Annotated in this window: 45 protein-coding genes (1 of these 45 running past the window's edge); 25 read left to right on the forward strand and 20 right to left on the reverse strand. The window is 61.2% G+C overall.

Going from position 1 to position 48,934, the window contains the following annotated elements; translation table 11 throughout:
- Positions 1-444, reverse strand: partial view of a serine hydrolase gene (locus tag Q5H92_RS24980; protein WP_305014305.1) — the beginning only. The gene continues 840 nt to the left of window position 1, outside the view; the window shows 444 of its 1,284 coding nt (coding positions 1-444); it begins with the start codon at positions 442-444; the stop codon falls past the left edge of the window.
- 144 nt (positions 445-588) lie between these two features.
- Here Q5H92_RS24980 and Q5H92_RS24985 point away from each other — a divergent pair, with 144 nt between their 5' ends.
- Together Q5H92_RS24985 and Q5H92_RS24990 are read left to right on the forward strand one after the other, a co-directional pair.
- Positions 589-981: a VOC family protein gene (locus Q5H92_RS24985; protein WP_305014306.1), complete on the forward strand. Its 393-nt coding sequence runs from the start codon at positions 589-591 to the stop codon at positions 979-981.
- 12 nt (positions 982-993) lie between these two features.
- A complete protein-coding gene (locus Q5H92_RS24990; protein WP_305014307.1) occupies positions 994-1,899 on the forward strand; it encodes a glutamate--tRNA ligase family protein in 906 nt (301 codons plus the stop codon).
- Between the two features lie 28 nt (positions 1,900-1,927).
- Here the strand turns inward: Q5H92_RS24990 and Q5H92_RS24995 are convergent, their stop codons facing one another.
- Positions 1,928-3,715 (reverse strand): T9SS type A sorting domain-containing protein, encoded by a 1,788-nt coding sequence (locus Q5H92_RS24995; protein WP_305014308.1) that lies wholly within the window; start codon positions 3,713-3,715, stop codon positions 1,928-1,930.
- A 172-nt stretch (positions 3,716-3,887) separates the two neighbouring features.
- On the reverse strand, positions 3,888-4,577 hold the full coding sequence (gene nfi / locus Q5H92_RS25000) for a deoxyribonuclease V (protein WP_305014309.1): 690 nt from the start codon (positions 4,575-4,577) through the stop codon (positions 3,888-3,890).
- A 133-nt stretch (positions 4,578-4,710) separates the two neighbouring features.
- Here nfi and Q5H92_RS25005 point away from each other — a divergent pair, with 133 nt between their 5' ends.
- The 3 genes from Q5H92_RS25005 (at position 4,711) to Q5H92_RS25015 (ending at position 7,186) form a co-directional block, all read left to right on the forward strand.
- Positions 4,711-5,289: a DUF1990 family protein gene (locus Q5H92_RS25005; RefSeq protein WP_305014310.1), complete on the forward strand. Its 579-nt coding sequence runs from the start codon at positions 4,711-4,713 to the stop codon at positions 5,287-5,289.
- Positions 5,282-5,995, forward strand: coding sequence for a DUF1990 domain-containing protein (locus Q5H92_RS25010; protein WP_305014311.1), 714 nt, complete (start codon positions 5,282-5,284; stop codon positions 5,993-5,995). Before Q5H92_RS25005 ends, Q5H92_RS25010 begins: the two co-directional genes overlap by 8 nt.
- 138 nt (positions 5,996-6,133) lie before the next feature.
- On the forward strand, positions 6,134-7,186 hold the full coding sequence (locus Q5H92_RS25015; protein ID WP_305014312.1) for an NAD(P)-dependent alcohol dehydrogenase: 1,053 nt from the start codon (positions 6,134-6,136) through the stop codon (positions 7,184-7,186).
- Between the two features lie 55 nt (positions 7,187-7,241).
- On the opposite strand, the gene Q5H92_RS25020 is transcribed toward Q5H92_RS25015, so the two are convergent.
- Positions 7,242-7,748, reverse strand: coding sequence for a hypothetical protein (locus Q5H92_RS25020; protein WP_305014313.1), 507 nt, complete (start codon positions 7,746-7,748; stop codon positions 7,242-7,244).
- A 36-nt stretch (positions 7,749-7,784) separates the two neighbouring features.
- Positions 7,785-8,603, reverse strand: a complete 819-nt coding sequence (locus Q5H92_RS25025; protein ID WP_305014314.1) for a ribonuclease H-like domain-containing protein — start codon at positions 8,601-8,603, stop codon at positions 7,785-7,787.
- A 92-nt stretch (positions 8,604-8,695) separates the two neighbouring features.
- Here Q5H92_RS25025 and Q5H92_RS25030 point away from each other — a divergent pair, with 92 nt between their 5' ends.
- The 5 genes from Q5H92_RS25030 to Q5H92_RS25050 all read left to right on the forward strand — a co-directional run bounded on the left by Q5H92_RS25030 (position 8,696) and on the right by Q5H92_RS25050 (position 18,113).
- Positions 8,696-10,012 (forward strand): helix-turn-helix domain-containing protein, encoded by a 1,317-nt coding sequence (locus Q5H92_RS25030; RefSeq protein ID WP_305014315.1) that lies wholly within the window; start codon positions 8,696-8,698, stop codon positions 10,010-10,012.
- A 315-nt stretch (positions 10,013-10,327) separates the two neighbouring features.
- Positions 10,328-12,811: a TonB-dependent receptor domain-containing protein gene (locus tag Q5H92_RS25035; RefSeq protein WP_305014316.1), complete on the forward strand. Its 2,484-nt coding sequence runs from the start codon at positions 10,328-10,330 to the stop codon at positions 12,809-12,811.
- A 256-nt stretch (positions 12,812-13,067) separates the two neighbouring features.
- Positions 13,068-13,982 carry an ABC transporter ATP-binding protein gene (locus tag Q5H92_RS25040; RefSeq protein ID WP_305014317.1) on the forward strand — a complete coding sequence of 305 codons (915 nt, stop codon included), beginning with the start codon at positions 13,068-13,070 and terminating at the stop codon, positions 13,980-13,982.
- A 71-nt stretch (positions 13,983-14,053) separates the two neighbouring features.
- Positions 14,054-14,407, forward strand: a complete 354-nt coding sequence (locus tag Q5H92_RS25045) for a four helix bundle protein (protein WP_305014318.1) — start codon at positions 14,054-14,056, stop codon at positions 14,405-14,407.
- A gap of 58 nt (positions 14,408-14,465) precedes the next feature.
- Positions 14,466-18,113 carry an ABC transporter permease/M1 family aminopeptidase gene (locus Q5H92_RS25050; protein WP_305014319.1) on the forward strand — a complete coding sequence of 1,216 codons (3,648 nt, stop codon included), beginning with the start codon at positions 14,466-14,468 and terminating at the stop codon, positions 18,111-18,113.
- 197 nt (positions 18,114-18,310) lie between these two features.
- Here the strand turns inward: Q5H92_RS25050 and Q5H92_RS25055 are convergent, their stop codons facing one another.
- From Q5H92_RS25055 to Q5H92_RS25080, 6 genes are all read right to left on the reverse strand, one after another.
- Positions 18,311-18,790, reverse strand: coding sequence for a carboxypeptidase-like regulatory domain-containing protein (locus Q5H92_RS25055; RefSeq protein ID WP_305014320.1), 480 nt, complete (start codon positions 18,788-18,790; stop codon positions 18,311-18,313).
- A 268-nt stretch (positions 18,791-19,058) separates the two neighbouring features.
- Entirely contained in the window at positions 19,059-19,493 is a 435-nt protein-coding gene (locus Q5H92_RS25060) for a carboxypeptidase-like regulatory domain-containing protein (protein WP_305014321.1), read from the reverse strand.
- A 199-nt stretch (positions 19,494-19,692) separates the two neighbouring features.
- On the reverse strand, positions 19,693-20,355 hold the full coding sequence (locus Q5H92_RS25065) for an SdpI family protein (protein WP_305014322.1): 663 nt from the start codon (positions 20,353-20,355) through the stop codon (positions 19,693-19,695).
- Between the two features lie 33 nt (positions 20,356-20,388).
- Positions 20,389-20,643 carry an autorepressor SdpR family transcription factor gene (locus Q5H92_RS25070; RefSeq protein WP_305014323.1) on the reverse strand — a complete coding sequence of 85 codons (255 nt, stop codon included), beginning with the start codon at positions 20,641-20,643 and terminating at the stop codon, positions 20,389-20,391.
- A 115-nt stretch (positions 20,644-20,758) separates the two neighbouring features.
- Positions 20,759-21,133, reverse strand: coding sequence for a hypothetical protein (locus Q5H92_RS25075; protein WP_305014324.1), 375 nt, complete (start codon positions 21,131-21,133; stop codon positions 20,759-20,761).
- A 101-nt stretch (positions 21,134-21,234) separates the two neighbouring features.
- Positions 21,235-21,837: an RNA polymerase sigma factor gene (locus Q5H92_RS25080; RefSeq protein WP_305014325.1), complete on the reverse strand. Its 603-nt coding sequence runs from the start codon at positions 21,835-21,837 to the stop codon at positions 21,235-21,237.
- Positions 21,838-22,130: 293 nt separating this feature from the next.
- Between Q5H92_RS25080 and nuoK the strand changes: the two genes are divergently transcribed.
- The 4 genes from nuoK to Q5H92_RS25100 all read left to right on the forward strand — a co-directional run bounded on the left by nuoK (position 22,131) and on the right by Q5H92_RS25100 (position 26,893).
- Positions 22,131-22,475: an NADH-quinone oxidoreductase subunit NuoK gene (nuoK, locus tag Q5H92_RS25085; RefSeq protein WP_305014326.1), complete on the forward strand. Its 345-nt coding sequence runs from the start codon at positions 22,131-22,133 to the stop codon at positions 22,473-22,475.
- A 197-nt stretch (positions 22,476-22,672) separates the two neighbouring features.
- Positions 22,673-24,625 (forward strand): NADH-quinone oxidoreductase subunit L, encoded by a 1,953-nt coding sequence (nuoL, locus tag Q5H92_RS25090; RefSeq protein ID WP_305014327.1) that lies wholly within the window; start codon positions 22,673-22,675, stop codon positions 24,623-24,625.
- Between the two features lie 30 nt (positions 24,626-24,655).
- A complete protein-coding gene (locus tag Q5H92_RS25095; protein ID WP_305014328.1) occupies positions 24,656-25,006 on the forward strand; it encodes a hypothetical protein in 351 nt (116 codons plus the stop codon).
- 318 nt (positions 25,007-25,324) lie between these two features.
- Positions 25,325-26,893 carry an OmpA family protein gene (locus tag Q5H92_RS25100; protein ID WP_305014329.1) on the forward strand — a complete coding sequence of 523 codons (1,569 nt, stop codon included), beginning with the start codon at positions 25,325-25,327 and terminating at the stop codon, positions 26,891-26,893.
- 336 nt (positions 26,894-27,229) lie between these two features.
- On the opposite strand, the gene Q5H92_RS25105 is transcribed toward Q5H92_RS25100, so the two are convergent.
- From Q5H92_RS25105 to Q5H92_RS25115, 3 genes are all read right to left on the reverse strand, one after another.
- Complete coding sequence (locus tag Q5H92_RS25105) at positions 27,230-29,893, reverse strand: TonB-dependent receptor (protein ID WP_305014330.1); 2,664 nt, start codon at positions 29,891-29,893, stop codon at positions 27,230-27,232.
- Between the two features lie 99 nt (positions 29,894-29,992).
- Entirely contained in the window at positions 29,993-30,529 is a 537-nt protein-coding gene (locus Q5H92_RS25110; protein ID WP_305014331.1) for a molybdopterin-binding protein, read from the reverse strand.
- A 59-nt stretch (positions 30,530-30,588) separates the two neighbouring features.
- Positions 30,589-30,951, reverse strand: a complete 363-nt coding sequence (locus tag Q5H92_RS25115; RefSeq protein ID WP_305014332.1) for a winged helix-turn-helix domain-containing protein — start codon at positions 30,949-30,951, stop codon at positions 30,589-30,591.
- A gap of 238 nt (positions 30,952-31,189) precedes the next feature.
- On the opposite strand from Q5H92_RS25115, the gene Q5H92_RS25120 reads away from it, so the two are divergent.
- Together Q5H92_RS25120 and Q5H92_RS25125 are read left to right on the forward strand one after the other, a co-directional pair.
- Positions 31,190-31,591, forward strand: coding sequence for an NUDIX hydrolase (locus tag Q5H92_RS25120; protein WP_305014333.1), 402 nt, complete (start codon positions 31,190-31,192; stop codon positions 31,589-31,591).
- 116 nt (positions 31,592-31,707) lie between these two features.
- Positions 31,708-33,048, forward strand: coding sequence for a PQQ-dependent sugar dehydrogenase (locus Q5H92_RS25125; protein ID WP_305014334.1), 1,341 nt, complete (start codon positions 31,708-31,710; stop codon positions 33,046-33,048).
- Between the two features lie 148 nt (positions 33,049-33,196).
- Here the strand turns inward: Q5H92_RS25125 and Q5H92_RS25130 are convergent, their stop codons facing one another.
- Together Q5H92_RS25130 and Q5H92_RS25135 are read right to left on the reverse strand one after the other, a co-directional pair.
- Positions 33,197-34,357: a hypothetical protein gene (locus tag Q5H92_RS25130; RefSeq protein WP_305014335.1), complete on the reverse strand. Its 1,161-nt coding sequence runs from the start codon at positions 34,355-34,357 to the stop codon at positions 33,197-33,199.
- A 233-nt stretch (positions 34,358-34,590) separates the two neighbouring features.
- Complete coding sequence (locus Q5H92_RS25135; protein WP_305014336.1) at positions 34,591-35,937, reverse strand: hypothetical protein; 1,347 nt, start codon at positions 35,935-35,937, stop codon at positions 34,591-34,593.
- A gap of 257 nt (positions 35,938-36,194) precedes the next feature.
- On the opposite strand from Q5H92_RS25135, the gene Q5H92_RS25140 reads away from it, so the two are divergent.
- Complete coding sequence (locus Q5H92_RS25140; protein ID WP_305014337.1) at positions 36,195-38,324, forward strand: prolyl oligopeptidase family serine peptidase; 2,130 nt, start codon at positions 36,195-36,197, stop codon at positions 38,322-38,324.
- Positions 38,325-38,490: 166 nt separating this feature from the next.
- Here the strand turns inward: Q5H92_RS25140 and Q5H92_RS25145 are convergent, their stop codons facing one another.
- From Q5H92_RS25145 to Q5H92_RS25160, 4 genes are all read right to left on the reverse strand, one after another.
- Positions 38,491-40,086, reverse strand: a complete 1,596-nt coding sequence (locus Q5H92_RS25145) for a protein adenylyltransferase SelO (protein ID WP_305014338.1) — start codon at positions 40,084-40,086, stop codon at positions 38,491-38,493.
- Positions 40,087-40,400: 314 nt separating this feature from the next.
- Positions 40,401-41,324, reverse strand: coding sequence for a pirin family protein (locus Q5H92_RS25150; RefSeq protein WP_305014339.1), 924 nt, complete (start codon positions 41,322-41,324; stop codon positions 40,401-40,403).
- A gap of 39 nt (positions 41,325-41,363) precedes the next feature.
- Positions 41,364-43,394 (reverse strand): T9SS type B sorting domain-containing protein, encoded by a 2,031-nt coding sequence (locus Q5H92_RS25155; protein ID WP_305014340.1) that lies wholly within the window; start codon positions 43,392-43,394, stop codon positions 41,364-41,366.
- Between the two features lie 384 nt (positions 43,395-43,778).
- On the reverse strand, positions 43,779-44,420 hold the full coding sequence (locus Q5H92_RS25160; RefSeq protein ID WP_305014341.1) for a T9SS type A sorting domain-containing protein: 642 nt from the start codon (positions 44,418-44,420) through the stop codon (positions 43,779-43,781).
- 772 nt (positions 44,421-45,192) lie between these two features.
- On the opposite strand from Q5H92_RS25160, the gene Q5H92_RS25165 reads away from it, so the two are divergent.
- From Q5H92_RS25165 to Q5H92_RS25200, 8 genes are all read left to right on the forward strand, one after another.
- Complete coding sequence (locus Q5H92_RS25165; RefSeq protein ID WP_305014342.1) at positions 45,193-45,768, forward strand: hypothetical protein; 576 nt, start codon at positions 45,193-45,195, stop codon at positions 45,766-45,768.
- Positions 45,769-46,145: 377 nt separating this feature from the next.
- A complete protein-coding gene (locus Q5H92_RS25170) occupies positions 46,146-46,367 on the forward strand; it encodes a type II toxin-antitoxin system Phd/YefM family antitoxin (RefSeq protein ID WP_305014343.1) in 222 nt (73 codons plus the stop codon).
- Positions 46,364-46,627 carry a Txe/YoeB family addiction module toxin gene (locus Q5H92_RS25175; RefSeq protein ID WP_305014344.1) on the forward strand — a complete coding sequence of 88 codons (264 nt, stop codon included), beginning with the start codon at positions 46,364-46,366 and terminating at the stop codon, positions 46,625-46,627. The genes Q5H92_RS25170 and Q5H92_RS25175 overlap by 4 nt, the downstream gene beginning before the upstream one ends.
- Before the next feature lie 59 nt (positions 46,628-46,686).
- On the forward strand, positions 46,687-46,968 hold the full coding sequence (locus Q5H92_RS25180; RefSeq protein WP_305014345.1) for a hypothetical protein: 282 nt from the start codon (positions 46,687-46,689) through the stop codon (positions 46,966-46,968).
- Positions 46,965-47,408 carry a PIN domain-containing protein gene (locus Q5H92_RS25185; protein ID WP_305014346.1) on the forward strand — a complete coding sequence of 148 codons (444 nt, stop codon included), beginning with the start codon at positions 46,965-46,967 and terminating at the stop codon, positions 47,406-47,408. The genes Q5H92_RS25180 and Q5H92_RS25185 overlap by 4 nt, the downstream gene beginning before the upstream one ends.
- A gap of 309 nt (positions 47,409-47,717) precedes the next feature.
- Positions 47,718-47,957, forward strand: a complete 240-nt coding sequence (locus Q5H92_RS25190) for a hypothetical protein (RefSeq protein ID WP_305014347.1) — start codon at positions 47,718-47,720, stop codon at positions 47,955-47,957.
- The gene (locus tag Q5H92_RS25195; RefSeq protein ID WP_305014348.1) at positions 47,954-48,373 is read left to right on the forward strand and encodes a type II toxin-antitoxin system VapC family toxin; all 420 of its coding nucleotides are present in this window, start codon (positions 47,954-47,956) and stop codon (positions 48,371-48,373) included. Before Q5H92_RS25190 ends, Q5H92_RS25195 begins: the two co-directional genes overlap by 4 nt.
- A gap of 114 nt (positions 48,374-48,487) precedes the next feature.
- A complete protein-coding gene (locus Q5H92_RS25200; protein WP_305014349.1) occupies positions 48,488-48,919 on the forward strand; it encodes a DUF2971 domain-containing protein in 432 nt (143 codons plus the stop codon).
- Positions 48,920-48,934 lie beyond the last annotated feature (15 nt).

The raw sequence follows: 48,934 nt of genomic DNA on the forward strand, positions 1-48,934 counted from the left end.
CGTGGTGCTCTCGTTGTCGCAGGGCGCGGGCGGGGTTTCGTCGAGCCCGGTGGTCATCGTGAGCTGGTGCAGCAGCTGAATCTGGCGCTGCTGGGCGCGGGTGGCGCTGGTCCAGCGGCCGAGGTAGCGGGAGGTGCTGTCGGTGAGGCTCAGGATGCCGTCCTGCCGGGCCAAGCCCACGAGGGTGGCCGTGAGCGACTTGCCCGCCGAGGCCCAGTACCAGGCCGAGTCGGCGGTGTAGCTGCCGTAATACTGCTCCACCACCAGGCGGCCGTCTTTCAGTATCAATAACGACTTGCTGCCCTTGCGCCCGGCAAAGGCCAGCAGCGAATCGAGTGGCGTTTGGCACCAGCCCAGGCTGGCCGGCGTGGTGGTGGCCCAGGTACTGCCGGTGAGGGGCGGGAAGTAAAGGGCGGACGTCTGGGCCTGAATCGGGTTGTCCATCAGAAGCAAACCCAACAGGCAGCAAGTAAGTAGCACGTTTGTCATCGGCGCAAAGGTCTTTACAAGCGAATATTTAACTAGACTTGCTACCCAGTTACCGGTTTAATGAATGAACTGACTCAATCCGCAACGATTCCCAATTACATGAACCATCCCATCCTGCGCGTGGCCCGGCCCACCGATAACCTGTCTGCTTTGCTACGTTTTTACTGCGACGGCCTCGGCTTACAGCAATTAGCTTCTTTCACGGCCCATAATGGTTTCGATGGCGTGATGCTGGGCCACCCGCAGGCGCCTTACCATCTGGAGTTCACGCATCAGCCCGGCCACGTCGTGGGCCGCGCCCCCACGGCCGATAACCTGCTCGTGTTTTACCTGCCCGATGCGGCCGAGTGGCAGGCTGCCGTGCGGCGCATGGAAGCAGCGGGGTTTGCGCCGGTGCCGTCCTACAATCTGTATTGGGACCAGCACGGCCGCACCTTTGAGGACCCCGACGGCTACCGTGTGGTGTTGCAGCAGGCCGCGTGGAACTTGTAGCCCAGGAAACGTATGCTCCCGAAGATACCTGAGCTACGTCCTCCCGTTTCGCGCCTGGCGCCCACGCCCAGCGGCTTTCTGCACCTCGGCAACGCCGTGAATTTCGTGCTCACCTGGCTGCTCACGCGCCGGGCCGGCGGCACGCTGCACCTGCGCATCGATGACCTGGACCGCGCCCGCCTGCGCCCGGCCTATCTGGATAATATCTTCCGCGTCATCGACTGGCTGGGCATCGACTACGACCACGGCCCCAGCGGCCCCGATGACTTCCTACGCCACCATTCGCAGCTGCTACACCTGCTCGAATACAACCGCATACTGCGCCGGCTGGCCCAACAGCCGGACCTTGTGCGGGCCAGCCAGCGCACCCGTACCGGCGGCGCCGAGGCAGCTGTCTCGCTCGAAACGCCGGGCGCGGCGTGGCGGGCGCTGGTGCCGGCCGGTACCGAAATCAAATTTGTAGATGCCTGGCAGGGTGAAACCAGCGTCCCTCTTGGTGTCTTGATGCCAGACTTTGTCATTCGCAAAAAAGACGGCGTGGTGGCCTATCAGGTGGCATCAATAGTAGACGACCTGCGGCTTGGCACCACGCTCATCGTCCGCGGGCTGGACTTGCAGCCCAGCACGGCCGCGCAGCTATGGCTGGCCGGGCAGCTTTCCGAAACGGCTGCTTTCAACACCTCGCGCATCACTTTTCATCACCATCCGCTGCTGACGAATGATGCCGGGCAAAAGCTTTCCAAGTCGCAGCAGTTGCCGGTCGATGTGGGCGTGCTGGCGCAGCGGAAGGGCAAACGAGCTGTGTTTGGGGCAGTCGCTGAGATGCTGAAGCTGCCAACCGGCGCGGGAGAGTCGCTGGCTGCCCTGCAACCGGCGTTCAGCGACTCTCCTGCTTTAACTCAATCCAAAGAGGAATGAGCCGACCGATTTGCTTTGTTCGGCTGCGCTAGTTTTTTACCAGGCGGGCGCGCACGCTGCCGGTGGCCGTACGCGCCTCCAGCAGGTAGATGCCCACGGTGAGCGCGGAAACGGGTACGGTGAGTTCCTGGCGGCCGGCGGGCAGTTGGCCCGTCCACACCAGGCGGCCGCTCAGGTCGGTGAGCAGCAGCTGGGCGCTGCCCTTCAGGTTTTCGATGGTGACGTGGACAGCATCAGAAGCAGGCACGGGGCTGGCCGCAATGTTCAACCCATCGGGACCGAGTTGGCCCACGCGCGTGGCCAGCGGCCCGCTGGTACCAAACACTTTGAAAGCCATGGCTTGGTTGACGGTGGTGGCCCCCGTGCCAGTGCCGGTGTCGGTCAGGGCCGCCCAGGTGGTGGTGGTGCCGGCAACGGTGCCCTGCAGGGCGTTGGCTCCGGCTTGGGTGCGGGCGCCCACGGTCGTCACGGGCACGAAAAAGTGCGTTCCGGTGCCGGTGCTCGTGGCCGACCAGCTCACCCAGTAGGTGCCGGGCTGCAGCACCAGGCCGGGCGAGACGGTGGCCTGCACCTCCCACACCTTGCGCGTGGTGCCCGGGGCCGTGGGTGTGGGGTAGAGGCTGTTGAAGATGCGGTAGGTCAGCGCGTCGGTCGAACTGCCCAGCCGGTTGGTGGTTGCGTCGCCAAATACAACCGTGGCCCCCGCGGTGCCCGGCTGGCCCCGCCACACCCGAATGGTGAGCGCCGAAAAGGGCGAAGGGGTGGCGGCGGCGCCGGTCTGGTAGCCAAAAAAGCTGAAGCTGCTCACCGTCCAGGCTTGCCCGGCCGGCACCGTGAAGTCGTCGGCTAGTTCCAGGCTGCTGGTGGGGCTGGCCGCGTAGCCGGCGTTGGTGTTGGCCACGGCGGTGTTGCCGTTGTCGTTCTGCGCCTCGCTCCACTGCGTGCCGGTGGGGGCGGCCACCCCGCTCTTGCTCGTGGCCGTAGTGGCGAAGGAGCTGCTCGTCAGGCTGGTCGCGCCGTTATTGAAGAGCGGCGTACTCGTGCCCACGGTGGCGCTGGTGCCAAACACCCGGAAAGCCATGGCCTGGTTGACGGTGGTGGCCCCCGTGCCGGTGCCGGTATCCGTCAGGGCCGCCCAGGTGGTGGTACCGGACGTAGTGGTGGCCTGCAGGCCGTTGGCACCGGCTTGGGTGCGGGCGCCCACCGTGGTCACGGGCACGAAAAAGTGCGTTGCTCCCCCCGTGTTCGCCGACGACCAGCTCACCCAATAGGTGCCGGGCTGCAGCACGAGGCCGGGCGAAACGGTGGCCTGCACTTCCCACACCTTGCGCGTGGTGCCCGGGGCCGTGGGCGTGGGGTAGAGGCTGTTGAAGATGCGGTAGGTCAGCGCGTCGGTCGAGCTGCCCAGCCGGTTGGTGGTCAGGTTGCCGAAGATGACCGTGGCCCCGGCCGTGCCCGGCTGGCCATTCCAGACTTGAATATACAGTTCTGAAAAAGGCGAGGGAGTGGCGGCGGCGGCGGTCTGGTAGCCAAAAAAGCTGAAGCTGCTCACCGTCCAGGCCTGCCCGGCCGGCACCGTAAAATCGTCGGCCAGCTGGTAGCCCAGGCTTTGGTTGGCGGTGAAGCCCGAATTGGTGTTGGCCACGGCGGTATTGCCGTTGTCGTTCTGCACCTCGCTCCACTGCGTGCCGGTGGGGGCGGCCACCCCGCTCTTGCTCGTGGTCCCGGTCGCAATCGAGCCATTGGTGAATAGCTGCGCCCGGCCGCCTAAGGTGGTGGCAATAAACAGAATTGAAATAAGGAAGAAGTTTTTCATGGGAAAGCAGGAAAAATGGAAATCAGAAGTAAGTAGGATTGTGCGTAGTAAATATATATTTAATATAGTAAAAACAAAATTAATAGGCCAAAAAAATAGTGCTGCGAATGAACTGAATAGCAGTTCGTCCGCAGCACTAGCCGCCTGCACTCGTGCCAAGCCGGATGGCTCGTTATCGCACTTCTTTCTTAAATTCCTCCGCCCAATGGTCGGCCAGGCGCGTGGGTTCCGGCAGCTTGTAGCCTTTGAGGCACGCCAGCGTGAGGCGCGTGGCGGTGGCCTGGTCGCAGCGGTGGCCGGGGCTCACGAACAGCGGCAGCACCTTGTCTTTACTGCGGATGACTTCGCCAATCAGCTCGCCGGATTTCGCATCAAGCAGCTCCGTGATGCTGCCGCGCGCGATGCCGGGCTCCTGAAATATGCCGGTCAATTTCTGCTTAGCCACGCCGAAGGTGGGCATGTCGAGTAGCACGCCGAGGTGCGCGGCAATGCCCATGCGGCGCGGGTGCGCGATGCCGTGACCGTCGACCATGATGACGTCGGGCTTATGCTGGAGCTTGGCAAAGGCGTGAATGACATTCGGGGCCTCGCGGAAGGAGAGGAAGCCGGGCACGTAGGGCATATCCACGGGGCCGTAATTGTAGACCTTTTCGACCAGCTCCAGCGACGGGAATTTCAGCACCACAAACACCGACAGGATGGTGTCGGGGGTGGGAAACGACGAGTCGCAGCCGGCAATGAGGCGTGGCTCCTGCGGCAGTGGCTCGTGACGCACGCGCTGGCGCATCTCGTGCTGCTGCTGGGTGAGGCTGCGCACGAGGGCGGGGTCGGGTGGGGGACCGGGCGGGCGGTAGTAAGCCATCTGCTTTTAGTTATGAGGTAAAAGTTAGGAGTTGCGAGTTTTGGGGACCCCGGTTTTCTGATGCCCCAAAGCCCATCCGTAGCATCTTCCGGCGGCGCGGGGCGTATGAGGGCCATACGTTTCTTCGTTGGCCATGTCTGAATCCACTGCTGAACAACCTGCTTCCACCGGCTCCGGCCCGCTGCTGGAGCGCCGCTATTTTATTGATGTGGCGCGGGCGCGTCAGACGCCGGCCCAGCTGATGGCCGCGGTACAGGCCAACGTGCCCCACTTCTCGCCCGATGCGCTGGCCGATTTCAAGAAGAAAAATGGCGATGCCGACGACCTGAAAGCGGGCGACGAGTTCAGTATCAAAATCCTGGGCCCCTGGAACGGCTGCGTGCGCGTCACCGACGTGAGCGCCACGGCGTTCGAGTTCATCACCCTCGAAGGCCACCCCGAGGCCGGCCGCATCCGCTTCGAAACCCATTACCTTAATGACCGGCCCGACGTGCTGCGCTTCGAAATCCGCTCCTCGGCCCGCTCGCGCGACGGGCTGGTGGCCTTCGCCTACGACACCATCGGGGGCGGCAAGCTGATGCAGGAGGCCACTTGGACGGAATTCTGCCGGCGCGTGGCGGCGGCCAGCGGCGGCCAGGCCCTCGGCGATGTCACCGTCGAAACCTTCCGGCACGACGAGGCCGGCCACGTGCAGCACACCCGCCATGACTAACCAAGTTGCCGCCGTGCCCGCCTCGGCCAAACCAGCCGCCTGGGAGCAGTACCAAGCCCGCATCGATGCCTACGCCGACGCGAAGGTGAACTACGATTTCTCGCGCCAGAACGAGTACACCAGCGCTACCGGCTGGCGCCTCGACGACTACGCCACCGACCTGCCCGCCGAAGCCCCCGGCCCGCCCGAAGCGGCCGGCTCCTTCGCCGCCGCGCAGGAGGTGCTGCGCCGCTACGCCTTCCCGCCGCCCGACCTCATCACCGGCTACTTCGACCCCAAGGTGCCACTCGAAAAGCGCATCATGGTGCTGCGGGCGCATTTTCTGGTGTTCAACTTCTATTTCGGCGTGCGCGTGAGCGAGGTGACTGATGAACAAGCCCGCGACACGCCCAACGGTCCCGAGCGGGTGTGGGGCTACGGCTACCGCACCCTCGAAGGCCACTTCGAGCGCGGCCAGATTGACTTCACCATCCATAAAAACCTCACGACCGGGGCGGTGCAGTTTCGCATCCACGCCGTGTCGCAGCCGGGCCAGATTCGCAACCCATTCTACTGGTTGGGCTTCAAGCTGTTCGGGCGGATGCTGCAGCGCAAGTTCGCTCGCGAGTCGTTGCGGCGCATGCGGGAGCTGGTGGCTTCGCAGCTGGCTGGCCAGCCGCTGCCGCAAACTTTGAACGCGCCGGCCGGTTCTATCAGCGCTCCGTGAACGTCATGCTGAGCGCAGTCGAAGCATCTCTACCGTAATACTATTCCTTTCGATTGGTTTAGTACTGCGGTAGAGATGCTTCGACTACGCTCAGCATGACGTTCTGATTTTTCCATTACTATTCCTAAATTACCCCAGATGCTTCCAACGAAAGCCTACGCCGCCCCGGCCCCCAGCGTCCCGCTCGCGCCCTTCGATTTTGAGCGCCGCGAAGTCGGCCCGCACGACGTATTGATTGACATTGCCTTTTGCGGCGTGTGCCACTCCGACCTGCACCAGGTGCGCGACGAGTGGGGCGCCGGCATTTTTCCCATGGTGCCGGGCCACGAAATCGTGGGCCGCGTGACCAAAGTGGGCGACCACGTGAAGAACTTCAAAGTAGGCGACCTGGCCGGCGTGGGCTGCATGGTCGACTCCTGCCGCACTTGCCCCAGCTGCCAGGAAGGCCTGGAGCAGTACTGCGAAACCACCGGCATGGTGGGCACCTATGGCGGCACCGAAAAAGAAACCGGCCGCCCCACTTATGGCGGCTATTCCAGCCAGATTGTGGTGGATGAGAAATATACCCTCAAAGTATCGGAGAAGCTGGATTTGGCCCGCGTGGCGCCGCTGCTCTGCGCCGGCATCACCACCTACTCGCCCCTGCGCCAGTGGAACGTGGGCCCCGGCCACAAAGTAGGCGTAATGGGCCTCGGCGGCCTGGGCCACATGGCCGTGAAGCTGGCCGCCGCCATGGGCGCCGAAGTGACGGTGCTCAGCACTTCACCCAACAAAGAAGCCGATGCCAAGGCGCTGGGCGCCCACAAATTCGTGGTAACGAAAGACGAGGCCCAGTTGAAAGCGGCCCGAAACTCCTTTGACTTCATCATCAACACCGTGTCGGCCCCGCTCGACCTGGCCGCTTATCTGAACCTGTTGCGCCGCGACGGCACCATGATTCTGCTGGGTGTGCCGCCCGAGGCCCCGCAGGTGCACGCCTTCAACCTCATTGCTAAGCGCCGCCGCATTGCCGGCTCGCTCATCGGCGGCATTGCCGAGACGCAGGAAATGCTGGACTTCTGCGCCGAGCACAACATCATGTCCGACATCGAGCTGATTGACATCAAGGACATTAACGAGTCGTACGAGCGCATGCTGAAAGGCGATGTGAAGTACCGTTTCGTGATTGATTTGGCTACGCTGAGTAACTAATTCCGCCACTCGGCTGCTTAAAAAAAGGCCTCCTGCTATGTGCAGGAGGCCTTTTTTATTTGGTGAGTTGGGGCGGTTGGATGAGAGCGTCGCGCCGCTGGCCGTTGACGAGGGCTTCGTTGCGGCTGACGTGCGACACGGAGCAGCGCCCGCTGCCGGCCGTTTGTTCCAGCACGATGTTGGTGATGTCGTAGCTGCGGTTGGCGGCGGGCACTACCAGCCGGAAGCTGTGCGCGTTCACGTTCTGGCGCACGAAGGCGGGCAGCGCGAACTGAGCGGGCTGGTCCTTCATGTAGTAAACCAGGAAAAGCGCCGTGGCCGATTTTAGCGTGGCGGGCGTGGGTTGGCGCAGCGTATCGAGTAGCGACTGCAGCGCCTCGTCGCCGTAGCGAACCAAGTATGCGGAGCGAGTTTCGGCCCGTCGAAACCCCAGGCCGCTGCTGCTGAGCGTGTCGGGGCTGAAGGCCAGCATGAATTGCGGGGGCGGCGGTTCGCCTTTGGGGCAGGAGCAGCCAGCTAAGACGAGCATTGCCGCGGCCAGGCCGGTAGATGAAATACGCATAGTGGAAAGGGAAAACAATGAAAGTAGAAAGCCATGCTATGCCAGCACGCGCATGGCCGGCGCCGCGCGCCAGGGCGTGGGCGTCAGCGTGATATCCTCCCAAAGCTCCTGCTGGCCGGTGTAGTGCAAGTACACCCGCGCCGTGGCGATGATGTCCTTTTCGCAATACGACACGATGCGGGCCAGGTCCTTTTTCACCCAATACGTGTGGCCCACGTCGGCACCGTCGATGTCGTCTTTGGGTGAGGGGATGCCGAACACGCCGGCCAGCAGGGCCAGGGTGATGTGGCCTTTGTTGTCGCCGAACTTCCAGAGGTCCATGGTGTCGAGCAGGTGGTGCAGGTCCCAGGGCTTGTGGCCGGCTACGTCGAGCATGGGCGGAATGCCCTGCCCGCAGATGAGCATGCGGCGGCCCAGGTAGCCGTAGTCGAACTCGCGGCCGTTGTGGGCGCACAGGAAGTAGCCGTCGGGGCGGGCCGTTTCGAGTTTGGCGTAGCGGCTGGGGCCGTAGGGAGCGTAGCGCTGCAGGAAGCTGGCGAAGCCGCTCAGCACCGCGCACTCATCTTCATCGGCGAAGGACTTGGTACGAAATTCCAGTGTTTCATCGGGCAGCAGGCGGAAGTAGCCCACCGAAATACACACCACCTTGCCGAACTCGGCGTAGAGGCCGCCGTTGGCGAAAAGCGCTTCGTGGCTCTGGCCCTCGGCCAGCTCGCGGGCGTGGCGCTTGTCGCAGAACTTTTGCCAGAGGGACTGGTGCGCGGCCGGCAGTTCGGCGTGCGAGGCGTGGCCGGGCACGGTTTCGATGTCGATGAAGAAAACGCGGGTGAGGTCGACGTGGCGGAGGATGTTCATGGCAGGCGCGCGGACAGCGAAAAAACGTCTACCCCAAAGCTAAACTAAAAACGGTGGCCTCACCGCGCGGCCCGCGCCGTATTTTCGCTGCCATGTTGTTCTACTACGGCCCCCATAGCGCATTGCTGCTGCCCTTTGTGGTGCCGGGCGCGGTGGCCACGCTGTGGCTGCTGGTCCGGGCTTGGCGGCGCGGTGCCCCCGCCGATGCCCTGCTTGCCCTGCTCATCCTGGTGCCCACCCTGAGCGTGAGCCAATGGATGCTGGGCTACGCCGGCTGGTTCGACAGCCACGACGGGCACTCCACCGTCATGTTCTACGTGCCCTGGCGGGCCAGCATGGTGCTGGGCGGGGCCTATTACCTGTATTTCCAAAGCCTGACCAATCAGGATTTTCGCTGGCGCCCGGCCCTGAAGCACCTGCTGCCGGGCCTGCTGGAATGGGCCGCCTTCGCCGCCGTGGCGGTGTATGACCTGGTGTGGTGGCGCGGCGTGCTCGGCCGGCCGCTGCCCGATTTTTTCGGCACCAAGGGCCGGGCCGCCACGCTGTTTGATGAAACAGCCTTGCCCGCCGCGCTGCTGGGCTCGGTGCTGTTGCTGGTGTATGGCCTGCGCGTGCTGGCCGACTACCGCCGCTACGCCCGCTACCTCGACGACAACTTTTCGGACCCCGAGCGCCTGCGCTTTGCCGGGCTGCGCCAACTGCTGGGGCTGCAGGCCTTGGTGCTGCTGCTGAGTTTGTTGTTCACGACGCTAAATCAGATTTACGATTTCAGCTACGACGATGCCTGGTATTTTTTCGCCCTGCGCGGGGTGCTGATTTATGGGCTGATTGTGGTGGGCCTGCAGGCCAACTACGCGGCGGCCACCAGCCCGCTACGCTTCGGCGCCGCGCCGCGGACGCAAATGCCAACGGAAGCGGGGCTGCCCGCCCCGCCCGTTTCGCCGCCCGCCGCTGCGGCTGTTGCTTCCATCGAACCGGTTACTCCGGCTGCTCCGGATGAAGCGCCTGTTTCCGCTATTGCATCGGCAACCGAGGAAGCCCCGCCGCCCGTGCCGGAGCTGGCCCCGGAGCTGCTGCCGTGGCGTGAGAAGCTGCTGCGCCTGATGGCCGACGAACAGCCCTGGCTGGAGCCTGAACTAACGCTGACGGAGCTGGCCCACCGCCTGCGCACCCACCCGGCGCTGCTGTCCCGGGTCATCAACGCGGGCTGCGGGCAGAACTTCAACGACTTCGTGAACACCTACCGGGTGCAGGAAGCGCAGCGCAAGCTGGCCGACCCACGCTTCGGCCATTACTCGCTGGTGGGCGTGGCGCTGGAAAGCGGATTCAACTCAAAATCAACATTTAACCGGGTATTTAAGAAGCTGCTGGGTCAGGCGCCCAGTGAGGTGATGCGGCCCAAATCATAAGTTGAGACGGGCCAGGTTATGGCTTGGAGCGCCGGGCGTGGGACCAGGGAGGACCTTTGACACAGTCTTTCCCCCAACTCCCCGACCGTGATGAAAAACTACCCGACAACGCCCCCCGCCGGCCCGGCAGCAGCCACCGCTCCCTGGCTGCCCACGCCCTTTATTCACGGGTGGCCCACCAATATTCGGGTGGCTTGTAACGTTTGGCTTCCGGCGGCGGTACCCGCTGTGCCCCCAGCCAAAATACTTGGCTCCGCAAGCAACTACCGCCGCCGGGTCCGCATCTGTTCTCCCATACTCACCTTTTTTCTGCAAATGAAGACTTTTAGTGTGTGCGCCCTGCTGGCGCTGCCGGGATTGGTATGTCTTGCCCCTAGAGCGGCGGCCCAAGCACCCGCCGGTCCACCCGCAGTTGTTGGTACCGGCTCCCTCACGGGCATGGTGCTCGATTCCCTCAAAAAGGAACCCGTGCCCTACGCCACGGTGGTGCTGCTGCCGCCTGCGCCCAACGACAAGCCCATCACCGGGGTGGCGGCCGACGACAACGGCAAGTTTTTGCTTAATAAGCTCACGCCCGGCCCGGCCCGCCTGCGGGTGAGCTACGTGGGCTACGGTACCCAGACGCGCGACGTAACCATCACGGCCGGCGCCACGGCCGTGCCCGCATTCCAACTGCCCGTAGCGGGCACGGCGCTGGCTGAGGCCGTAGTGGTAGGCACCAAGCCGGTGGTAGAAGTGCGCCCCGACCGCATCGTGTACAACGCCGACCAGGACGTGACCAACGCCGGCGGCACCGCCTCCGATGTGCTGCGCAAGGCCCCGCTGCTGGCCGTGGATGGCGACGGCAACGTGAAGATGCGGGGCTCCAGCAACTTCAAGGTGCTCGTCAACAACAAACCTTCGCCTACGCTGGCCAGCAACCTGGCCGAGGCCCTGAAAGGCATCCCGGCCGAGCAGATTCAGAGCGTGGAAATCATTACCACGCCGCCGGCCAAATACGACGGGGAGGGCACCGCCGGCATCATCAACATCGTGCTGAAAAAGGGCTCGACGCAGAAGCTGAACGGCCGGGTGAGCGCCTCGGGCGGCAACCGCAACTCGAACGCCAACGCCTCGCTCAACTTCAAAACCAAGAAGCTGGGCTTCACCTCCTCGGCCGGCACGGGCGGCTGGTACGGACCCAATGAGTCGGTGCGCATGCGGTTTGGCAAGCAGGACAATTCGACCCTGGTGCAGAGCGGGGCCGGCAACTACGGCGGGCGCTGGTACTACGCCTCGGTAGGGCTCGACTACGACATTAATGACAAGCAAAGTTTGTCGCTGGCCACGTCGTTTAATCGCTACGCGGGCCACGACTTCAGCAACCTGCTGAATAATTTTGTGGTGCCCGGCGCGCCGCAGAGCAACCAGCTGTTCACCCGCACCACCAACAGCGTATTCAGTGGCATCAATGGCGAGCTGACGGGCACCTACACCAAAACCTTTGCCCAGCCCCGCCGCGAGTGGAGCATTCTGGGCCAGTACGCCAACAACAGCGGCACCTTCGGCTACGATTTAGACCAATACAAAGACTCCTACGTGAACCTGGAAACCGGCCGGGCCAGCTACCGCGAGCGCAGCCGGGGCCGCACCCCGGGCAGCGAGGTGACGCTGCAAACCGATTTCGTGCAGCCTTTCGGTGAAAAGCAAACCCTCGAAACCGGCCTGAAAAGCATCTGGCGCCGCACCGGCTCGGTGGCCAACGTGGACAGCCTGGTGCTGGGCCAGGCCGATTTTGCCCGCGTGGCCCGCCGCGCCACCGATTTCAGCTACGACCAGAACGTGCAGGCGGCCTACGCCACCTACACCAACAAGCTCACCAAGAAATTCACGCTCAGCCTGGGCTCGCGCCTGGAGCGCACGGCGCTGTCGGCCGATTTCCGCACCACGGGTTCGGAAGTGCCGCCCCGCAGCTACCTCTCGCTGCTGCCCAACGGCAACGCGCAGTACGCCCTCAGTGACAACAACAGCCTGCGCTTGGCCTACAGCCGCCGCATCACGCGGCCCTACATCGACTACCTCAACCCCTTCGTGGACCGCTCCGACCCGAACAATATTTCCTTCGGCAACCCCAACCTCGACCCCGAGCTGACCGACTCTTACGAGCTGAGCTACAACACTAACGGCAAGGCCGGCTCGCTCAACGTGTCGGGCTCGGTGCGGCGCACGGGCAATGCCATCGAGTCCATCCGCCTGCCCACCGACCGCGTGGGCGTCACGCAGCAGACCTTTGCCAACGTGGCTTCCAACGCCTATTACCAGCTCAATTTCTACGGCTCGGCCAAGCCGGCCGAGGGCTGGGATATCAGCGGCGGGCCCGATATTCAGTACATCGTGCGCCGCAGCCCGGCGCTGGGCATTGAGCGCAGCGGCTTCACGGCCAGCCTAAACCTGAACACTTCCTACAAATTGCCCAAGAAATTTACGCTGCAGGGCTTTGTGTACAGTTCGCTGCCCTCGCCGGAACTGCAGGGCCGGGGCGCGGCCAATCTGTACTATCAGATGGGCGTGAAAAAGACCTTCCTGAAAGACAAAGCCGATGCGGTGCTGAATTTCGGTTCGCCCTTCAACAACTACTGGACCTACCGCAGCACCACCGACACGCCTTATTTCAGCGAAACCAACGAGAACCGGGGCTACATGCGCTCCTTCCGCTTCAGCCTCAGCTACCGTTTCGGCACGGAGCAGCAAGGCAAACAGCGCAAGTCTATCTCGAACGACGACGTGAAGGGCGGCGGCGGCAAGCAGGGCGGGCAGTAGGGGAGAGGACGGAGTGATTATTTGATTTAGAACGTCATGCTGAGCGCAGTCGAAGCAGCTCTACCGCAGCAGTAATCCATTCAAGAGGATTTAGTTGCGCGGTAGAGCTGCTTCGACTGCGCTCAGCATGACGTTCTTTTTTGCGCAGGCCATTCCAGGCAACCCAAAAACCTAAATCGGCATCAATCCAGCGCCTATTGCCGGTTGCCTGGCCAACAGTACCTTGCACCATCCATAACCTTCTGCGAAAAAGCACATGCCCCTCACCATTACCAACCTTTCCAAAACCTACGCCAACGGGGTGCAAGCCCTCAAAAACGTCAGTCTTGATATTCCAACCGGCATGTTCGGCCTGCTCGGCCCCAACGGCGCCGGCAAAAGCAGCCTGATGCGCACCATTGCCACGCTGCAGGACGCCGACACCGGCTCCATCATGCTCGACGAGCTGGACGTGCTGAAGGATAAGGACGGCGTGCGGCGCATCCTGGGCTATCTGCCGCAGGAGTTTGGTGTGTACCCGCGCGTGAGCGCCGAGGAATTGCTCGACCACCTGGCCGTGCTCAAGGGCATCGGCAACAGCAAGGAACGCAAGGAAACGGTGGAGGCGCTGCTCCAGCAAACCAACCTCTGGAACGCCCGCAAGAAAAACCTGGGCGGCTACTCCGGCGGCATGAAGCAGCGTTTCGGCATCGCCCAGGCCCTGCTCGGCAACCCCCGCCTCATCATCGTGGACGAGCCCACCGCCGGCCTCGACCCCGCCGAGCGCAACCGCTTCCACAACCTGCTGAGCGAGATTGGCGAGCACATCATCATCATCCTGAGCACGCACATCGTGAGCGACGTCACCGATTTGTGCCGCAACATGGCCATCATCAGCCAGGGCCAGGTGCGCCTCACCGGCGACCCACTCACGGTGGTGGAACAGCTGCGCGGCCAGGTGTGGCGCAAGCTGCTGAGCAAAGACGAAGTGGCCGCCGCCCAGGCCGAGCACCACGTCATCAGCTCCCGCCTGTTTGCGGGCAAAACGGTGGTGCACGTGCTGAGCGAGAGCCGGCCGGATGCTAGCTTCGAGGAAGTGAACCCGGATTTGGAAGACGTGTATTTCTCGCAAATCGCAGATAGTAGTGAGAAGAAAGTAGTGAGTAGTGAGAAGCAGGCGGCAAGGACTTAGTAGTGACAGATTAGTGAATACTTGCCACCTGCTTCTCACTACTCACTACTTTCTTCTCACTACTATCTGAAATGCACGACTTCAAAAATCTGAAAGTCTGGCAAAAGGCGATGGATATCGCGCAGGCTACTTATGAGCTGTGCGCGCAGTTTCCGGATGCTGAGCGGTACGGGCTGATTTCGCAGATGCGGCGAGCGGCGATTTCCATTCCCTCCAACATTGCGGAGGGAGCCGGGCGCAATTCAAATGGAGAGTTCCGGCAGTTTCTGGGCATTGCAGTGGGCTCGGCCTACGAGTTGGAAACCCAGTTTTTGCTGGCCGGCCGCCTGCTCTATCTGAATGAAGCTGAAGTGGAGCCCATCACGGCGCAGTTGGTAGAGTTGCAAAAGATGCTGTACGGCCTGAAAAACAGCCTGCGCCCCTAGCAAACGCAGCAAAAATCTCACTACTCACTACTCACTACTGAGTACTCAATACTAACAAATGTTCCTCCCCATCTTCCTCTTCGAGCTTAAATACCGCCTGCGCCGGCCGGCCACGTGGATATATTTCTTCCTGCTGCTCATCATGGGCGCGCTGCTGACGGCGGCGGCCGGCGGCATTTTCGGCTCCGGCGCCAACGTGAGCATCGGCGGCGACGGCGGCCATGTCAAGGTCAACTCGCCATATTCCATTGCCGGGGCCATTGCCACGCTCAGCTACTTTGGCATCCTCATCACTTCGGCCATCATGGGCAACCCGGTGTACCGGGACTTTGAGCACCGCACGTTTTCGCTGTTCTACACCAAGCCCATCAGCAAGGCCGGCTATTTGGGCGGGCGTTTTTGGGGCTCGTTTGTGATTTGTGCGCTGGTGTTCAGCGGTATTGGCATTGGGGCCTGGCTGGGCAGCGTGCTGCCGGGCACGGAGGCCGACAAGTTCGGGCCGAACCACCTGAGCACCTACGTGTGGCCTTACATCGTGTTTGTGCTGCCCAATATGCTGCTGACGGGCGCCGTGTTTTTCACGCTGGCCACCCTCACGCGCAACATCCTGAGCACCTACATCGGCTCGGTGCTGCTGCTGGTGGCCTACCTCATTGCCCAGTCGTTTTTGCGCGATTTGGACAACATCAATCTCGCCGCCATGCTGGATGCCTTCGGCTCGAGCGCCAGCTACTACACTACTCGCTACTGGACGGCCGCCGAGAAAAACACCCAGCTCACGCCCTTCAGCCACTACATCCTGCTGAACCGGGCCATCTGGCTGGCCGTGGCCGCCGCGCTGCTGGCGTTCTGCTACGCGCGCTTCCGCTTCTCGGCCTTCGCCGCCGATAAGGCCCCTTCCAAAAAAGCCCGCCTCGCCGCATCCCTCGCCGATGGGCTGGTGGCCGCGCCCATGGGCGGGCGGCTGGTGCTGCCGCGCGTCACGCAGCTCTTCAGCCGCGGAATGAACCTACGCCAGTACTGGAGCCTCACCAAGCTGGAGTTTCGGGGCATCGTGCGCAGCGTGTACTTCGTGGCCATCGTGGCGGCGGGCGTCATCTTCCTGCTGGTCAGCGGCTGGCAGGTGGGCAAAATCTACGACACCGCTACCTACCCCGTCACCAACGAGATGGTGGAGCTGCTCAGCGGCACGTTCGCGCTGTTCATCCTCATCATCATCACCTACTACTCGGGCGAGCTGGTGTGGCGGGAGCGCGACGCCGGGGTGGCCCAGATTACCGACGCCCTGCCCGTGCCCAACTGGGTGCCCTTCCTGAGCAAGCTCTCGGCGCTGGGCCTCATTCAGGTGGTGCTGCTGGCCGTGGTGATGGTGTGCGGCATCCTGCTGCAAACCGTGAAAGGCTATTTCAACTACGAGCCCGGGCTGTACATCGAAACGCTGTTCGGCTTCAAGCTCATTGACTACCTGCTGCTGTGCGTGCTGGCCATGCTGGTGCAGGTGATTGTGAACAACAAGTACCTGGGCCACTTCGTGATGGTGCTCTACTACCTGATAAGCATCTTCCAGGGCCAGCTGGGCATCAACCACAAGCTGCTCGACTACGCCGGCAACCCCTACACGCCCTATTCCGACATGAACGGCTATGGCCATTTCGTCACGGGTTTCAGCTGGTTTAAGCTGTACTGGGCGGCCGGGGCGCTGCTACTGGCGCTGGTGGCCAACATCTTCTGGGTGCGGGGCACGGATGCGGCCTTCGTGCGTCGCCGGGCCGAGGCCAGCCGCCGCTGGGGCCGCCCCGCCTGGACGGCCCTCGCCCTGGGCCTGCTCGTGATGCTGGGCGCCGGCAGCTTCATCTTCTACAACACCAACGTCGAAAACACCTACCGCGCGCCCAAGGAAATCGAGAAGCTGCAAGCTAATTACGAGAAAACCTACCGCCGCTATAAAGACCTGGCCCAGCCCCGCCTCGTGGCCGTGAACCTGAAAACCGACCTTTACCCCGCCACCCGGCAGGTCCACATCGAAGGCAGCTTCTGGCTGAAAAACCGCCACGCCACGCCGCTCGATACCATCATCGTCAACGTGCCCTCGGCGGCGCGGGTGCGCAAGCTGGAGCTTGGCCGCCCCGCCACCCTGGTGCTGAATGATACTACCGTCGACCTGCGCTTCTACCGCCTGGCCCAGCCCTTGGCGCCCGGCGACTCGGTGGAAATGACCGCCGTGCTCGACTTCGGTGAAAAGGGCTTCCCCAACTCCGGCTCCAACACCGACATCGTGCAGAACGGCATCTTCATGAACAGCGCCTCCTACCTGCCCGGCATCGGCTACCAGGAGCAGGGCGAGCTGGGCCAGGACGACGTGCGCAAGCGCAACGGCCTCAAGCCCAAAGACCGCCAGGCCCCCGCCACCGATATGAAGGCCCGCCAGAACACCGGCCTGGCCCAGGACGCCGACTGGATTCGCTTCGAAACCATCCTCAGCACCAGCGCCGACCAGCTGGCCGTGGCCCCCGGCCGCTTGCTCAAGGACTGGACGACGGGCAACCGCCGCTACTTCCACTACAAGATGGAGCAGCCCATGCTCAACTTCTACACCTTCCTCTCGGCTCGTTATAAGGTATATAAAGACCAGTGGACGGACTCAGCTGGCCAGCGCGTGGTGCCCATCGAAATCTACTACCAGCCCGGCCACGAGTATAACCTCAAGCGCATGGCCCAGGCCGTAAAGGAGTCGTTTGCCTACTATACGAAGAACTTCGGGCCCTACCAGCACCCACAAGTCCGCATTCTGGAATTTCCGAAGTACGCCAGCTTCGCGCAGAGCTTTGCCGGCACCATTCCCTTCTCCGAGGGCATCGGCTTCATTGCCAAAGTCGACCCCAACGACCCCGAGGACGTGGACTATCCCTTCTACGTGACGGCCCACGAAGTGGCGCACCAGTGGTGGGGCCATCAGGTGGTGGGCGCCGACGTGCAGGGCGGCACCATGCTCATCGAAACCATGGCCCAATATTCGGCCCTGATGGTGATGAAGCATCACTACGGCGCCTACACCATGGGCAAATTCCTGGACTACGAGCTGAACAGCTACCTCAACGGCCGGGCCTTCGAGCAGAAAAAGGAAGTGCCGCTGGCCAAGGTCGAAAACCAGGGCTACATCCACTACCGCAAGGGCTCGGTGGTGATGTATGCGCTGCAGGACTACATCGGCGAGGCCAACGTGAACAAGGCCCTGCACAGCTTCCTGGAGCAGCACAAGTACGAAACCGCGCCTTACTCCACCGCCCCGCAGCTGGTGGCCGAGTTCCGCAAAGTGACGCCCGACTCGCTCCAGAACATGGTCACGGACCTGTTCGACCGCATCACGCTCTACGAAAACCGCCTCACCGACGCCTCCGTGAAGAAGCTGCCCAACGGCCAGTTCCGCGTCAGCATGACCGTGCAAAGCAAGAAGCTGGTGGCCGACAGCCTCGGCACCGAGCGCCCCGGCCCCGAAAACGACTACCTGCCCGTGGCCATCTTCCCCGCCCTCGGCCCCGACAAAAAGCCCGTGCCGCCGCTGCTGCTCACCAAGCGCCGCTTCCACGCCGGCACCAACAAGCTGGAGTTCACCGTCGCCAAAGAGCCCGCCAAAGTCGCCATCGACCCCTACCACGAGTTCGTCGACCGCGTGCAGCAGGACAACAGCAAGGAGGTGAAGCTGTAAGCAGGTAATAACAAGGACGTCATGCAGAGCGCAGCGAAGCATCTCGCGTGTGGTAGTAATTCATCTACTCTCACGACGGAGATGATTCGGCTACGCGGACGCCAGATGAGCATGACGTTCATAAAAGGTGGTAATGCCCAACGAAAAAGCCCCGGCCAACCGGTCGGGGCTTTTTCATTGAGGTTAAATTGGCGGAATTAGCCTTTGCGCACCTGCTTCAGGTCGCGCTTTACTTGCTTTTGAGCGGTTTTGAGGTACTTCTTGAGCTGCTGCTTGCGCGACACCACAATCACCCGGGCATTGGTCAAGCTCACCGTCGATTCTTCTGAGCTAGCGTTGAGCGTCATTTTTTCATCGGCGTAGCCCGCGTAGGTGACCACGGCGGCCAAGGCGCCGGCATTGGCCGGCACGGTGAATTCAAATTCGCCGTCGGCATTGGTCACGGCCATTTGCTTGGTGCCGGTGAGGATAACCACGGCGCCGGGCAGCGGGCCGGCAGGGTTGGTGATTTTGCCGGCTAGCACCACTTTTTCCGTCGAGGCGCTGGTGGGCGTCGGTTCCGTCCTGGCCGATGCGAAGGCCGTGTTGCTGGCATACACCTGGGCTTGGGCGAAGTGAGTGGTCAGGCTGGCAGCGAAAGTCAGGAGAGAGGCGAGCAGGAAAAAAGAGGAGCGCATGAGCAGGAAAAAGGGGCGGTGATTGTTTCGCCGTTGTTGAATGATACAAATGTAGACTTGCACCCAACCCGGTCTTTTGGGGCTTCGTCCAACGATGGGAATTAGCCGGTGAATGCCTCCTTTTTACTAGCCAGTAGAATAGACTGCTTTTTGAAGCCAGCAAACAAATAAAAACCCCGGCCGTGAAAGGTCGGGGTTCTCAGTTTGGGACTGGGTATGCAGAAAGGGAGGTGGTGCTTGAATGCCGTTTTTGGCGGCGGCAGAAGCGTTATTGAGCGGCTTGGGCCATCGTAGCGTTCTTGGTTTTTAGTAAATAGATGGACCCCATGGCCTGCACGGGAGCCAACGTCAGCGTTTGGTCAGGCAAGCCGCCGTAGCCGCAGATAAGCTGCACGGTTTGGGCATCGGCCGGTACCTGCAGCTCAAATTCTCCTTCGGCGTTGGTAACGGCAATGGTGCGGCTGCCCTGCAGCCATACGGTGGCACCCGGCAGGGCACCTCGCTCGTTTTGAATCACGCCGTGCACCATTTTCATCGCCGGCTTCACGGCTGGTTTGCCCACTTCGGGGTCAGAATCGACGGCGGTTTCAGCGGGCTGCGGCGTGTGGTTGTAAGCCAGTTGCGCGCGGCCTGGAAGCGACGTCAGTAGCAGGGCAATGGCTACGACAACAGTTGAAAAGCGGAGGTGGGCGGCGTGTTGCATTAATACAAGTATTAATTGAATGATGCAAACGTACAACATTTTACAACACTTTTACAAATTTCCCTCCCGTTTTTTTTACTTAAATTCTGAGTTTAAAACAATAAATGAGCATCTGAAAATTGAAAAAAGTCCAAAATGCTTCCAACGTGGTCAGAATCATTCTGGACTCGCAAGCGTGACATTCAATAGTTTACAACTGCTAAACGATTTCAATCCGCTTTTGCTCCTGCCGGAAAACCCAATAAGAGTATCCATAGCAGAATGCCGCAGTGCCAAGTATCAGCACAAGCACGGCGGGCGTCACCCAGGCCGTGGGCAACACGAAAGCCAACAAGACCAGCTGCACGCCCGAGAGGCAGAACAGCATGCCGCCAATGCGGTGCGTACGCGCCCACACGGCCGGGCTTTCCAGCGTCCAAGGCGTGCGGATGCCCACGAAATAGTTGGGTTGCACAGTGGTGAGATAGTTGCCCATCAGCCCAAAAAACACGCCTAGCAGCACTGCAAGGCCCTGGGCGGGTGGCGTGCTGGGATGCACGCCCAGGTAGAGACTAAAGCAGGCCAGCCCGCTGAGCAGGCCCACCACCGCCAGCCGAAGCTTCTGGAAATTGGCGTTGCGGCCATCGAGCCGGCGCTTGGGGTCGAGGTAGGGAAGTGCACTGAGCAGCACGGCCGCGCCCAGCGGCAGGCCCAGCGTAAGTAGCCACAGGTGCTCGCGGCCAGTGTAGCCATCGGCCTGTCCGCTGCTATCAAAATGCGTGGGCACCTGGGCCGGCAGTTGCTGCCACACCAATGCCAGATACATAGAGGGCACTACCAGCAGCACCAGCGTAAGTAGCGGCCAAATCAGGTTCTTTTTCATGGATGAAAAGCAAAAATGGGTAATGGGAAAGTGTTAGGATTTGAATTGGTAGAGCCAGCCCAGCAACTCGTCAAACACTGTCATGTTGAGGGTGTAGACCACGAATTGGCCTTGTTTCTGGCTGGTCACAAGCTCGGCCTGGCGCAGCAAGTCGAGGTGGTGGCTGATGGTGGGGGCCGAAAACTGGAACTGCTCGGCAATGGCCCCGGCGGTGGCCGGCCCGGCCCGCAGCCGTTCCAGAATGGCGCGCCGCGTGGGGTCGTTCAGGGCTTTGAAGAGCGCATTCATAAAACCAATTCAATGTTTAGGCAAATGTCTAAATAAAATTGACATAAAAAAGCGCGGCCCCCTAAAAAGGAGCCGCGCCAATAAACTATTTATAGAGGGTAATGATAAGTGCTTACTAAGCAGGCTGCTGCATAGGCGCTTCGGCCGGCTTAGCTGCGGTGCGGCCCCAGGCGCTGCAGCGGGCGCGCATTTCCTGGCGGAATTTCTCGCGGGCATCGGGGGTGAGGTGCTCCATGCGGCCGGCCATGCGCTGCTGCCAAGCTCGTTTCTTGGCCGCCCAGCCGCCGTGCCGCCCACCCCGGAACCCAAACAAAATGCGGCTGAGCACCAGCAGGCCCAAGGTTTGCGCCAACGTGATAACGGGCAGGTGAAACAGCGAAGGCATCAGCCAGTTCCACAACGCCTGGGTGACGAAGGTGGCCACGGCCACAAACAGTGCCGCGAAGAAGAAGAAACGAAGGCCGCGCAGCAGCCAGAATTTACGGTCCATGATATTGTAGTTGTCAGTTGCTGGTTGTCAGTTGTTAGCCGCTGGTGTTGAGAAAGGTATTAGGCCTAACAACTGATAACCAGAAACTAACAACTTAAAAACTAATCGGTGAATAATTCGGTGTACAGTGTTTGGAGGCGCTTGCGCAGGTGCAGCACGGCGTAGTGCTTGCGCGAAATCAGGGTTTTGAGCGGCACGTCGGTTTCTTCCTCCATCTCGCGGAAGGTTTTGTCTTCCAGTTCGTGCCACACAAATACTTCACGCTGGGCGGCTGGCAGTTCGGCCAGCGCTTCCGACAACGCTTCCATCAGGGTTTCGCGGAGCAGGCGGTTTTCGGGCGAGTCGTCGGCGGCGGGCAGCAGGTCGGCCAGCAGGAGGCCTTCGCCGTCGTCGTTGGCTTCGGCCGCGCCGAAGGCTTCTTCAAGGCTCACCGGCCGCTTGCGGCGGTAGAGGTCGGTGATGCGGTTGCGGGCCACCCGGAAGAGCCAGGCTGCCGCCTGCTCCACGGGCTTGAGCAGCCGGTAGCTTTCCACGAGCTCGGCGAAAACGTCCTGCAGCAGGTCTTCGGCCTCGGCTTCGTCGGGGATGCGGCGCCGGATGAACTGCAGCAGCCGCGGCCGTTGCTGGCGCACGGCGTCCGCAATCTGGCGGTCCTGTTGGGCCGCCGTCATTGGCGCAAGGGAGGAGGGGAGCGAAAGTGCCATGGTTGTCATTCTGAACAAACAGACGCGGGCCCTTCGAAATTACTTTAAGTTTTTTTGGGAGGGCATCAAAATGCCGTTGAACGTCATGCAGAGCGCAGCGAAGCATCTTGCCCGCCGCCACCAATCTTTTTCCTGGCGATTGAATTACTTGCTACGGGCAAGATGCTTCGCTGCGCTCTGCATGACGTTCCTTGTATGTACAGCGCCCCGCAAAATCAACCCCTGATTTTTCGTTTTTCAGGGTACCTTTGCCGGCCGGCCGGCTGCACAGCCCTTTCGCCGCTTCTTTGCGCATGGACCCCACCGTTTCCCAAACCATCCCCGAAGTCATTCGGACCGTTCCGCTTCAGTACTACGTGTTTTTCGCCTCGGCTCTGTTTGCCATTGGCGTCACGGGCGTGCTGGTGCGGCGCAACGCCATCATTATTTTCATGTGCATTGAGCTCATGCTCAACGCTGTGAATATCCTGCTGACGGCCTTTTCGGCCTACCGTGCCGATGCCAACGGGCAGATTTTCGTGTTCTTCATCATGGCCGTGGCCGCCGCCGAAGTCTCGGTGGGCCTGGGCATCATCGTCATGATTTACCGCAACTACCAGACCACCGATGTCAACCTACTTAGCAGGTTGAAGTGGTAAATCGACGTCTGTCATTGCGGGTGGAGCGCAGCGAAATGCGGCAATCCGTCCTCCCAATGCGACCAGCCTAATCATGTGACAAGCCCCGAAAAGGCAAGTCAGCTAAGTGTGTCACTCCTCAAAGTGACTGAGAGTTAGAGGACGGATTGCCGCGTTTCGCTGCGCTCCACTCGCAATGACAAATTGCCCCAAGTACAATGCAAGAAACCGTTCTCCCCGGCGCCAACGCCCCGTATTCCACGTTTCTCTACGTTCTCATTCCGCTGCTGCCCTTTCTGGGCTTCCTCATTAACGGGCTGCTGAACAAGAAGCTGTCTGGCACCGTGGCCGGGCTTATCGGCAGTGCCACCGTGCTGGGCTCGTTCCTGATTTCGGTGATGCTGTTCCTAAATTTCCAGTACCAGTACACCGTCCAACTGTTTGACTGGATTTCGGTGGGCTCTCTGCAAATTCCCTTCCAGTACCAGATTGACCAGCTTAGCCTGATAATGCTGCTGCTGGTGACGGGGGTGGGGTTCCTGATTCACGTCTACAGTATCGGCTACATGCACCACGACGAAAACGTGGGCAAGTTCTTTAGTTTCCTGAACCTATTCATTTTCAGCATGCTGCTGTTGGTGATGGGCGCCAACTTTGTCATCCTTTTCATCGGTTGGGAAGGCGTGGGCTTGTGCTCCTACCTGCTCATTGGCTTCTGGAACAAGAACACCAGCTACAACAACGCCGCCAAAAAAGCCTTCATCATCAACCGCATCGGTGACTTGGGTTTCCTGCTCGGCATCTTTCTGATTTACCTCACCTTCAATTCCGTCCAGTACGCCGAGGTGTTCCAAAAGGCCTCGCTAGGCCAGTTCGGCACGTATGGCGTGGGCATCTGCACGGCTATCACGCTGCTGCTGTTTGTGGGCGCGATGGGTAAGTCGGCGCAGTTGCCGCTTTATACCTGGCTGCCCGACGCCATGGCCGGCCCCACGCCAGTTTCGGCCCTCATCCACGCCGCAACCATGGTGACGGCCGGCATCTACATGGTGCTGCGGGCCAACGTGTTGTTCACCCTCTCGCCCGATACGCTGCAGGTAGTGGCCATTGTGGGCGCGGCCACGGCACTGTTTGCCGCCACCATCGGCTTGGCGCAGAACGACATTAAGAAAGTGCTGGCTTACTCCACGGTTTCGCAGCTGGGCTATATGTTCCTGGCGCTGGGCGTGATGGGTTATTCCACGGCTCTGTTTCACGTCCTTACCCACGCCTTCTTCAAGGCGCTGATGTTCCTCGGGGCCGGTTCCGTGATTCACGCTATGAGCAACGAGCAGGACCTGCGCCGTATGGGTGGCCTACGCAAGGCGCTGCCCATCACCTTCTTCACGTTCCTCATTGGCTGCCTGGCCATTTCGGGCATTCCGCCGTTCTCGGGCTTCTTCTCCAAAGACGAAATCCTGGCGCACGCCTTCGAGCACAACAAAATGCTGTGGGCCATGGGCTTGCTCACGGCCTTCCTGACGGCCTTCTACATGTTCCGCCTGCTGTTCCTGGCCTTCTTTGGCGAGTTCCGTGGCACCGAGGAGCAGAAGCATCACCTGCACGAGTCGCCGGCTTCGATGACGTTCCCGCTCATCATTCTGGCCATTCTGGCGGCTGTGGGCGGCTTTATGGGCGCGCCCATGTTTACCGGCGGGCACCACTACCTGGCCGAATATCTGGCTCCAATTTTCACCTACTCACAGCGCCTGCTGCCGGAAGTTTTCTCGGCCAAGCCTGACGAGCACACCGAGTTGATGCTCATGATTGCCTCGGTGGCCGCTGGTCTGCTGGGTATCACCCTGGCCTACGTGATGTACGTGGCCCGCGCCACGCGCCCGGCCGAAGACGAGGCACACCGCTCGGCCCCCGAGAGCCTAGTGTACCACAAGTACTACATCGATGAGCTGTATAACACCCTGTTTACGCGGCCGGTGATGTGGCTCTCGACGGGCCTCTACAAGTTTGTGGAAAACGGCATCATCAACCCCGCCGTGGGCATTTTTGGCCGCGCCGTGAACGGCGGTGGCGCCCTGCTGCGCTACGTGCAAACGGGTGCCGTGGAAACCTACCTTATTTTGATGGTTATCGGCATCGTACTGATTCTGGGCCTGAACTTTGGTCGGCTGTAAGCTTAAAAATCTGTGAAAAGCGTGCGCAATATGAAAACCTGGACGGAGCGACTGCTGATGGTTTTGCTGATTGGTGCCGTAGGCGCTTGCGCCCCCGACAAGCCTAAGGCGCAGGACGTCAACCCGCGCGACCATTTTGTGGGCGAGTGGAAAAGCGACGATACCAATTCCCAGACGCATACCCGCATCCAGCGCTCCGGCGACAATTTCTTTATTCACGAAGGCCTAAACGACCTGACGGGCATCTACGATTCCACGGCCCAGGCCATTATGATTGATAACGGGGTGAAGAAAATCCCTGTCAAATACCTGCCCGAAACCGACCAGATATTAGTGAGTGGAGGCAGCCGGGATGCCAAATTTTCGCGGGTAAAAAAGTAAGTGCCGACCAGTCTTCGGCTATCACCGGGCCAGCGCAAATGCGCTGGCCTTGTGCGTTGTGCAGGTGACGTTGGGCCGTGAAAAGCGGTACCTGAAAGTGAGGACACCGGCTGATTTCTAAATATTTAATTTGTTGGTAGCAGCAGTAGCGCTGAAGCGGTGAGCAACTTTTTCGTGTGAATAAGGTATAGCAGCACATCCAAAACGGCCCGGCGGGCCGGATGCGGATTTGTGCTTCTTTTCCCATCATCACTAAAAAATATGCTCTCGAAACCTCAACTCCTTCGTGGTGTTGCACTCGGGGCCGTCATGCTTGGCATGGCAGCTCCGCACGCGCAGGCCCAAACCGCCGACAAAAAGACGGCCATCAGCGGCTGGGTCAGCTCGCTGCAGTACACCGGCAACCTGGGCACCGACTTCTGGAAGCTCAGCGGCGTCGACATTGAAGTGGGCGGCGGCGGCGGCATCACGCGCTACCTCTCGCCTTCGTTCGACCTGGGCGTGTTCGGCAACTACGAGACGTATAAGTTCTCGTCGATGATTAAGCCCGGCGAAAATTTCGAAGCCCGCGTGGGCATGATTGATTTGGGCCTAAAGCTCAAACTGAACAACGGCAAGATTCTGAAAGAAAATTCTTTCATTCAGCCTTACTTGATGGCCGGGCCGGGTTTGTTCATCGCCAACAGCACGGGCCGCTCTACTACCCTGGGCCAGGCAGCGCCTTCCACGTTCTTCCGCCAAATCCGGCGCGGCGAAGTGTTTGGCGCGGCGGGCCTGCGTTTCCGGCTCTCGGAGTCGGTGTTTGCCGATGTGCAGACGGGCTATTACTACCCTTTCACCGATGAGGTGGACGGTGTGGTACAGAACGAAGTAGACAGCCGCAACGACCGGTTTCTGCGTCATCAGGCCGGCATCACGGTGGCCTTCGGCCAGATGAAGGACGAGGATAAGGACGGTGTTTCGGACAAGAAGGACAAGTGCCCCGGCACGCCCGCTGGCGTGGCTGTGGACCCCAACGGCTGCCCGCTCGATAAGGACGGCGACGGCGTGCCCGACTACCAGGACAAGTGCCCCGACGTGAAAGGCGTAGCCGCCCTGCAAGGCTGCCCCGACCGCGACGGTGACGGCGTGACCGATGCCGAAGACGCCTGCCCCGATACCCCCGGCAAGGCCGAGCTGAAAGGCTGCCCCGACGCCGACAACGACGGTGTGATTGACCAGAACGACAAGTGCCCCGGCACCCCGGCTGGTGTGCGCGTGGATGCCAACGGCTGCCCGCTTGACCGCGACGGCGATGGTGTGCCCGACTACCAGGACCGTTGCCCCGACCGCGCCGGCCCCGCTTCGAACCGTGGCTGCCCCGAGATTAAAGCTGAAGCCAAAAAGCGTCTGCAGGAAGCCACGAAATTCATCAACTTTGAATTCAATAAGGCCGTGCTGCTGCCCAGCTCGTACCCGACCCTGAAAGACCTGGCCGCCCTCATGTCGGAATACCCCGACTACACCATGAGCATTGCGGGCCATACCGACAGCAAAGGCGCTGACGACTACAACCTGCGCCTCTCGTACGATCGCGCTGCTTCGGCCCGCACCTACATGCTGAGCCAGGGCGTGCCGGCCGACCGCATCGAATCTCGCGGCTACGGCGAAACCAAGCCGATTGCCGACAACGCCAAAGCTGCTGGCCAGGCCCTGAACCGCCGCGTGGAATTCGACCTCTACCTCACCGGTGAGCCCAACTCGGCCGAGGTGAAGTATGGCCCCGCGCCCACTATCTCGGAGCTGGAGAAAACGCCGGAAGGCCGTCCCACTGCCGGTAAGGCGCCCGTGAAGAAGGCCCCGGCCAAGAAGGCTCCGGTTAAAAAAGCCCCCGTTAAGCGCAAGTAAACGGAACGGTTAAGTAAGGAAAAGGCCCGCTCTCATCAGAGCGGGCCTTTTTTTGTTGTCTATGTATTAACGCGAATTGGAATTGCGAGGTCCCATGCTGTGGCAACCGAAGGACGGCGTGGCTAATCCGTCTTGTTTTCTGTGACAGACCTATTAATTTGACAAAGTTTTAAAACGTGAGAAGCTCCAATACTGCGTGTTATTTGAGCTTTTTGCTAAAAGGAAGTGACTGGTGTTAAGATGACGGATTAGCTACGTTGTCCTTCGGTTGCTACGGGCTACGCCTTCGCAATGACAGGGCTGCCTCGCAATGACAACTCGCAATGACAAAACTGACTACTGTACCGCATACGTGACTGCCAGGTAGTACAGACCGCCCACGCTAGGGCCGCCGAGGTAGGACACATAATATTGGTTCAGCACATTGCTGGCGCCGAGCTTAAGCCGCACCGGCGCGGCGGGCACGGCATAGCTCAGCTGGGCATCGAGGGTGGCGTAGGCGGGCACGTTGCCGTTCACCAGGAAGGTTTGGGAATAGTAGCCCTGCTGCCAGCGGTAGTTGAGGCCGAAACCGAGGTGGTGGTAGGCATTTTCGTTGGCCAGGCTCAGGTTGTAAGTCCAGCGCGGGGTGTTGAAGCCGTCTTCCAGGCCGTCGCCGTTGGTGGTGCGGTCGAGGCGGGCGTAGGTGGTATTAGCCCCGAGGAGGTAGCCGTGCGCCGTTTCGTAGCGCAGCCCCAGAGAGCCACCGTAGTTATACACCTGGCTGCGGGAATTGGTCCAGAGGCGGTAGCGAGCTTGGCCGGTGCGGGCGTTCAGGGCCGTGGCAATGGTGTTGAGGTCGGTGCCGGCAGTGAGGGGCGCGCCGGCGCTGGTTTGGGGCACGTAGGCTTCGACCTGGGCAATGAAGTCGCGGTAGGAGTTGGAGTAGAAATCCACGTCGAGTCCCAGCCGGCCCGCCTTGCCGAAAGCTGCTTTATAGCCAATTTCAAACGAACGGATGTACTCCGGCTGGAGGTAGGTGTACGGGTTTTTTACCAGCATTCCCTGGTTTTCGGCAATGGCCTGCTGCCGCTTCTGGGCCGCCGTTGCCGCCGAGGTATTGGCATTGATGGCGGCCGTCACGGCCGTATTGAATGCATCGATGCTGGTGCGCAGGTAGCTGTTTTCAAACACCCCGTCCGACATCACCCGCAGCCCGCCAATGCGCTTCACCTGCCCGCTGTTCACGTTTGAAAAACCCTCAAATAAGCTCGGGAAACGGTAGCCACTCTGGTAGCTGAGGCGGAAATTCTGCCGCTGCGTGGGGGAGAACACGGCCGTGAGGCGCGGGTTGAATTTGGTGTCGAAGTAGTCGTTCTTATCGGCCCGCAGCGTGGCGGTGAGGCGCAGCTTATCGGCCAGCAGCCGGCCGCCGGCCTGCACAAATCCGCCGGTTTTCGAGTAAGTAAGGTTGTCGGCCAGTGGGTCGCGGCCGGGGTTGGGGTTGATGAAATAGTTGCCGTCGGGCACGACGATGTAGGTGCGGTGGTCGGCCCCGGCCAGCAAGTCGAGGGCGGCGGGCAGGGCGTGGCCGCCGCGCCGCAGGGCTTCGGCCAGGTTCACCTGGGTTTCGGCGTGGAGCAGGTCGGCGCGCACGCGCAGGGCCGCGCCCTGGTCCCAGTTGTTGATGCCCTGCAGCTCGCTCAGGCGCTGGTCGAAGGCCGCGGTGCCGGGCTGCAGGCGGCCGGCATCGGCAGCGGTGCGGGCGGTGGCGTGGGCCGTGGCCACGGGCTGGCCGGCCGCTACGGCGCCGTTCCAGGCGCTGGTGTAGTCGGCGTTCCATTGCGCGTCGGGCTTGAAGCTGCGGTCGATGTTTTCGCCCATCGAGCGCAGGTTGTAGCTCTGGCCGGTGTTTTCGCGGGTGAGGTAGGCGCGGGCCTGCACCACGGGCGTGGTGAGGGCCAGGGCGTGCTGCTGCAGGCGGTAGTCTTGCAGGCGGAAGCGGTTCGAGCGCTGGTACACGTTGTCGAACCCAGCCACGCGGTAGGTGTAGGCCAGCTCCGTGCCGGGCCGGAAGCGGTAGTGCACGGCCGCGTCGGCCTTCAGCACCTTGAGGTTGTAATCGACCAAATCCCGTTCATCATACCCGGTGCGGGCCACCGAATACTGCTTGCCGCCCAGCGTGAGCGTACTCCGGTCCGACGACTCGTTGCCGTAGCGGTTCACTTGGTCCGCGGCCGGGTTGTCGGCCCCGAACAGGCCGGTGGTGGCGTTGCCGGTCGGGTTGAGGTCGGTCTGGTCGTTGGCCACCCAGTCGTAGGCCCGCAGGTAAGTAGCATTGATTTTGAATGCTAACCTATCGGCCACCAGTACTTTGGCGTAGCGCACACTGGTTTCTGAGTAGATATGCTCCGGCGAGCTGCCCGCGCCCAGCGTCCGCACGTTCGGGTCGTTGAGGTGGTTGAGGCCCGTCTGCTGCCGCACGCTCAGCCCTTCGGAATTAAACGGGTTTTTCGTCTGGAAATTCGCCAGCCCGTTGATGGCGTTTAGCCCGTAGAGCGCCGAGGCCGTGCCCGGCACGATTTCTACCGCGCTGATGTCCAAATCGCTAGGTCCCAGCACATTTCCAATCGGTCCGCCAATGTGCGGCGCCTGGTTGTCCACGCCATCCACCAGCTGGGAGAAGCGCACGTTGGTGGTGTTGGCGAACCCGCGGGCATTAATTACCTTAAAGCCCAGACTGGGCGTAATCACCTGCACGCCTTTTAAATGCTCAATGGCGTCGAAAAACGACGGCGCCGGCGTAAGGCGTATGGCCCGGGCGTTGAGCTTTTCCACCGTCACCGGTGACTGTAGAAAGCTCTCCTCCACCCGCGAAGCCGACACCACTACTTCTTCCAGATGGAGGTTTTGGCGAGCGGTGTCAGCCGGGGCAATGGTCTGAGCTTGAATGGTAAAGGCTGGAACGAGCCCGGCAGGCAGCAGCGCGAATCGCGCGCCCTTGAGTAGGCGTGGTAGCATAAGGGAGTGGTGAATGAATTGTAGAGACGCGACACTTCGCATCTTCTCGTTAGACGATGCCCGAACGGCGCGGTACCGGAGATGCGAAGTGTCGCGTTTCTACATTTTTTTGGCCTGCACGATGCGCAGGCTTTGCACCTGGCGCACGCATCGGCCCATTTTCTTCTCGTCGGGCACGATGATTTGATAGGGGCCGGCTTGAGCAGGCAGGGGCTGGCCATCGCAGCGGTCGGCTAGCAGCACGGTGCGCGTGGCAAAGTCCGGGCTCAGCTCGGCGAGGGCGAAGACGGCATGGTAGCCATCGGCAGCGCTTATTTGCACGTAGTGGGCCATGCCTTTGCCGGGCAGTTTGGCGGGGCTAAGGTCGGCGCCGGCTGCCGTGAGAACGGCGTAGAGCGCGGCGCCGGAGTAGGTGTGCGGCTTGCCGTCGTGGTCAGGCCGGCTCACTTCCAGGCGGGGCAGCCTAGCCAGGTCGGCTGGACTGAGGCGGGCCGGCCGGGCCAGATTGGCCCCGCTTACCTGCACCCCGGTCGGGGCGGTGGTTTGGGCATTGGCTGTTGCGGAAAGGCACAGCAGCCCTACCAGAGCCGGAAAGAAGCGAAAGAGCCGGAAGGCGGCAGCAGTAACAGATAGCATTAAGTCGGCGCGAATAGAATGGCGTTATGTCGGCGAAGATATAACGCTCCGCGGCTTCCTCAACGGTCCTGCAGCCGGTTTGTTTCGAGCGCCATGAATTCCTGAAACCGCGCCTGCAGAGCTTTAAACTCCGCAATGGCCGCCTGGCCGGCCTCAGTCACAGCGGCTCCGCCACCTTTGCTGCCGCCGGTTTGGGTGGCCACCAGCGGTGTACTGGCCTGCGCATTGAGGGAGCTCACTAAGTCCCAGGCCCGCTTGTAGGACATGCCCATGGCCTGCGCCGCCTTCGAGATGGAGCCCAGCGCGGCAATGTGCTCCAGCAACTCCAGCCGGCCGATACCAAGGAAGCGGCCGTCCTCGCTTTCGAGCCAGAGGCGGCCGTTGAGGCGGTAGGTTTTGGTGGGCAGGAGCAGGGTTTTCATGGGGCAAAGATGCGGCACCGGCGGCGACTGCTGGCAGTTGGTGTGCTAAGATGAGCCGGCGATACAAAGGGTGAAAAAGGCTATTGGATACAAATGGGGTCATTTTTTGCCTGAATATTAGCTACATAGTCCGGCACCTTCGATGCGGAAGGCACCCGGCGCTACCTTCGGGCTTGGCCGCGCCGCTGGCCTGAGAAGCTGCTTTAGGCCACTACTGCTCGGTTCAAAAAATTAACTCATGCCCGTCATCGACAAAATAGCCTGGCTGCACCTGCACAACGGCACCGTGCTCAGCACGCGCAGCCACGGCAAAGACCGGTACTACTTCCCCGGTGGCAAGCGCGAGCCCGGCGAAACTGACGCCCAAACACTGCTCCGCGAAATCCGGGAAGAACTGACCGTGGCCCTCGACCCTACCAGCCTGGAGCACGTCGGCACCTGGGAGGCGCCCGCCCACGGCCACCCCGCCGGGGTGCTGGTGCGCATGACGTGCTACTACGCCCGCTACACCGGCCAGCTGCAGCCGGCAGCCGAAATCGCAGAGGTTGTATGGCTGAGCTACCGACACCGGGCCGAGGTATCGGCCGTCGACCAGCTGATTTTTGACTGGCTGCGGGCGCAGAGTTTGTTGGCTGATTGAGCGGCAGCGCGGGGCGGCGCCCGGCTGGTACGCAACCAATTCCGGTTGGGGAAGTAAAATCAGGAGGCCCGCCGGATGCCCGGCCGGCCTTGCGCGCTTATTTATTTCCTCCATTTATGACCTTCGATAATTCCCGCTGGCTGCTGGCCGGCCTTGCTCTGCTGGCCAGCTGCGGCGGCCCCAGCAAAGAAGAAAAACAGGAAGCCCAGGCCAATACGCCGGCCCAAACCGTGGAAACCCCCGTGGCCGATTCGGTGAAGCTGCCCGCGCCTTACGTCACGAAATCGGTCACGCGCCGCGTCGAGATACAGCCCTGGCCCGCCGGCCGTACGCCCACCGCGCCCGCCGGTTTCACGGTGCAGGAATACGCCGGCAAGTTTGAAAGCCCACGCTGGATGTACGTGGCCCCCAATGGTGACGTGCTGGTGGCCGAAGCCAGTACCATCCCCACCACCATGACCAAAAAAGTGGCCGCCGAGCTGAAGCTGGACAAGTCCCGCTCGCTGCGCGACCACAGCGCCAACCGCATCACGCTCCTGCGCGACACCAACAAAGACGGCAAGCCCGACCTGCGTACCACCTTTGTGGACGGGCTCAGCCAGCCGTTCGGCATGCTCATTATTGGCAACAATTTCTATGTGGCCAATACCGACGGCGTGCTGCGCTTCCCCTACCAGCCCGGCGCCACCAAGATTACCGGCGACGGCCAGCGCATCCTCGACCTGCCCAAGGGCGGCTACAACAACCACTGGACCCGCAACCTGCTGGCCAACGCCGACAACTCCAAAATTTACGTGACGGTGGGCTCGGGCTCCAACGTGCAGGAGCACGGCTCGGCCAACGAAGTGCGCCGGGCCAACATTCTCGAAATCAACCCCGACGGCACCGGCGAAAAAATCTACGCCAGCGGCCTGCGCAACCCCATCGGCCTGCAGTGGCAGCCCGGCACCCAGAAGCTGTGGACTGTGGTGAACGAGCGCGACGAACTGGGCGATGAGCTGGTGCCGGATTACTTCACCAGCGTGAAGCAGGGCGGCTTCTACGGCTGGCCCTACGCCTACTACGGCCAGAATGAAGAGCCCCGCCGCAAGAACGAGCGGCCCGACCTAGTGAGCAAAACCCTGGTGCCCGACGTGCCGCTGGGCGCCCACGTAGCCGCCCTAGGCCTCACTTTTTACGACAAAGACGCCTTTCCGGCCAAGTACCGCAACGGCGCTTTCATCGGCGAGCACGGCTCCTGGAACCGCTCGCAGTTCTCCGGCTACAAGGTGGTATTCGTGCCCTTCGAGAACGGCAAGCCCGGCAAGCCGGAAGATTTCCTGACCGGTTTCCTGGTCGGGGGCGACTCAAAAGACGCCTACGGCCGCCCCGTGGGCGTAGCCACCCTGCCCGACGGCTCCCTGCTGGTAGCCGATGATGCCGCCGACCGCATCTGGCGCGTGAGCGCGGCGAAGTAGCCGGGTTTTTTTGAGTTTTGGAGTGAAAAGACCGTCATGCTGAGCGCAGCCGAAGCATCTCTACCACGAGAGTAATCCCAATCGACAGGAATTACTATTGCAGTAGAGATGCTTCGGCTGCGCTCAGCATGACGGTCTGCTTACGCTCCTAGTAAGCCGTTTTGCGCAGCTTGTAGCGCACCTGCCCGTTGGCCACATCGGTGTAAAACGTGGCTTTGGTGCCCGACTCGGTATCGAAGGAAAAGCGCACTTCGGTGGGCCGCTGCGGGGCCCGGAACACGGGAAGCTTGCGCAGCTTTAGTATCTGAAGCTGCGTGGGGTGGTCGCGCGGCACCACGGCCAGCTGGTTGTTGGTTTCGTCGAAAAGGTAGTGGGCGTGCGTCTGGCGCAGGTAGGTGCTGAGCATGTGGGTGCCCAGGCCGCCGTCGATGCTTTCGAGATAGAAAGCCCGGAGCACGCGGCCGCTGGCGTCCAGCAGCTGGGCGTTGGGGCCGCGCAGGGGCACTTCGCGGCCGCGCTGGTCGTAGCCGGCGCCGTACACCACCAGTGCCGTTTGGTTATTCACGAGCAAGGTGCCGATTACCTCGCGGCCAGGTTTTTCGAGGTTGGTAACGTGGCCGTTGGCTTGGAGCAGTTCGCTGCTGGTGAGCAGGGTGCGGCCATCGGCCGAGAGCGCCATGGCCGAGTTGCAGCCGCCCGTCCAGCGAGCCAGGGCCAGGTGCCGCACCTTGCCCGTGGCCGCATCGAGCAGCAGCAGGGCCTGGCCGCCGGCGTCGCTTTCGGGCGGGTAGAAGCTGATTTCAAACGCCAGCGCCTTGAAGGCGGGCAGGTAGCCCGAAAAAAACGGCAGTATCGTCTCGGCTTCCAGCGCCAGGTCGGGACTCATGGCGGCAGAAAAACTTGTTTTTCTCAGCTGCCGCGCAAACTGGGCTTTGCCATCGGTGCGCAGCAGGCGGAAGGTGTAGTAGCCTTCAAACCCCGTCACGGTATCGTTCTGAGTTGATTCGGCGCTGGGTGCGGGCGGCAGAATGTGGCGCAACGGCCGGGCGCTATCGGTGCGGGCCGCCACCTGCACCCGGTAGGCGGCATCGCTGATGCGCACGAGCAGCGACGCCTGCACCGAATCGCCGAAGCTGGGCAGGCTGCGGTAGGGAAGGGCCGTATCGGGCAGGGTGGGAGCAAGGGGAGCCACCCGCTCGGCCAGCGCCGGCCGGGGGATACGAATGGCCGTTTCTTGCCGGCTGGCAGTATTTTGGTCACAGCCAGCCAGTAGCAACAGCAACCCGGCAGCAGTGAAACAAGCGCGCATCAGGCAGAATAAATCAGCAGTTTGAAGCAACAAAGTAACGCCGCCCCAGCCTTAAAGCCCGGGAGCAGACGTAAGATGAGAATTAAAGAACGTCGTGCTGAGCGGAGGCGAAGCGCTTCTACTGTAGGATTAAATCCTTTCGGTTGGATTGCCTTGCGCGGTAGAGATGCTTAGCCTCCGCTCAACATGACCGTTCTCTCAGCTGCACTGTGCACGGAGTCCGAAACGGCTTTTCATCGCTGATAATACAGCTTGCGGGTTTTGGTGATGCGCCAATGGTGGAACAGCCGGCTGTTGAGCTCCGACTTGCGGTAGTCGGTGAGGGGCTGCCAGTCCATCAGGTTGCAGTCGGCCGGCAGGGCCACCACGGGGGCTTCCGACTGGCTGAGCAGGCTGAGCAGGCGCCGCTCGCCGGCATTGGTGTTGGAAATGCGGTGCTTGTCGGCAACGGTGAACACGGCCAGCAGCACCAGCACCGCGCCCGCGTACCGCAGCCGGCCGCGCGGCGGCAGGTAAACCAGCAGCCAGTAAGTTGATAGCGTGAACAGCCCCACCAAACCCAGCGTGATGGGTAAAATGGTGTCGCGCCGCACCACGTAGGCCCGGTAGCTGCGGTAGCCGCCCAAGGGCAGCAGCAGCAAATACACCAGCGCAAACACACCCAGCCATTTGAGGGCGCTCAGCACGGTGGCGCGCTGGGGCGTGGGCAGCCAGCGCCGCCCCAGCCACGCATTGAGCAACACCGCGCCCAGCAGCAGCGGCAGCCCAAACCGGCTGGCCAGCCGGTAGTCGCCCGTTACTAATTCGCTGCCGACGAGCTGGTAAACCATGCCCTGCGCCAGCCGGATGTAGCGCTCAGCCAGCGGGATGGTGGCCCACAGGTTTTCTGAATTGTTGCGGCCGATGTACATCGAATACAGGCTGAGCCCGATAATCCAGACAAACGGCCACAACAAGCCGGGGGAAATTTCTTGAAACGCCCGCCACGCCCGCGGCTCCAGTGCCCCGGCCGTCGGCAGCGCCGCGTAGCGCCGGTGCCAGGCCACCGGCAGGCTGCCGGAGCACACCAGCAGCGCAGTGGCAGCCACCGTGGGGCCATTAAAAGCCAGCACCACGGCCAGCGCCGCCAGCGCCAAGTAGCTCGGCCACGAGAGTCGCACCGGCGGGCCGTGTAGCGCTGCGCGCACAAACGGCAGGAAAAAAACCAGCAGCAAGCTCATGGGCAGGGCGTAGAAGCAGGCGTAGGTAATGGACTGGTCCACGATGCCCATCTGGCCGTAGTAGCCCGACGCCTGCAGCAGCGGCGTGGTGAGCACGGCCGCCAACAAAAACCGCCAATTCAGCACATTGGAACAGTTGCTGGCGGCCACGGCCAGCCCATATACCAGCAGCAGGTGCACCGCCAGCTTCACCAGGGCGCAGGCCACGTAAACGCTGTTGATGGGCGACAAAAAGGCCTGGAGCCAAAGCGGAACGTGCCGGAAATACTCGTGTAGAAAGAAGTGGGCGAAAAACCGGTTGGGGGCCGCGTACACTTCATGGTGCAGCAGCACGCGTAGCCCAAACGGGTCGTGCAGCACGGGCGTGTAGGAATCGCCCGGCCATACAATGGGCGCTACGTCGCCATCGAGCGGAAACTGCAGGTATTGCCAGAAGGAATAGCTGAAGTCGGCCAGCAGCAGGACCAGCAGCAGGAAGGGCCCGTAGCGAACAAAGGCGCGCGGAAAGGGAGCAGTAAGGAGCCGGATGGTCGGTGAATGTTGATTTTCGGTGCCAAATTACGCCAGTCGTCAGGCGCATTGCCCGGCCGGCCCTGTTCAATGCTCATTCCCAACCCATGAAATCATTCCGCTACGCCACCGCCGCCGCTTTGGCCCTGAGCTGGCCCGCCCTGGCCCAGACGCCCCTCAAAACGCTGCCCTACCCGCAGCCCCACAAGGTCGACACCGTCACCACCTACTTCGGCACCAAAGTGCCCGACCCCTACCGCTGGCTCGAAAACGACCAGGCGGCCGATACCAAAAGCTGGGTGCAGGACGAGAACAAGGTGACGCAGAACTACCTCGCCCAGATTCCCTTCCGTGAAACCATTCGCAAGCGCCTGGAAACGCTGTGGAACTACGAGAAATACAGCGCGCCCTTCAAGGAGGGCAAGTACACGTATTTCTACAAGAACACCGGCTTGCAAAGCCAGTCGGTGCTCTACCGGCAGCTGGGCGCCACGGGCACGCCCGAAATCTTCCTCGACCCCAACAAGTTCTCGAAGGACGGCACGACCTCGCTTGGCGGCATCAACTTCACCAAAGACGGCAGCCTGGCCGCCTACCAGATTTCGGAAGGCGGCTCCGACTGGCGCAAGGTCATCGTGCTGAACACCGGCAGCAAAGCCCTGGTGGGCGACACGCTCAAGGACGTGAAGTTCTCGGGCCTGGCCTGGCGCGGCAACGACGGCTTTTACTACAGCTCCTACGACAAGCCCACCGCCGGTAGCCAGCTGGCCGGCAAAACCCAGATTCACAAGCTGTACTACCACAAGCTGGGCACCAAGCAAAGCACCGACAAGCTGATGTTCGGCGGCGAAAAAACGCCGCGCCGCTACATCGGTGGCTACCTCACCGAGGACGAGCGGTTTCTGGTTATCTCGGCCGCCAACACCACCACCGGCAACGAGCTCTACATCCAGGATTTGAGCAAGCCGGGCAGCGCCATCGTGCAGGTGGTGGACAATGAGAAAAGCAACGTGGGCGTGCTCGACAACGTGGGCAGCAAGCTCTACCTCGAAACCAACTACAACGCCCCCAACAACCGCGTGGTAACCGTAGACGCCGCCAACCCCAAGCCCGCCAACTGGAAAGACCTCATTCCCGAAACCCCGAACGTGCTGGGCGCCAGCACCGGCGGCGGCAAAATTTTCGCCAACTATCTTAAGGACGCCACCTCTCTCATCGAGCAGTACGACATGAGTGGCAAGAAGGAGCGGAGCATCACGCTGCCCTCGGTGGGCACGGCCGGCGGCTTCGGCACCAAGAAGGAGGAGAAGGAAACCTATTACACCTTCACGTCCTACATCTACCCGCCCACCATCTTCAAATACGACATCGCCACTGGCAAATCGACGGTGTTCAAGAAGGCCGGCGTGCAGTTCGACCCCAGCAAGTTTGAGTCGAAGCAGGTGTTCTATAATTCCAAAGACGGCACCCGCGTGCCGATGATTATCACCTACAAAAAAGGCACCGTGCTGAATGGCAAAAACCCCACGCTGCTCTACGCCTACGGCGGCTTCAACAGCAGCGTGACGCCCGGCTTCAGCACCTCCAACATCGTACTGCTCGAAAACGGCGGCATCTACGCCGTGGCCAACCTGCGTGGCGGCGGCGAGTACGGCGAAAAGTGGCACCTGGCCGGCACCAAGCTCCAGAAGCAGAACGTGTTCGACGACTTCATTGCCGCCGCCGAATACCTGAAAGCCAACAAGTATACCGACACCGACCACCTAGCCCTCTCGGGCGCTTCCAACGGCGGCCTGCTGGTGGGCGCCACCATCACCCAGCGCCCCGACCTGGCCAAAGTGGCCTTCCCCGCCGTGGGCGTGATGGACATGCTGCGCTACAACCAGTTCACGGCCGGGGCAGGATGGGCCTACGACTACGGCACCGCCCAGGACTCGCCCGAGATGTTCCAGTACCTCTACAAGTACTCGCCCTACCACGCCATCAAACCGGCCAGCTACCCGGCCACAATGGTCACCACCGCCGACCACGACGACCGGGTGGTGCCCGCCCACTCCTTCAAGTTCGGCCAGCGCCTGCAGGATGCCCAGCAGGGCCCGGCGCCCGTCCTCATCCGCATCGAAACCAAAGCCGGCCACGGCGCCGGCCGCTCCACCGCCCAGGTCATCGGCGAGCAGACCGACAAATGGGCCTTCATGTTCCAGAACATGGGCCTAGTGCCGTACCAGGCCAACTAAATCTGTCGGGCTGATTTGCAAAAAAGCCTGCCGTTCCAATCGGAGCGGCAGGCTTTTTCTATATTAGAACGACGTAGGGGCGGGGCTTGCCCCCGCCCACCGTTGAACGAAGCCTGCTGAATGGCGCAATCGTCCGGGCGGGGGCAGGCCCCGCTCCTACATCGTTCTAGGAGCTACACGAGAGCGTGGCAGCTCCCGGCTTATCCCGTGCCCAATCCGGCCGCTTGGCCGCCAGCTCTTCGTACTCGGGATGCTCATCAAACGGGGCTTTAAGCACCTGCATCAGCCGCTCCAGCGCCGATAGGTCGCCGGTTTCGGCCGCTTCGATGGCTTGCTGGGCGAGGTAGTTGCGCAGCACGTATTTCGGATTCGCCGCCAGCATGCCGGCTCGAATAGCGTCCGCGTCTGCCGGTTCCTGCCGCAGCCGCGCCGCGTACCGGCGCAACCAGCCAAGCAAATTTCGGTCTTCATCAGGTGCTACCGAGTAGGCCGCCGTTGCAATCAGCTCCGCAAAAAGCGCGTCCTCATCGCCCGCATCTGCCAGCAAAGCCGGCGCTAGGTGCGAGAGCTGCCGGAAAAACCACGTCATGTCTATTTCCGGCTCCATTAACGCTTGGGGCAAGTCCTGCATCAGGGCGCGGTCCTCGTCGGGAAATTGCGACGTGAGGCCCAGCTTGCGTAGCATGAGCTCGTGCTGAGTTTCGGCCAGGGTGCGGGCGTACACGTCGAGGCCGGCGCGCAGCTGCTGGGCATCGGGCAGCAGCGGGCCCAGCGCCTGGGCCAGGGCCATGAGGTTCCATAGGGCCACGCGGGGCTGCTGGCCGAAGGCGTAACGGCGCGAGCCAAAGTCGGTGGTGTTGGGCGTCCAGTCGGGGTCGTAGGGCTCCAGCCAGCCGTAGGGGCCGTAGTCGATGGTGAGGCCGAGGATGGACATGTTGTCGGTGTTCATCACGCCGTGCACAAAGCCCACGCTCATCCAGTGCGCCACCATCACGGCCGTGCGCCGGGCCACTTCCCCAAACCAGCGCACGTAAGCCTCGGGCCCGGGCGCGCCCAACTCGGGGTAGTTGTGGCGCAGGGTGTAGTCGGCCAGGGCGCGCAGGTTGTCGATTTCGCCGTGGGCGGCCATGATTTGAAAATTGCCGAAGCGAATAAATGTGGGCGCCACCCGCGCCACGATGGCGCCCGGCTCCTCCTGCGCATTGCCGTCGTAGAACATATCGCGCACCACGGCATCGCCGGTGCCCACCAAACTCAGGGCCCGCGTGGTGGGCACGCCCAGCGCGTACATGGCCTCGCTGCACAGAAACTCTCGTAGCGAGGAGCGCAGCACCGCCCGCCCGTCGGCCCGGCGCGAGTAGGGCGTGGGGCCCGCGCCTTTCAACTGAATTTCCCAGCGCGAGCCATCCACGGCCCGCACCTGGCCCAGCGAGATGGCCCGGCCGTCGCCCAGCTGCCCGGCCCAGTTGCCGAACTGATGCCCGCCGTAGCGCGCCGCAAACGGCTTCATGCTCTCGGTAACAAGGTTGCCGGCCAGCGTATCTACCGCCGGGCCGGTTTCCGCCGGCTTGGTGATGCCCAGAAAATCGCCCAGCTCATCGGACCAGGCCAGCAGGTGCGGGCGCTGCACCGGCGTGGGCTCCACCCGCGAGTAGCAGTAGCCCGGCACCTGCCGCGAGCCTTTTTCGCCGGAGGTTTCGCCGCGCAACTCATCTACAAACGGGTTTTCAAAAAGGATTTGGTCGAGGGAAGTGTCACTCATGACGGCGCGGTTTTGGGTGGCAAGTCTGGTCGCGGCGCTCCAACGGCGCGACCGGCCTTGTCCAAACGGTCCGGCAGCCCGCTTGTTTTGGCTGAGCTTCGCTGCGAAAGACGCTACGCACCTTTGTCGCTGGGCACCAGCATGCTTGGGAAGCCTTTTCTCCAAGAATGGTAGCCCCAAAATCTAGAACGTCATGCTGAGCGCAGCCGAGGCATCTCTACCGCGCAAGTAAGCTGATTTACTACTATGGTAGAGATGCTTCGGCTGCGCTCAGCATGACGTTCTGATGACGTTCTAAATGTTCTGCCTACTATTTAAGACAACGCCTGCGGCGCGGGCGAGCCACCCGTGCCCGCCGGCCGGGTCCGGTCGTCGGGCAAGGGAACGAATTCGGCGCTGTCGTTGGGTGGCAGCACGATGCGACCGGCTTTCCAATCGGCTTTGGCCTGCTCAATCCGTTCCTTGCGCGACGACACAAAATTCCACCAGATAAACCGCTCGCCCAGCGGCTCGCCGCCCAGCAGCATCAGCGTGCTCGGCTCCAGGGCCACCAGCACGGGGTCGAGGCCGGGGGTGAAAACCAGCAGCTGGCCCGGCGTGTAGGCGCGGCCGTTCACTTCCACGCGGCCTTTGGCCACGTAGGCACCGCGCTCGGGGTAGCCGCGCGGCAGGCCGAAGCGGGCGCCCGCCTGCAGCACCACGTGCAGATAAAAAAGCGGCGAATGCGTCCGCACACCGTTTTTCAGCCCGAAAGCATCGCCCGCAATCAGGCGCATCCACACGCCCGTATCGGTAAAAATGGGCAGCTCCTGCGGCTGGTAGTTGGCGAAGGTGGGGGCCTGTTCCTCGTCGGCTTCGGGCAGGGCCACCCAGGTCTGAATCATTTCGAGGGCACCGCCGGCCAGCGCGGCCGGGTCTTCAAACCGCTCGGAATGGGCAATGCCCGAGCCGGCCGTCATCCAGTTCACCTCGCCGGGCCGGATGATTTGCTCCACGCCCAGGCTGTCGCGGTGCGTCACCTGCCCGCCAAACAGGTAGCTCACCGTGCTCAGCCCAATGTGCGGATGCGGCAGCACATCGAGGCTATGCATTTGGGCCGGGGCCACGTTCACCGGCCCGGCGTGGTCCATGAAAATGAACGGGCCCAGCATGCGCCGCAGCCGGTAGGGGAGGATGCGCTGCACCGCAAACCCGGGCATAATGGCGGCGGGGCGGGCATCAATAACTAAATCGAGCATAATAGTAAAAGGGTTCTTCTGCCGGGCCGGCGGGCCTTTTCAGCGGATTATTTCAAACCAGCCCTTGTACACGGTGCCATCGGCCAGCTGGCAGAAGTAGTAGTGCAGGCCCGGGCCGGCGTTTTCTCCGCCAAAGGTATTTTGGTAATCAGCCGATTGATAGATTTGGCGGCCCCAACGGTTGAAAATGGTCAGGGCCGTTTTGGGGTGGCGCTCCACGTTCTCAATCACAAACCAGTCGTTCTGCCGGTCACCGTTGGGGGTGATGACGTTGAAAAACGCTAGGCAGGTGTTATCCGGGCCGACACGGAGTTCGCGGGTGCAGGTTCCCGGGCCGGCTACCTCCAGCGTGGCCGTGAGGCCTTCGGAAATGTCGACCTGCACTTCGTTGGTGCCCTGCCCGCTCACAATGGTGCCGTTGGCAATGCTCCACTGGTAGGCCAGCTGCGGTCCCTCGATGCGATACGGCAGGTTGGTGTTGCGCTGGCGGCAGTAAACCAGCGGCCCGGTCACCACGGGGCCGGGCCTCACGTTCACGGCGTACGAAACAGAATCGGTGAAGCAGCCGGCGGGCGTGGTGCCGCGCAGCGTGAGCCGGCTCGGCACGCCGGCGGTCCATTTCACCTGCACGGTAGCGCCATTGGTGGGGCCCACCAGCCGGCCACCGTACACGGTCCAGTTGTAGACCGCGAGCGCCGGCCCCACCACGCGGTAAGTGCCCGTGGCACCGGCGCACAGCACCGATTCGCCAGACAGACTCACGGCCAGTCCCGGCCGCGTCACCAGTATTCGAAACACGGCCACCACGCTTTGGCTGTTGCAGGCTTGGTCAGTCACGGTCACCACCACGTCGTAGGGCGTGGCCCGGGCCAGCCCGCAGCCCGCCCGCAGCCGGAAGGCTCCCGTGAGGGTGCCGGCCCCGGCCACCGCAACGCGGCCCGCCGGCAGGCCCACGGCCACCGCGCCCACCTGGCCGTTGAGCGTGGCGTCGATGCCGCCCGGGCCGTCGAGCAGGGCGCTGCTTACGTTCATGGTCAGGGGCTGGCCGGGGGTGTCGAAGGCCGTCACGTCAAACCCCAGCGACTGCCCTTCCTGCACCTGATAATACGTTTGGGCCACGCTGGCGGGCGTGAAAGCCGGCGCGGTGTTGACGCCGCCGGCGCACGCCCGCACCACCAGCAGAATGTCGCGTCGCGTGGTGCCCAGCAGCACCTCCTGGCCATTGATGCGGCGATATTCCTGCACGTCGATGGCCAACAAAAAAGTCCCCTGCGTAGGGGAGTAATAGCGGGCAAGCCCCGTAATTGCATCGATGGTGTTGATGCCCCCAGTCCCGAAAGGAGCATTCCAATAATACCCCCTGGCGTAGTCAACGTACCGGATATATGGCGCGCCAAGGCTATTTGTGGCCACGGCACCCATGGGCTGCGCAAATTGGTACTGCAGGCGGTCACCGTCGGCGTCGTAAGCGTTGTTGAGTACGAAGCTGTTGTCGCCGAGGCAGGTAGCTACCACGGCTCTGTCCGTAAACGTGGGCGAGGAGTTGCGCATCGTGCCCGGCGTCATGTCCACGGTCAGGGTCATGGTTTCGCTTTGGGGGGCGAGCAAATTCACAATGCCCGGGCTGCGGGAGCTGGCCGAGAAAACGGCCATGTAGCCGTTGGCAACCACGGGCAGCTCAACGATGCCCACGTAGCGGGCCAGCGTCACGCGGGGCTCTTGTTGGAAACAACCAGGCGGCGTGGGCGCCGTAATTTCCGCGAAGCTGCTGCGGGGAATGTCCAGCGTTGCCACCAGCACGGGTCTAGGGGGCTTGTTATAGAAAGTAACGATGATATTAGACGTACCGTCGGGCGCGTACGAGCTGGCTTCCTTGCTGAAATAAATCTGGGCCGTTATTTCGTAGCGGTAGGGCCGGTCGCTAGGGCCGTTGCCATCCAGGAATTTATACGTCAGCTCCCCGCCCACCAGGTGCGAGGCGGAAGCAGAGTTCAGGCCCAGCACCAGCCAGGCAGTCAGCAGCAGGGCAGCGCGGCATGCCGGCCCCAGAGACGGTAGAAAAAGACGCATCGTGGAAAAGAATTAGTGGAAGGCACCCAAGTTAAAGCACTTCCAACGAAAGTCCGCCCTCTTCTATTATCAAGCGTTGATAATTGGGTAACCCGCTGCTTTAAAACGTCTTGCCAGGCGCGCCGCGACCTCGGATAAAAGCAGGAACGCCGGATAGAACCAGCCTTTTCAAGCAAAATCCTGTTGCTCTTATGGCAACCTGTGTACACAGACGAAGTTCCGGGAGCGCCCGGTTGTTTCCCCTGGCATGTGGCCCCATTTGAGCACCTGCCAGCATCACGAATCCGAACGGCTCGGCTAATGCGCCGCCTGCCCCGCAAAAAAAAACGCGGGCACGAGCCAGTAGCTCGTGCCCGCGCCGGGGCAATTACCCAATGGGAAAAGCTATTCGACCACCAGACGGGTCGTCTGCGCGCCTTTTTCGGTTTGGAGACGCACCAGGTACAAGCCGGCCGCAACGCCGTTCAGCGACACCGACTGCTCCTGCGCGCCCACGCCCTGGCTCACCGGGGCGAACTGGCGCACCGTTTGGCCCAGCATGTTTTGCAGCGTCACGGTGGCCGTGCCGGCTGCGGGCAGGGTGTAAGCCACGTGGGCCGTGCTGCTGGCGGGGTTGGGGGCCAGGGCCAGTTTCAGCGCGGTGTCGTTGTTGGCGCGGGTGGCGGTCGTTGCCACCGTGAACTGGTAGGCGCCCGTGGAGCTGTTGAAGCGGACGACGTAGCGAGCTGCAGTCGCAACGGGAATGTCGGCACCGTCTTGCACGCCCGTGCCCGAGGGGAAAGCGTTAGCGCCCCAGTTGATGGTCCAGGCGTCGTTGGCGCGGAATTTCACGGCGCCCACCGTCAGCGGCAGCGTAATGGTCCAGTCGTTGCCCGTGGTGGTGGTCCGGGTCATAGCCGTCGAGGAGTTCCAGCCGTTGGCAGTGGAGGAACCGATGATGCCGACGGTCGTAATCTGTGCCATCGACACGGAGGCCGAGAACAGGAAGGCGAGCAGCAAGCACAACTTAACAGTAAAATTTTGCATGGTGTGGGATTTTGAAAAATGTTGGTTAGAAAATTTTGCCTCAAAAATAAAACGATTTTACCGTCTGTTCAGCAAGTGAGATGCATTATTTTCAACAAAAAACGTTTGCTCAATGACATAACCGCAACGGATTATGGGTTGGCCAAAGGCCTGTTTGCTATGTAATGTGTCTCACAATCAGATAGTATAGCGTAGCACAGCCGCGTTATAATGCCGCTTGGAGCGACAGACACCTAGGCTTTGCGTTTCTCACCCCACTAATATGGGTTTAGGCAACAGCTGATTTCTATCAAAAATTGAGCATCCAGTAGGCAATGTACTGCTGCATCCAGTTGCTCCTTTGCGTAGAAACGCATGCTACTTCTCCCAGCTTCGGGTGCGTCCCCTTTAGTCAGGGCCTCAATACTGCTCGGCAGCCTGTTGCTGGCTGTCGGCTGCCCCGGAAAACCGCCCCGATTGGCAACAACGACACCGGAGAACCCACGCTTCCGCAACTGTCGGCGGGGCACTTGGAGCCTTCGCAGGACATTATATGCCGGACATTCTTCAAAGCAGTGCCCGTCGGCTCTGACCAGGCAGAACGGCTGCTTGTCGCTACCAGCCCCGCGCTGAGGAATAAATTATTGTTAAACTTTGTAATGCAAAGTTCTTTTGTTTACTTTGTGGTGTGCCGATTCACTGCATCCCACCGAGGGGAGGGGCTGTCCGGCGACGGGTTCGGTGTCCGCTTTTTGCAGTTATTTAATCGTTTAACAATCAAAACTCAACCGTGATGAACCTTCCCAAAAGCTTCCTTTTTGTGGCCATTGCCACGGCGCTCCTGTTGCTGGTACCCTTTGTGGCCATGCGGTTTAGCACGGAGGTAAACTGGACCGGGCTCGATTTTCTGGTGGCAGGCGGCCTGCTATTCGGTTCGGGCGTCACGTTCGTACTGATAGCGCAAAAGGCGAACAGCACAGCGTACCGGCTGGCCGTGGCCGTGGCGGTGGCCGCCGGGCTACTACTGGTGTGGGCCAATATGGCGGTGGGGCTGGTAGGCAGCGAAGACAACCCCGTCAATGGGTTGTATGTAGCGGTGCTCGCGGTGGCCCTAATTGGGGCGTTTGTGGCGCGCTTTCGGCCGCTCGGCATGTCGAACGCCATGTTCGCGGCGGCGCTAACGTACGTGGCAGTCACCATGATTGCGCTCTTCCTGTGGAAACCCGCCGGTGCGACCGCCGAACCTCAGGTGGGCCTCGCGAACGTGCTGGGAGCCAACGCGGCTTTTGCTGCCCTCTGGGCCGGCGCGGGCCTGCTATTTCGGCGGGCCAGCGCCGACAGTGCGAACCAGCACCGCCGGCTGGCCTAACCCATTCAGCCCATTCAACCCGTACGGGGGCCTGTTGCTTGGACGTCTGCACAGCCACTCAAATCAGGAAACTCGACCTCCTTTCCTGCGTGATGGGCACCACGCCCGCCCGCCGCCCCCGCCGCTGGAACGATACTACAGCTTCCCCGCAACGGCCCCCCCGCCCACTGCCCCCGCCGCTAGAACGATACCACTGCTTCTCCTCAACGGCCCCCCCGCCCGCTGCCCCCGCCGCTGGAACGATACGACAGCTTCTGCCTCACGGCAGCCCCACTACCCCCCGCCCGCCGCCCCCGCCGCTGAGAGAAACTCAAGCTTCTACAGTAGCAGTAAGCTGGCGTCAGGAACTAAGCGGAAACTTCGTAGTTTTGGATAGTATGAAAATCACGTTGGAAATTCCTGATAACAAAGCGGCCTTCATGATGGAGTTGCTGCAAAGCCTGCCGTTTGTGAAAGCCACGCCGGCTCGCACGAAAGCCAAGCCGCAGGACGAAACGGAGTATCTGCTAAGCAATCCAGCCAATGCGAAAACCCTGAAGGATGCCATTGAGCGATTGGAGAGCGGCAAGGGCGTGCAACACGACCTCATCGACGCATGAGGCTGATTTGGGATGAAGCCGCTTGGGAGCAATACCTCTATTGGCAGGAAACGGACCGCGCCATTCTCCGCAAAATCAACACGCTACTGAAAGAGTGTCAGCGCACCCCTTTTGCGGGCACGGGCAAGCCCGAAGCGCTGAAAGGCGACCTGCGTGGCTACTGGTCGCGCCGCATTAACCACGAACACCGTTTGGTGTACAAAGCCGCCGAGGACGGATTGCGCATTGCTGCCTGCCGCTTCCACTACGGGGATAAATAACCCCCCCGCCCGCTGCCCCCGCCGCTGAAGAAACTAGAGCTTCTGCGTAACTTAGACCTATGAAAATTGCCCTCGAATTAGAGTTTCCCGACGAGCAAGCGGCCGCGTTTATGCAGCGGCTGCAAAGCTTGCCAGGCCTCACGGCTCGCTTCTTGCGTCTGCGCCCTGAGCCGCAGGTCAGCCCTATCGCGGCTGAAGCAACCGATGAATTAACCGAAGCCGAGCAAAAGGCCTTGCTGTATAAGGTATTTGGTAGCTGGCAATCGGATGTGAGTGGGGATGAAATGGTGCGCCAGATTTACGCTGACCGCCGCGACGAGCCGCGCGAAGTGAATCTATGAGCCGCTTTTTACTTGACACGAATATCTGCATTCACTTCATCAATGGGCAGTTCGACCTTGCGGCTAAGATTGATAATGTAGGGTTGCCCCGTTGCTTTATCAGTAGCATTACCATTGCGGAATTGCTCTACGGTATTGCTAATAGCGCTCCAACCCGCCAGCCAAGGAACCGGCAGAATCTGGCTGAGCTACAGCAACTTTTCAGCGGGCGTATCCTGACCTTCGAAAGTGCCTTGGAAACCTACGCCGTACAGAAAGCACACCTGAAGAATATAGGCCGGCTGCAAGGAGATTTCGACATGCTTATTGGGAGCACTGCACTCACGCACGACCTCACGCTTGTCACGCGCAACACCCGTCATTTTGCCGAAATGCAAGGCATTGTGCTGGAGGATTGGGTCACCGAATACCTAGCAGGACAAATAAGTCTCAGCCAGTAGCCCTACGGCAGCCCCAACCCACTACCACCGCCCCGCCCGCCGCCCCCGTCGCTAGAACGACACCCCAGCTTCTCGCCAACGGCCCCAGCCCCCCCCCCGCCTGCCGCCCCCGCCGCTGGAACGATACTAGAGCTTCTCTCCAACGGCCACCACCCCGCCCGCCGCCCCCGCCGCTAGAACGATACCACAGCTTCTGTCCCACGGCAGCCCCCTGCCCGCTGCCCCCGCCGCTGAAGAAACTGAACCTTCTATGTAACTTTAGCTGTAGAAGCAGCACCGTTTCGTTTCGTCATTCAGCATCTGCCCATTATGACTACCACACTCATCTTAGAGCCAACCAACGACTCCGACTTGCACTTGCTGCTGAGTCTGGCGCAGCGACTTGGCGTAAAAGCCACGGCTTCGCCAGCAGCGAAGATTTCACTAGAAGAACGGGAGCGTCGATTTATGGCCTTGTTTGGCTCTTGGCAGTCGGATGAAACTGGGGATGAAATAAACAAGATGTTGCGGGAATCCCGCCAGAGCAACCGCCCTGATATTGAGCTATGAGCGCAGGCTATTTGCTCGATACCAACATTTGCGTCCACTTTCTACGAGGAGAATACCGGCTCAACGAGCGGCTTGCCGCAATCGGTTTGGCGCGATGCTTCATTTCAGAAATCACCGTTGCAGAGCTGCTGTTTGGCGCAGCCAACAGCGCCCCGGTTTGGCAGGCGCGCCAGCATCAACAAGTAGCGGAGTTTCGGGAGTTGTTTGCCGAGCAAGTGCTGCCTATTGCGCCCGCGCTGGAAATATTCGCCGACCAGAAATCGGCGTTGCGGCGCAGCGGCCGGCCAATTGATGATTTTGATATTCTCATCGGCAGCACGGCGGTGGCTCACGGCCTCACGCTCGTCACGCGCAATACCCGCCATTTCGCCGGCTTGGCAAATCTGCCGCTGGAAAACTGGATTGACAATCTGTAGTCCACCCCCCGCCCGCTGCCCCCGCCGCAGAAGAAACGGAGGCTTCTGTGTAGCGACTTCGTGCTAAGTTTAGGATACAACTCAGTCGATTTCTAATGATGGTTTACATTTCTAATGATGGTTTACAAATACAGAGGTGGCGAATTTGACCGCGACCTTGTTGCTCTTGAACAAGACTATTTTTGGGCGGCAAACATAGAGTCACTCAACGACCCATGTGAAGCAATTTCAGATAGAGTTGGTCTTGAGAAAGAGTTTGACCTCTTATTCAAGATTTTTGGCGTGTCTAATGATTTGGAGACCCGTGATTCATTTAAAGGTCTATTGAGTCAGGTTGATAAGATGATTGACTCGACAGTTAAACTCGGAGTATTTTCACTGTCAAAAAGCTATGACCATCATTTGCTTTGGGCCCATTATGCCGCCTCTCATAAAGGTTTCTGCGTTGGCTATGATATAAGCGTGTTGCAAAAGCAATTGAATTTGTACGCTTCCCTAAATAGGAGGCCAGTTGTGAGTAGAGAAAAGCGTATTTTCACTACCTGACACCTGCACGATGAA

The sequence above is a fragment of the Hymenobacter mellowenesis genome (assembly GCF_030581005.1).
GTDB lineage: Bacteria > Bacteroidota > Bacteroidia > Cytophagales > Hymenobacteraceae > Hymenobacter > Hymenobacter mellowenesis.

Bases quoted from the DNA above. Each gene is read 5' to 3' on its own strand.
- Q5H92_RS24990 (WP_305014307.1), top strand. From the start codon at position 994: ATGCTCCCGAAGATACCTGAGCTACGTCCTCCCGTTTCGCGCCTGGCG.
- Q5H92_RS25045 (WP_305014318.1), top strand. From the start codon at position 14,054: ATGCACGACTTCAAAAATCTGAAAGTCTGGCAAAAGGCGATGGATATC.
- Q5H92_RS24985 (WP_305014306.1), top strand. From the start codon at position 589: ATGAACCATCCCATCCTGCGCGTGGCCCGGCCCACCGATAACCTGTCT.
- Q5H92_RS25015 (WP_305014312.1), top strand. From the start codon at position 6,134: ATGCTTCCAACGAAAGCCTACGCCGCCCCGGCCCCCAGCGTCCCGCTC.
- Q5H92_RS25060 (WP_305014321.1), bottom strand. From the start codon at position 19,493: ATGCAACACGCCGCCCACCTCCGCTTTTCAACTGTTGTCGTAGCCATT.
- Q5H92_RS25020 (WP_305014313.1), bottom strand. From the start codon at position 7,748: ATGCGTATTTCATCTACCGGCCTGGCCGCGGCAATGCTCGTCTTAGCT.
- Q5H92_RS25010 (WP_305014311.1), top strand. From the start codon at position 5,282: ATGACTAACCAAGTTGCCGCCGTGCCCGCCTCGGCCAAACCAGCCGCC.
- Q5H92_RS25030 (WP_305014315.1), top strand. From the start codon at position 8,696: ATGTTGTTCTACTACGGCCCCCATAGCGCATTGCTGCTGCCCTTTGTG.
- Q5H92_RS25190 (WP_305014347.1), top strand. From the start codon at position 47,718: ATGACTACCACACTCATCTTAGAGCCAACCAACGACTCCGACTTGCAC.
- Q5H92_RS25115 (WP_305014332.1), bottom strand. From the start codon at position 30,951: ATGAAAACCCTGCTCCTGCCCACCAAAACCTACCGCCTCAACGGCCGC.
- Q5H92_RS25050 (WP_305014319.1), top strand. From the start codon at position 14,466: ATGTTCCTCCCCATCTTCCTCTTCGAGCTTAAATACCGCCTGCGCCGG.
- Q5H92_RS25160 (WP_305014341.1), bottom strand. From the start codon at position 44,420: ATGCAAAATTTTACTGTTAAGTTGTGCTTGCTGCTCGCCTTCCTGTTC.
- Q5H92_RS25120 (WP_305014333.1), top strand. From the start codon at position 31,190: ATGCCCGTCATCGACAAAATAGCCTGGCTGCACCTGCACAACGGCACC.
- Q5H92_RS25065 (WP_305014322.1), bottom strand. From the start codon at position 20,355: ATGAAAAAGAACCTGATTTGGCCGCTACTTACGCTGGTGCTGCTGGTA.
- Q5H92_RS25165 (WP_305014342.1), top strand. From the start codon at position 45,193: ATGAACCTTCCCAAAAGCTTCCTTTTTGTGGCCATTGCCACGGCGCTC.
- Q5H92_RS25080 (WP_305014325.1), bottom strand. From the start codon at position 21,837: ATGGCACTTTCGCTCCCCTCCTCCCTTGCGCCAATGACGGCGGCCCAA.
- Q5H92_RS25140 (WP_305014337.1), top strand. From the start codon at position 36,195: ATGAAATCATTCCGCTACGCCACCGCCGCCGCTTTGGCCCTGAGCTGG.
- Q5H92_RS25125 (WP_305014334.1), top strand. From the start codon at position 31,708: ATGACCTTCGATAATTCCCGCTGGCTGCTGGCCGGCCTTGCTCTGCTG.
- Q5H92_RS25200 (WP_305014349.1), top strand. From the start codon at position 48,488: ATGATGGTTTACAAATACAGAGGTGGCGAATTTGACCGCGACCTTGTT.
- Q5H92_RS25185 (WP_305014346.1), top strand. From the start codon at position 46,965: ATGAGCCGCTTTTTACTTGACACGAATATCTGCATTCACTTCATCAAT.
- nuoL (WP_305014327.1), top strand. From the start codon at position 22,673: ATGCAAGAAACCGTTCTCCCCGGCGCCAACGCCCCGTATTCCACGTTT.
- Q5H92_RS25055 (WP_305014320.1), bottom strand. From the start codon at position 18,790: ATGCGCTCCTCTTTTTTCCTGCTCGCCTCTCTCCTGACTTTCGCTGCC.
- Q5H92_RS25145 (WP_305014338.1), bottom strand. From the start codon at position 40,086: ATGAGTGACACTTCCCTCGACCAAATCCTTTTTGAAAACCCGTTTGTA.
- Q5H92_RS24995 (WP_305014308.1), bottom strand. From the start codon at position 3,715: ATGAAAAACTTCTTCCTTATTTCAATTCTGTTTATTGCCACCACCTTA.
- Q5H92_RS25110 (WP_305014331.1), bottom strand. From the start codon at position 30,529: ATGCTATCTGTTACTGCTGCCGCCTTCCGGCTCTTTCGCTTCTTTCCG.
- Q5H92_RS25070 (WP_305014323.1), bottom strand. From the start codon at position 20,643: ATGAATGCGCTCTTCAAAGCCCTGAACGACCCCACGCGGCGCGCCATT.
- Q5H92_RS25175 (WP_305014344.1), top strand. From the start codon at position 46,364: ATGAGGCTGATTTGGGATGAAGCCGCTTGGGAGCAATACCTCTATTGG.
- Q5H92_RS25025 (WP_305014314.1), bottom strand. From the start codon at position 8,603: ATGAACATCCTCCGCCACGTCGACCTCACCCGCGTTTTCTTCATCGAC.
- nuoK (WP_305014326.1), top strand. From the start codon at position 22,131: ATGGACCCCACCGTTTCCCAAACCATCCCCGAAGTCATTCGGACCGTT.
- Q5H92_RS25195 (WP_305014348.1), top strand. From the start codon at position 47,954: ATGAGCGCAGGCTATTTGCTCGATACCAACATTTGCGTCCACTTTCTA.
- Q5H92_RS25170 (WP_305014343.1), top strand. From the start codon at position 46,146: ATGAAAATCACGTTGGAAATTCCTGATAACAAAGCGGCCTTCATGATG.
- Q5H92_RS25100 (WP_305014329.1), top strand. From the start codon at position 25,325: ATGGCAGCTCCGCACGCGCAGGCCCAAACCGCCGACAAAAAGACGGCC.
- Q5H92_RS25095 (WP_305014328.1), top strand. From the start codon at position 24,656: ATGAAAACCTGGACGGAGCGACTGCTGATGGTTTTGCTGATTGGTGCC.
- Q5H92_RS25155 (WP_305014340.1), bottom strand. From the start codon at position 43,394: ATGCGTCTTTTTCTACCGTCTCTGGGGCCGGCATGCCGCGCTGCCCTG.
- Q5H92_RS25180 (WP_305014345.1), top strand. From the start codon at position 46,687: ATGAAAATTGCCCTCGAATTAGAGTTTCCCGACGAGCAAGCGGCCGCG.
- nfi (WP_305014309.1), bottom strand. From the start codon at position 4,577: ATGGCTTACTACCGCCCGCCCGGTCCCCCACCCGACCCCGCCCTCGTG.
- Q5H92_RS25105 (WP_305014330.1), bottom strand. From the start codon at position 29,893: ATGCTACCACGCCTACTCAAGGGCGCGCGATTCGCGCTGCTGCCTGCC.
- Q5H92_RS25075 (WP_305014324.1), bottom strand. From the start codon at position 21,133: ATGGACCGTAAATTCTGGCTGCTGCGCGGCCTTCGTTTCTTCTTCTTC.
- Q5H92_RS25150 (WP_305014339.1), bottom strand. From the start codon at position 41,324: ATGCTCGATTTAGTTATTGATGCCCGCCCCGCCGCCATTATGCCCGGG.
- Q5H92_RS25005 (WP_305014310.1), top strand. From the start codon at position 4,711: ATGTCTGAATCCACTGCTGAACAACCTGCTTCCACCGGCTCCGGCCCG.
- Q5H92_RS25130 (WP_305014335.1), bottom strand. From the start codon at position 34,357: ATGCGCGCTTGTTTCACTGCTGCCGGGTTGCTGTTGCTACTGGCTGGC.
- Q5H92_RS25040 (WP_305014317.1), top strand. From the start codon at position 13,068: ATGCCCCTCACCATTACCAACCTTTCCAAAACCTACGCCAACGGGGTG.
- Q5H92_RS25035 (WP_305014316.1), top strand. From the start codon at position 10,328: ATGAAGACTTTTAGTGTGTGCGCCCTGCTGGCGCTGCCGGGATTGGTA.